32 protein-coding genes (2 of these 32 only partly in view) are annotated in these 57,671 nt (G+C 52.2%); 23 read left to right on the top strand and 9 right to left on the bottom strand.

Features of this window, described 5'->3' with window-relative positions:
- Window positions 1-755, bottom strand: partial view of a M48 family metalloprotease gene (locus K1Y77_RS13735; protein WP_264429041.1) — the 5' portion only. 706 nt of this gene lie to the left of the window's left edge; the window shows 755 of its 1,461 coding nt (coding positions 1-755); the start codon lies at window positions 753-755; its stop codon lies off the left edge, out of view.
- 166 nt (window positions 756-921) lie between these two features.
- On the opposite strand from K1Y77_RS13735, the gene K1Y77_RS13730 reads away from it, so the two are divergent.
- A complete protein-coding gene (locus K1Y77_RS13730) occupies window positions 922-1,200 on the top strand; it encodes a sulfurtransferase TusA family protein (RefSeq protein WP_264429039.1) in 279 nt (92 codons plus the stop codon).
- Entirely contained in the window at window positions 1,197-2,294 is a 1,098-nt protein-coding gene (locus K1Y77_RS13725; protein WP_030070351.1) for an AI-2E family transporter, read from the top strand. The genes K1Y77_RS13730 and K1Y77_RS13725 overlap by 4 nt, the downstream gene beginning before the upstream one ends.
- Before the next feature lie 88 nt (window positions 2,295-2,382).
- Here the strand turns inward: K1Y77_RS13725 and K1Y77_RS13720 are convergent, their stop codons facing one another.
- Window positions 2,383-2,856 carry a peroxiredoxin gene (locus K1Y77_RS13720; RefSeq protein ID WP_264429036.1) on the bottom strand — a complete coding sequence of 158 codons (474 nt, stop codon included), beginning with the start codon at window positions 2,854-2,856 and terminating at the stop codon, window positions 2,383-2,385.
- Window positions 2,857-3,196: 340 nt separating this feature from the next.
- Between K1Y77_RS13720 and dapA the strand changes: the two genes are divergently transcribed.
- From dapA to purC, 3 genes are all read left to right on the top strand, one after another.
- Entirely contained in the window at window positions 3,197-4,081 is an 885-nt protein-coding gene (gene dapA / locus K1Y77_RS13715; RefSeq protein ID WP_030070349.1) for a 4-hydroxy-tetrahydrodipicolinate synthase, read from the top strand.
- Between the two features lie 79 nt (window positions 4,082-4,160).
- Window positions 4,161-5,156 (top strand): outer membrane protein assembly factor BamC, encoded by a 996-nt coding sequence (locus tag K1Y77_RS13710; RefSeq protein ID WP_264429034.1) that lies wholly within the window; start codon window positions 4,161-4,163, stop codon window positions 5,154-5,156.
- Between the two features lie 31 nt (window positions 5,157-5,187).
- A complete protein-coding gene (gene purC, locus K1Y77_RS13705; RefSeq protein ID WP_030070347.1) occupies window positions 5,188-5,901 on the top strand; it encodes a phosphoribosylaminoimidazolesuccinocarboxamide synthase in 714 nt (237 codons plus the stop codon).
- Window positions 5,902-6,027: 126 nt separating this feature from the next.
- Here the strand turns inward: purC and K1Y77_RS13700 are convergent, their stop codons facing one another.
- A complete protein-coding gene (locus K1Y77_RS13700) occupies window positions 6,028-6,768 on the bottom strand; it encodes a response regulator transcription factor (RefSeq protein ID WP_030070346.1) in 741 nt (246 codons plus the stop codon).
- A 1,447-nt stretch (window positions 6,769-8,215) separates the two neighbouring features.
- On the opposite strand from K1Y77_RS13700, the gene K1Y77_RS13695 reads away from it, so the two are divergent.
- From K1Y77_RS13695 to K1Y77_RS13665, 7 genes are all read left to right on the top strand, one after another.
- The gene (locus K1Y77_RS13695) at window positions 8,216-29,890 is read left to right on the top strand and encodes a YadA-like family protein (protein ID WP_264429030.1); all 21,675 of its coding nucleotides are present in this window, start codon (window positions 8,216-8,218) and stop codon (window positions 29,888-29,890) included.
- A gap of 11 nt (window positions 29,891-29,901) precedes the next feature.
- Window positions 29,902-30,735: an OmpA family protein gene (locus K1Y77_RS13690; protein WP_264429028.1), complete on the top strand. Its 834-nt coding sequence runs from the start codon at window positions 29,902-29,904 to the stop codon at window positions 30,733-30,735.
- A gap of 99 nt (window positions 30,736-30,834) precedes the next feature.
- A complete protein-coding gene (locus tag K1Y77_RS13685) occupies window positions 30,835-31,281 on the top strand; it encodes a hypothetical protein (protein ID WP_030074072.1) in 447 nt (148 codons plus the stop codon).
- Between the two features lie 72 nt (window positions 31,282-31,353).
- The gene (locus K1Y77_RS13680; RefSeq protein ID WP_232222396.1) at window positions 31,354-31,719 is read left to right on the top strand and encodes a DUF6447 family protein; all 366 of its coding nucleotides are present in this window, start codon (window positions 31,354-31,356) and stop codon (window positions 31,717-31,719) included.
- A gap of 84 nt (window positions 31,720-31,803) precedes the next feature.
- Window positions 31,804-32,721 carry an SH3 domain-containing protein gene (locus K1Y77_RS13675; RefSeq protein WP_264429026.1) on the top strand — a complete coding sequence of 306 codons (918 nt, stop codon included), beginning with the start codon at window positions 31,804-31,806 and terminating at the stop codon, window positions 32,719-32,721.
- Window positions 32,722-32,805: 84 nt separating this feature from the next.
- On the top strand, window positions 32,806-34,137 hold the full coding sequence (locus K1Y77_RS13670; RefSeq protein ID WP_264429024.1) for a FecR family protein: 1,332 nt from the start codon (window positions 32,806-32,808) through the stop codon (window positions 34,135-34,137).
- Window positions 34,124-36,436 (top strand): CHASE2 and HATPase_c domain-containing protein, encoded by a 2,313-nt coding sequence (locus K1Y77_RS13665; RefSeq protein WP_264017645.1) that lies wholly within the window; start codon window positions 34,124-34,126, stop codon window positions 36,434-36,436. The genes K1Y77_RS13670 and K1Y77_RS13665 overlap by 14 nt, the downstream gene beginning before the upstream one ends.
- Window positions 36,437-36,443: 7 nt before the next feature.
- Here the strand turns inward: K1Y77_RS13665 and tsaA are convergent, their stop codons facing one another.
- Window positions 36,444-37,175, bottom strand: a complete 732-nt coding sequence (gene tsaA, locus K1Y77_RS13660; RefSeq protein ID WP_030074064.1) for a tRNA (N6-threonylcarbamoyladenosine(37)-N6)-methyltransferase TrmO — start codon at window positions 37,173-37,175, stop codon at window positions 36,444-36,446.
- A 166-nt stretch (window positions 37,176-37,341) separates the two neighbouring features.
- Between tsaA and K1Y77_RS13655 the strand changes: the two genes are divergently transcribed.
- Window positions 37,342-37,875, top strand: coding sequence for a GNAT family N-acetyltransferase (locus tag K1Y77_RS13655; protein ID WP_030074062.1), 534 nt, complete (start codon window positions 37,342-37,344; stop codon window positions 37,873-37,875).
- Between the two features lie 5 nt (window positions 37,876-37,880).
- Here the strand turns inward: K1Y77_RS13655 and nadC are convergent, their stop codons facing one another.
- Window positions 37,881-38,735, bottom strand: a complete 855-nt coding sequence (nadC, locus tag K1Y77_RS13650) for a carboxylating nicotinate-nucleotide diphosphorylase (RefSeq protein ID WP_030074060.1) — start codon at window positions 38,733-38,735, stop codon at window positions 37,881-37,883.
- Between the two features lie 83 nt (window positions 38,736-38,818).
- On the opposite strand from nadC, the gene ampD reads away from it, so the two are divergent.
- The 7 genes from ampD to K1Y77_RS13615 all read left to right on the top strand — a co-directional run bounded on the left by ampD (window position 38,819) and on the right by K1Y77_RS13615 (window position 48,149).
- On the top strand, window positions 38,819-39,385 hold the full coding sequence (gene ampD / locus K1Y77_RS13645; protein WP_030074058.1) for a 1,6-anhydro-N-acetylmuramyl-L-alanine amidase AmpD: 567 nt from the start codon (window positions 38,819-38,821) through the stop codon (window positions 39,383-39,385).
- 423 nt (window positions 39,386-39,808) lie between these two features.
- Window positions 39,809-42,481 carry a pyruvate dehydrogenase (acetyl-transferring), homodimeric type gene (gene aceE / locus K1Y77_RS13640; protein ID WP_264429020.1) on the top strand — a complete coding sequence of 891 codons (2,673 nt, stop codon included), beginning with the start codon at window positions 39,809-39,811 and terminating at the stop codon, window positions 42,479-42,481.
- Between the two features lie 58 nt (window positions 42,482-42,539).
- Window positions 42,540-44,573, top strand: coding sequence for a pyruvate dehydrogenase complex dihydrolipoyllysine-residue acetyltransferase (gene aceF, locus K1Y77_RS13635; RefSeq protein WP_264429018.1), 2,034 nt, complete (start codon window positions 42,540-42,542; stop codon window positions 44,571-44,573).
- Window positions 44,574-44,822: 249 nt separating this feature from the next.
- Window positions 44,823-45,476, top strand: a complete 654-nt coding sequence (gene adk, locus K1Y77_RS13630) for an adenylate kinase (protein WP_030074054.1) — start codon at window positions 44,823-44,825, stop codon at window positions 45,474-45,476.
- A gap of 109 nt (window positions 45,477-45,585) precedes the next feature.
- Entirely contained in the window at window positions 45,586-46,287 is a 702-nt protein-coding gene (gene tsaB, locus K1Y77_RS13625) for a tRNA (adenosine(37)-N6)-threonylcarbamoyltransferase complex dimerization subunit type 1 TsaB (protein ID WP_264429016.1), read from the top strand.
- Window positions 46,284-47,003: a class I SAM-dependent methyltransferase gene (locus K1Y77_RS13620; protein ID WP_030074051.1), complete on the top strand. Its 720-nt coding sequence runs from the start codon at window positions 46,284-46,286 to the stop codon at window positions 47,001-47,003. Before tsaB ends, K1Y77_RS13620 begins: the two co-directional genes overlap by 4 nt.
- A gap of 27 nt (window positions 47,004-47,030) precedes the next feature.
- Window positions 47,031-48,149: a phospholipase D-like domain-containing protein gene (locus K1Y77_RS13615; protein ID WP_264429014.1), complete on the top strand. Its 1,119-nt coding sequence runs from the start codon at window positions 47,031-47,033 to the stop codon at window positions 48,147-48,149.
- Window positions 48,150-48,156: 7 nt separating this feature from the next.
- On the opposite strand, the gene K1Y77_RS13610 is transcribed toward K1Y77_RS13615, so the two are convergent.
- Window positions 48,157-48,831 (bottom strand): YecA/YgfB family protein, encoded by a 675-nt coding sequence (locus tag K1Y77_RS13610; RefSeq protein ID WP_030074047.1) that lies wholly within the window; start codon window positions 48,829-48,831, stop codon window positions 48,157-48,159.
- A 90-nt stretch (window positions 48,832-48,921) separates the two neighbouring features.
- On the opposite strand from K1Y77_RS13610, the gene K1Y77_RS13605 reads away from it, so the two are divergent.
- From K1Y77_RS13605 to K1Y77_RS13595, 3 genes are all read left to right on the top strand, one after another.
- Entirely contained in the window at window positions 48,922-49,470 is a 549-nt protein-coding gene (locus K1Y77_RS13605) for a SprT family zinc-dependent metalloprotease (protein WP_264429011.1), read from the top strand.
- A gap of 168 nt (window positions 49,471-49,638) precedes the next feature.
- On the top strand, window positions 49,639-51,588 hold the full coding sequence (gene acs / locus K1Y77_RS13600) for an acetate--CoA ligase (protein ID WP_030074044.1): 1,950 nt from the start codon (window positions 49,639-49,641) through the stop codon (window positions 51,586-51,588).
- Between the two features lie 269 nt (window positions 51,589-51,857).
- Window positions 51,858-52,520 carry a response regulator gene (locus tag K1Y77_RS13595; RefSeq protein ID WP_030074043.1) on the top strand — a complete coding sequence of 221 codons (663 nt, stop codon included), beginning with the start codon at window positions 51,858-51,860 and terminating at the stop codon, window positions 52,518-52,520.
- A 245-nt stretch (window positions 52,521-52,765) separates the two neighbouring features.
- On the opposite strand, the gene K1Y77_RS13590 is transcribed toward K1Y77_RS13595, so the two are convergent.
- From K1Y77_RS13590 to K1Y77_RS13580, 3 genes are all read right to left on the bottom strand, one after another.
- Entirely contained in the window at window positions 52,766-56,713 is a 3,948-nt protein-coding gene (locus K1Y77_RS13590; protein ID WP_030074041.1) for a hybrid sensor histidine kinase/response regulator, read from the bottom strand.
- Between the two features lie 74 nt (window positions 56,714-56,787).
- Window positions 56,788-57,321 (bottom strand): hypothetical protein, encoded by a 534-nt coding sequence (locus tag K1Y77_RS13585; RefSeq protein WP_264017652.1) that lies wholly within the window; start codon window positions 57,319-57,321, stop codon window positions 56,788-56,790.
- Window positions 57,322-57,423: 102 nt separating this feature from the next.
- On the bottom strand, window positions 57,424-57,671 hold the 3' portion of the coding sequence (locus K1Y77_RS13580) for a sodium:solute symporter family protein (RefSeq protein ID WP_030074037.1). Its footprint extends 1,534 nt past the window's final position; 248 of the gene's 1,782 nt are visible here — the last part of the coding sequence; the start codon falls outside the window, past its right edge; it ends in the stop codon at window positions 57,424-57,426.

The raw sequence follows: 57,671 nt of genomic DNA, 5'->3' as shown, positions 1-57,671 counted from the left end.
CTCACTGGGTGGGTAAGTAAGAATTCTGGTGGGGTGCCGCCCTGGAGCCGTGCCATTCGCTGCATAGCACCAAACATTCGTACCATCGCATCTGGGTTGTAACCGGCACTTGCCATTGCCTGCAGACCAATACGGTCAGCTTCTTGTTCAAAACGTCGTGAATAAGACAATTGATCTTGAATTAGCGCCGCTTGAGAACCCATGGCAGCGGCCATGCCTGCATCACCGCCACCGCTAGCGGCAATGAGCATGCCTGCAAGCATAGCGGCCATCGCGGGTAGCTGCGTTTGCTCTGCTCGTGCACTGCCCCTGGCGTAGTGTCGCTGAGACAGATGGCCTAGCTCATGGGCGATAACCGACACAAAGGCTCCCTCATCTTCAGCAAAGGCGAATAATCCAGAATTGATGCCTATGACCCCGCCAGGAACTGCGAAAGCATTGAGAGAACCGTTATCAACCATCACGGTCGTTGTGCGAAGGCTGCCAAGCTGACTATGAGGAGCAAGGCGTGCAACTAGGCTATTTAGGTAGTCATTTACGATAGGGTCTTGCCATTGTGGTGCCTGAGCACGAAATTGACGAAGCCAAGCGCGACCTAGACGATACTCCTCGTTGCTAACAGAAGTTGAAGCGCCGCCTAGGCTAGGGAGCTGATAATCGTCGAAGCCAAGGCTGGGCGAGCTAACGCTGGCGATGCTCAGCATAAGTGCCAGTGCATAGGTTCGGCGAAAAGGTACGAGTCGAAGGTGCGGCATGGCATCCTCATTGGTGTTCCTGAGTTCAAGTAATATACGCAGCAAACAGCGGTGTGACATTGATTCAGGCAGGGAAGTGCCGTTAAATCAAATTCTCAATGAGCATTTGAAAGAAATAGTGGTTGTAACAATACCGTATTCGAGCAAATATTTTTCAGGAGAGGGTATGTCCGAGCAAACAGATTCTAGGCCAGTTAATAGCCTTCAGCCAGACACCGTGTTAGATGCCACCGGATTACATTGCCCGCTACCGCTATTAAAAGCCAAGCAGGTACTGGCTGGGTTGGCCCCAGGTCAACGACTAGAGGTGAGGTCAACCGATGCTGGCTCATGGCGCGATATGGCATCATTTACTGAGCTAAGCGACCATACGCTTGAAGGGCGCGAACAACGCGGCGATATTTACTACTTCTGGATACGCAAAGCAGGGATATCTCGCTCATGACCGTGCGTACCATTCTGAAAAGTTGGGTAGAACGCTACTTTTCAGACGAAGAGGCGTTAATCCTTTTGCTTGTGTTAGTAGCTGGATTTGCAGCCATTATTTGGTTTGGCAGAATGCTAGCGCCGTTTTTCACTGCGCTTGTGCTAGCGTTTTTGCTGCAGGGGGTAGTGAGTGCGCTGACCCGGCGCGGGGTGCCTCATTTGCTAGCGGTTATTGTTGTGTTTGTAGCATTTGTTAGCGTGTTATTGACGCTTGCTTTTATCTTAATGCCACTGATCTGGAATCAGCTTGTTGGCCTTGTTCAGGAAACTCCCCGGATGTTTGCTAGTGGCCAGGGGTGGTTAGACGACCTACAGGGGCGCTATCCAAATTTAATAACCCCCGATCAAATGCAAAGCTGGATAGGCGTTGCCAGCCGAGAAATCAGCCAGCTAGGGCAGCGTGCATTAACACTTTCACTGGCGTCGCTTGGCAACATTATGTCGCTGATTATTTATCTCGTGTTAGTGCCGATACTGGTATTCTTTATGCTCAAGGATCGCCAGTCATTGGTAGGTTTTACGCTGTCGCTGCTACCACAAAAGCGCACGCTGTTGACCCGCATCTGGCATGAAATGGATCGTCAAATTGCGAATTACATACGCGGCAAATCGATTGAAATTATTATTGTTGGTACGGTTTCTTTCTTTACCTTCGCTTTCTTTGGCTTGCCTTATACCGCGTTATTAGCAGTGCTTGTGGGTTTCTCTGTGCTGGTGCCTTACATTGGAGCGGCAGTTGTCACTATTCCTGTGGCGGCGGTTGCAGGGTTTCATTTTGGAATCAGTGAGCAATTTGCTTATGTGCTGATTGCCTATGGTGTGATTCAAGCACTTGACGGGAATGTGCTTGCACCCGTGTTGTTTTCAGAAACGAATAATATCCATCCCGTTTCAATTATTGTCGCGGTGCTGTTTTTTGGCGGTATTTGGGGGTTTTGGGGCGTTTTCTTTGCAATCCCCCTGGCTACATTGCTAAAAGCATTGGTTTACGCTTGGCCAAGGGGGATTGAAGAACGAGAAGGAAAAAAGCAGCTACCAGTGGTTGAACATTAATAGGCGCTATCTACTCGTAATGCATGTGAACGGATAAGAGAAACGAGCGGAGATGGCATCCACAAGGGATACGGCAGTCTTGGTCTTGTTAGCTGGCATTTAATGCTTCTGCGGCTGCCAATACGTCATCAACGTGCCCTGGAACTTTAACGCCACGCCACTCTTGAGCAAGCTTACCCTCACTGTCAATCAGGAAGGTGCTACGCTCAATGCCAAGGTGCTCTTTACCGTACATTTTTTTGAGCTTGATAACGTCAAAAAGCTGGCACACAGTTTCATCCTTATCGGAGATAAGCTCGAAATTGAACTCTTGTTTCGCCTTGAAGTTCTCCTGAGCACGGATACCGTCTCTAGAAACGCCGATAATGACTGTGTTGGCAGCATCGAAACGCGGTTTGCGGTCTCTGAAATCGCCACCTTCGGTAGTACAACCGGGTGTACTGGCTTTCGGGTAAAAATAGATAACTACCTGTTTACCGCGCAGTTCAGACAGTGTCACCGTTGTATCACCGGTGGCCGAGGCGGAAAAGTCAGGTACCAATTGGTTAAGGCTCACTGACATGTAAAGCTCCTTTAATGGGACAATATAGTGAGTTGATTACACGCAAGTAACGCGCTTATGTCAAAGCGAATAAGCGCCTAATAGCGAAGGGCTATAAAAACTCTCAGTGCTTTGCGCTGTACAGGTTCGAGTCGCCTGAGTACCATTTGTTTTTTGTAGAACCCCTTGGAGCACAGCAGAAGGCGAAAGGCATAAAATGGCAGCTAGTCGAATTGCCCCACTATGTATGCTCAATGTATGCCCATGCGATACCCAGGCTAATGGTCGTGGCTACTCGATTTCTTTGAACGAATATCGTTTGCCGCGTAATTTTATAATTTTGTAGGTGAGGAACAAGCGGATGATCACAGGCAGCATTGTCGCCCTGGCGACGCCGATGAAGATCAATGGCGACATCGACTGGGAGGCGCTTCGTCGTCTGGTGAACTTCCACCTCGATAATGGCACTGATGCCATCGTTGCAGCGGGTACCACCGGCGAGCCTACTACCATGTCATTTGCCGAGCACTTCGATGTGATTCGCAGCGTGGTAGAAGAGGTGAATGGCCGAATTCCAGTGATTGCCGGCACCGGGGCTAACGCCACATCAGAGGCGGTTGAGCTGGCACGCTATGCCAGTGAAGTGGGCGCAGACTACTGCCTATCGGTGTGCCCTTACTACAATAAGCCGACCCAAGAAGGGCTATACCAACACTTTAAAGCCGTTGCTGAAGGCAGTAATCTTCCAGTAATTCTGTACAACGTTCCTGGTCGTACCTGCTCTGATCTCTACAATGAAACGGTAGTGCGCTTGGCAGAAGTGAAAAATATCATTGGTTTGAAAGATGCGACGGGGAACCTTGAGCGTGCCGAGGATCTAATTACCCGCTTGAAGGGCAGCGATTTTATGCTCTACTCCGGAGACGATGCCACTGCCTGTGATTTTATGTTGATGGGTGGCCACGGTGATATTTCCGTTACTGCGAACGTAGCGCCTAAAGCAATGCATGATTTATGTGCTGCAGCAGTGGCCGGTGATGCAGACAAAGCACACCAAATTAATACGCGTTTGATGCCGTTACATACTAATTTAGGCATCGAAGCGAACCCAATCCCGGTTAAGTGGGCACTGCATCGCATGGGGTATATGGACGCAGGGATTCGTCTGCCGTTAACTTGGTTGTCTGAAAAGTACCACGCCACTGTGAGTGAAGCGCTGCAGTTGGCGGGCGTCGTAGAGGAGTAATTCGACGCAACCCCTCTGTTACCCGGTGGTCGTTGTTGACTCACCGGGTACTCGATCTGTTGACTGTTAAGGTGGCTCGATGCGCCCTGTTCTTGAAAAACGCTTGCTTGAAAAACGTGCGCTTAAATGGATACCGCTGGCACTCGCAACAGCTGTTGTACTTGCCGGATGCTCGCGCGATGGTTACTACCATGACCGCAATTTAGACTACACTGAAGCCGCCCCAGCGCCCCCCCTAGTACTTCCTGACACGCGCAATACCCAGCGTTACCGCGATGCTATGCCTGTGCCGCAAGTTACTGCACAAGATACGCGCCCTCAACAGGCCGCTGAGATTTCTGCGCCTCCGTCATTAGCGATTGGCAGTGGTTTAGAACCAGAGTTCGTAGAGCGTCGTCAGGTAGGTAACCAGACATGGCTAGTAGTCGCGGCAGACACGGGAACCGTTTGGCCACAGCTAGAAGCGTTTGCGCGTAGTCGCCAGCTAGGTGTACAGCAAAGTAATGCAAGCCAAGGCGTTATAGTGACCTCGCAAGCCACATTGACGCTGCAGAGTGCGTTGAGGTCGGGCAGCAGTGAGGTACGCTGCGAACAATCAGGGCAAAGCGTAGCAGCATGTCTTGACGCGTTAGAACAGTACCTAGGTGCACGTAGTGCCACCGCTAGCGCTTCTTCTTGGACAGCTCAACGACTTGCAGAACAGCAAACGCCTCAGTTGCAACAGCAAGGCGACGACTGGGAAGTGGTAATTCCTCAACCGATAGATCGTGTTTGGGCGGAACTTGATCATTATCTGGAACTTGATTTTAGTGTAGAGGGCGAGCGTGACTTATTAGCAACTTCCGCTGATAATTATGAGTTTTTGGTTGAGTATATGACGGAGACAGAGCGGGGACGTAATCCACTGCAGATTGTCTTTAGCCCCGATGTACGCCGTATGTCACAGCAAATTCGTCTTGCTCTTCAGCCTAACGGTGATAAGACGATTCTGCGCGCCATTAATGCCAGTGAACGTAGCTTTAGTGCTGATGATCAGCGCGAGCTGCTTGAGCGTGTCTCCGGCTATCTACGTTAACGTCTAATTTTGTAACCTTTTCGGAGTCCCCATGGAAAAGCGCCAAGAGCTCTATGCTGGTAAAGCAAAATCTGTTTATACCACCGACGATCCAGATTTGTTGGTACTGCATTTTCGTGATGATACCAGCGCGTTTGATGGCAAAAAGAAAGAGTCACTGGCCCGTAAAGGCAAGGTGAACAACATCTTTAACGCATACATTATGCAACGTCTACAAGAAGCGGGAATCCCTACGCATTTTGAAAAACAGCTTTCGGATAACGAAAGCTTAGTAAAAAATATGCAGATGATTCCTGTTGAATGTGTAGTACGCAACATTGCGGCTGGCGGTTTGGTTAAACGGTTGGGCGTTGAAGAGGGGATGGCACTGTCTCCTCCGACCTTTGAGCTGTTCTTAAAGAATGATGAAAAGGGCGACCCAATGATTAATGAGTCGCTAGCAGAAACCTTTGGTTGGGCAACCCCAGAGCAACTGGCAAAAATGAAGACACTCACTTTTAAAGTAAACCATGTCCTCAAGCAGCTATTTGCCGAAGGTGATATTTTGCTTGTCGATTACAAGCTAGAGTTTGGCATCTTTAAAGGCGAGGTTGTACTCGGCGATGAATTCTCTCCGGATGGTTGCCGTCTATGGGATGCCAACACCCGTGAGAAACTTGATAAAGACCGCTTCCGCCAAGGGTTGGGAGGCGTCATTGAGGCTTATGAGGAAGTCGCTCGGCGCATTGGTATTCATATTGACTGAATAGCATAGCCCCCCATGGTTGAGTGGCTTTAACAGCAAAACCCGCTTAGGAAATCAATTTCCAAAGCGGGTTTTTTGCTATTGTGTAATGGCTTTCGCCCTCAATTCAATAGCTCAATAGCCCCTCTATTTGCTTACGGTTGCCTCAGTCATTTCGTCAAGCGCCTGTAGTCGGTAGCCATATCCATAAACCGAAACAAGATTCCAGCCAAACTCTGAAGTTAGATTCAGTTTTTTGCGTACCCGGTGTATGTGGACATCTAGCGTGCGTGTGCCCGGCGGGTCACTTTTCCCCCAAACATATTCATATAAGTAAGAGCGTGAAAGCGGACTGCCAAGCTGGTTGAGTAGAAGGAACGCCAAGCGAAATTCCTGCCGAGTCAATGTCACTTCTTCACCGTCTACATACGCCGTTTCACGGTTGGCATTCAGCTTAATACGGCCAAATTCAAGTGCTTGCTGTTGCGCCACGCTAGGTGTGCGTAATGAGTGGCGGCGTGTGGAAGCATAGGCTCTTGCAGCAAGCTCACGGGGTCTGAAAGGCTTGCTAATAAAGTCATCAGCACCTGCATTCAACGCCTGAATGACATCTACTTCCTCCTGCCTCAGGGTAACCATAATGACGGCAGGAAGGATCTGCAGATACGTTTTCATCCAGTTGAGCAGAGCGATGCCTGTTCCATCAGGCAAGTGCCAATCAAGCACCACCAAGTCGAACGTGTTACGACTGGCGGTATGTATGAAGGCTTTACTGGTTTCAAAGGAGAAGATATTAGCTTCTATGCCTCGTTCGGCAAACCCATCCAAAAGCGCCTTTTCAATGCGCTCTGAACCCACCTTCTCATCTTCTACTATTGCAATACGCATAGGCCATATCCAAGTCGTGTCTTGTCAGTGAAAGTAAGCAGCATGCTGTGTAGGTCTATCCATAGAGTTCAACGAGAACAAAAGTGCGGTCGTCCGATATGTTTTCCTCGATATCAGCAATACAAGCGCAGATAGTACTGTTAATTAGTCGTTTGTGTTATCTGAATCATAGGGTTGATCGTCTTAATGTAACAATAAGATAAAATTACTAATCTGTTCATTTATCGTTAAAAAATGGTTTATTTTAGTGACTAAACATCAGTTCAACTGCAATTTTGTTAGCGTGCTTGTAGAAAAGCCGACCATAAGATAGACGGTTTCCGTGCGTTACCTTAAGGATAAGCTATCGAAAAATTAAGCCCGCCTAGTAGTAAAATGCTAGTACTATAGTTGTCGCAGATTTCTCCTAAAAAATCGAGCAACAATTTTTCAAATTAAGATCATGTAAATATCAAACGGTGAGTAAGCTAACCTTTATGCTTTCAAATGTTAAGTACTGTCAAAAAATTGCGTTGCTTAACATTCGCTCTATTGGTGTAAGAGGAACGTGACGGAAATAGAACTAGCGCTAAGCAAGCTATCTAAATTAGAAATATAATACCTTAATTAATCCAAACGATAGACACTAAAGGTTACCCAGCAGCTGATTATGGCATGATAGCACCATTCATTGAGTGCGTTAATGGAGGTGACATCAGTGATTGTCCATGGTCTGTGACTGCTTGATTTTATCCACACAATTAGAGTTAAGAAATCCACCACGCTGTGATAGCAGTAGTGAAAGCCGTTTTACTGTTTCAGCACAGAACCTGTTTGTGAACAATGGTTAATCTGAGAGTATGGTAGGGGAGAAAATAAAATTATAAATAATCATTAAATATTAAAACAGTGTTTCTAAATTAAAAAGGCACTGCCAAAGGCAGTGTTGTGTTTGAGAAATTTGAGGTGATTATTTAACTTTTTGTAATATTTTACTGGCATTTTTCCACTATTTTTTATCAAAATGAAGTTTTTTATAACTATTTTTTAAATATCTATAAGTGTTTTTATTTTTATTGTTCTAATAAAGGTTAAATAATGTTTTCAGATGTTTGTTAATAATTGTGCGTATCTTGAGTAAATATGAACAATAATTTCACTGTATTGAGTTAGCACTAATCTAAGTACGAGAATGAACCCACTAAATAAACGCCTTGAACGGTATTAACTAACTTCTGTGTTTTAACACAGGGGTGTTAGTGCTTTGGAAACCGCATATCACGCAGTGCAGTGTTGCTTACTCAGGTGGCTCTGCGCGTTGGTAGTCAGTGGTTGCCCGGTCGGATGGAGGTTGCCAGGTGAGGTGTTACGCCTCAACGCTTCAGCACCACACCGAAATGGCCAAGGGAAAGATAGTTGTGCGAGGTAAACGCGCCTCCTCACTGAACAGTTAGTGGAGTTCTAAGCAATGAATAACGTATTTCGCTTAATCTGGAACCGTACGCTTGGCCGGTTAGTGGTAACTTCTGAAGCGGCCCGCAGCCGCGATAAATCCGCCACCCGGCAAGGGCTCGTTGGCCAACTACCAGCGCCGCAAACCTCCTCCAGTATTTCTGCCTTGTTGCGCCCAGCCGTGGTCGCCGTGGCGCTTGCCGCCGGCTCGTTGATGCTGGTAGCGCCGGAGGCAAGGGCTGATGCACTAATGAATGCCAATACATGTGCTAATAACGGGTTTAACAATACCCGTATTGGCATTGGCACAAATGCTGAAGCATGTGAGGACGGTGCGGTTTCGATTGGCTGGAATTCGTCCGCGGTAGGGCGCATTAATGGTGGTGGTACTACCCAACAGGGTACATCGTTGGGCCAGACGGCAACATCATCCGGCGGTGTGGCGATAGGCTTTCGCGCGAACTCGGTGGTCCCGAATGGAATAGCAACAGCCATTGGTGCTGGAAGCCAGGCAACGGGAAATTTCTCGATTGCGATTGGTACCCACGACCATCAACGTACTACCGCTACTGCCGATGGAGCCATTGCTCTAGGGTCATGGGCTAAATCGACCGCACTTAATGCGGTCGCCATAGGACGACAAAGCGAGGCGAATTCTGATCGAACAGTCGCGCTGGGGCATAAAGCCAACGCCGGTGGTGGCGATGGGTCTGTGGCGGTAGGGGCAGATAGTGTATCCAGTGGTGGTGGTTCTGTTTCGGTGGGTTTAAACAGCAACTCAGGCACTACTGCTATTGAGCTTATCAATCAGCCACTTCCTTTGGATGTTTTTCAACGTGGTATTGCAATTGGCATGAATGCCGATGGCGTTGGTTCTGTCGCCATTGGGCATGATGCGTATGCTGGTTTGGCGGATGGTACGGGTACTGGTCGAGTGGGTACCGCCGTGGGTGCTGGAACGCGTGCTGAAGGGCACCGTTCCATTGCTATTGGTACTGCTCGTAACCGGGTGACAACAGCAACGGGCATTCAAGCAATTGCTATGGGTAATGCGCTAGAGGCAGAAGGCATTAACGCTATTGCCATTGGTAACAGCGCCGCACCGCAAGCAGATGGTACATGGTTAGAAACGACACGCCATAGTGCTAACGGTAACCGTTCCATCTCGCTGGGTTTCTCTTCACAAGCGAATAGTGATGATGCTATTGCCGTAGGGTCGAGAGCTGCAGCCATTAATGCAAATGCCATTGCCATAGGCCGTAACGCACAAGCTGAGTCGCGTTTTAGCCCAACGGGTACCGGACTTCCTGCTGAGTTTTTAATGGGTTCTGTAGCCTTGGGTGATGGCGCTAAAGCCTTATCAGGTACGGCAGTCGGTGCAAATGCGGGCATAGTGGGTACTGATGCTACAGGCACCGCTATTGGTGGCGGTGCAACAGCGGGCAATGGCTCTATCGCCCTATCGGGCGCTGAGTTCAGACCTGCAAGTGCACTAGGGCTATCTTCTATTGCTGCTGGTAGTAATGCGCAAACAACAGCTGTTTCTACCAGCGCGATTGCACTCGGCTCTACCACTGCAGTGGACGGTAAACACTCCATTGCCATGGGGCGTCAGTCTGAAGTGTCAGGCGAAAGAAGCATGGCCCTGGGTCAGGATGCCAAGGTGGGCACCTATGATACCAATGGCGATGCAACCGGCTCTGCCAATAGCGCCATTGCGTTAGGCGATTTTGCCAATGTACAGGGCAATAATGGTATTGCTATTGGTAAGGAAAGCCTTGCCTCGGTTGAAAACACCATCGCTATGGGTGCTGGCGCGCAAGCCTCTGGTCTCGACGCCATTGCCATGGGTACCGGTGCCAAAGCCTCTGGTGAGCAAAGTATCAGTATTGGCTATGGAAACGAAGTTTCGGGCGATCATTCGGGGGCCGTTGGTGACCCGAATATTATAAGTGGTACAGGCTCATACGCACTGGGTAACGACAATACCATTGAGGCCGACAATGCCGGTGCTTTTGGTAACAACAATACCCTTACGGCCACTGCAGCCGGTAGCCGTATCATCGGTAATGACAATAACCTTGATGTCGCTGATGCCTTTGTAATGGGTAATGGCGCGGATGTCACCGTTGCCGGTGGGGTGGCGCTGGGCAATGGCGCTATCGCAGATACGGGCGCAGGCATCCCAGGCTACAACCCACTCACTGCCGCTGCTGACGGCTTGGATGCAGGCATCGCCGCAACCCAAAGTACAACGGGTGCGGTTGCGGTAGGCGATGCTACAGGCGGTGTATTCCGCCAGATTACGGGTGTTGCTGCTGGTTCTGAAGACAGCGATGCGGTGAACGTTGCTCAGCTAAAGGCCAGCGAAACCCACTACTACAGCGTCAACGATGACGGTACGCAGCAAGCTAACTTCAACAATGACGGTGCTTCTGGGGTTAACGCCCTGGCGGCGGGCACCAATGCAAGCGCTTCAGGGGAGAGTGCAGTTGCCGTCGGTGATGGGGCAGACGCTGGTTCTTCAACCATTTCTGCTGGTGCGCTAACTGGTGTTACTAACCCCAATGGTTATGCAGTCGGTGATAATTTAGCTTCAACTGCTGTTGGTGCAGGCGCAAAGGTAGTCTCTGGAACAGCCATTGGTTTTGACGCGGTAGCCGGAAAAGATGTCGGCGGAGCTACTGTCAATACTGGTACAGCCATTGGTGGCGGTGCGCAGGCGACAGGAAATGCTTCTATTGCCATCTCGCCTGCTGCTTACGCGCCTGCCATCGCTGAAGGCGATAGCTCCATTGCTCAAGGTCTTGATGCGCGTTCCCCAGGAAGTGGTTCAGTAGCAATTGGTGCGCTTACTAGTGCTGCTGCTGATGGCGGTATTGCTCTTGGTGCTTCAGCGGCGGTTGATGCGGCAGCAAATAGTGGCATTGCGCTTGGTAATAGTGCGAACGTAACAGCAACAAACGGCATGGCATTGGGCGCTAGCTCAAAAGCTAATGCTGATGCCGGTATTGCTCTTGGTACTGCAGCGACGGTTGATTCGACAGCAACTAATGGCATTGCGCTTGGTCTTAGTTCGAACGTGACAGCAGTGAATGGCGTAGCCTTGGGTGCTGGTTCAGTTGCCACTGTTGAATCAGGTGTAGCTGGCTACGTTCCCACCGGCGCTACCGCTGCTGATTCGACCAACATTGCGGGCACCGTTGCCGCTCTCGGTGCGGTTGATATTGGTAGTCGTCAAATCACTAGCGTTGCCGCTGGTACCGAATTAGATGATGCCGTTAACGTCGCTCAGTTGGTCGCTGTTGAAAATATAGCGAATACCGGCTGGGATGTTCAGGTTAATGCTGAAACCGCGGATAACGTCGCACCGGGTGAAACGGTTCAGTTTATCGATGGCAAGAATATCGAGATAAGCCGCAATGCCGATCAGGTGATTGAAGTTGCGACTGCTGATGAAGTTGAGTTCACTCAGGTAACGATTGGTGACGCTACTAATAACACCGTGATCACCAGTACGGTGGATGGCCTGGACGTAGGGGGTGACAAGATCACCAACGTGCAAGCGGGTGATCTCAGCGCGACATCTACTGACGCTGTCAACGGCAGCCAGCTGTTCGCGACGAATGAAAATGTCACGACCAACACGACCAACATCACCAACAATGCTGCCGAGATCGACAAAGGCATTAACTTTGGCGACGGTGCTACATCGAACAAGTACGCGTTAGGCGACACCATTAATGTTAACGGTGATGCCAACGTTACCTCTACCACCACGGCAGACGGTGTACAGCTTGGCCTAGCGGACGTGCTCAGTGTGGGGTCTACCAACCCTGTCTCGATTGATGGCGATGCCGGCACGATTAGTGGCCTGACCAACACCACCTTCGACCCGAACGCCACTTACACCGGTGGCCAAGCAGCGACACAGGAGCAGCTGACAAGCGTTAGCAATGTTGCCAATGCTGGCTGGGATGTTCAGGTTAATGCTGAAACCGCGGATAATGTCGCACCGGGTGAAACGGTTCAGTTTATCGATGGCAAGAATATCGAGATAAGCCGCAATGCCGATCAGGTGATTGAAGTCGCGACTGCTGATGAAGTTGAGTTCACTCAGGTAACGATTGGTGACGCTACCAATAACACCGTGATCACCAGTACGGTGGATGGCCTGGACGTGGGGGGTGACAAGATCACCAACGTGCAAGCGGGTGACCTAAGCGCGACATCGACGGACGCCGTCAACGGCAGCCAGCTGTTCGCGACAAACACCAACGTTGCTAACAACACGACCAACATCACCAACAATGCTGCCGAGATCGACAAAGGCATTAACTTTGGCGACGGTGCTACGTCGAACAAGTACGCGTTAGGCGACACCATTAATGTTAACGGTGATAGCAACGTTACCTCTATCACCACGGCAGACGGTGTACAGCTTGGCCTAGCGGACGTGCTCAGTGTGGGGTCTACCAATCCTGTCACGATCAACGGTGATACCGGCACGATTAGTGGCCTGACCAACACCACCTTCGACCCGAACGCCACTTACACTGGTGGCCAAGCAGCGACACAGGAGCAGCTGACAAGCGTTAGCAATGTTGCCAATGCTGGCTGGGATGTTCAGGTTAATGCTGAAACCGCGGATAATGTCGCACCGGGTGAAACGGTTCAGTTTATCGATGGCAAGAATATCGAGATAAGCCGCAATGCGGATCAGGTGATCGAAGTTGCGACTGCTGACGAAGTTGAGTTCACTCAGGTAACAGTTGGTGACGCTACCAATAACACCGTGATCACCAGTACGGTGGATGGCCTGGACGTGGGGGGTGACAAGATCACCAACGTACAAGCGGGTGATCTCAGCGCGACATCTACTGACGCCGTCAATGGCAGCCAGCTGTTCGCGACGAATGAAAATGTCACGACCAACACGACCAACATCACCAACAATGCTGCCGAGATCGACAAAGGCATTAACTTTGGCGACGGTGCTACATCGAACAAGTACGCGTTAGGCGACACCATTAATGTTAACGGTGATAGCAACGTTACCTCCACCACCACGGCAGACGGTGTACAGCTTGGCCTAGCGGACGTGCTCAGTGTGGGGTCTACCAACCCTGTCTCTATTGATGGCGATGCCGGCACGATCAGTGGCCTGACCAACACCACCTTCGACCCGAACGCCACTTACACTGGTGGCCAAGCAGCGACACAGGAGCAGCTGACAAGCGTTAGCAATGTTGCCAATGCTGGCTGGGATGTTCAGGTTAATGCTGAAACCGCGGATAACGTCGCACCGGGTGAAACGGTTCAGTTTATCGATGGCAAGAATATCGAGATAAGCCGCAATGCCGATCAGGTGATTGAAGTTGCGACTGCTGACGAAGTTGAGTTCACTCAGGTAACAATTGGTGACGCTACCAATAACACCGTTATCACTAGTACGGTGGATGGCTTGGACGTGGGGGGTGACAAGATCACCAACGTGCAAGCGGGTGATCTCAGCGCGACATCGACGGACGCCGTTAACGGCAGCCAGCTGTTCGCGACGAATACCAACGTGACGAATAACACCACCGAGATCAATAAAGGTCTCAACTTTGGTGACGGTGCGACGTCAAATAACTACGCGTTAGGCGACACCATTAATGTTAAAGGTGATACCAACGTTACCTCTACCACCACGGCAGACGGTGTACAGCTTGGCCTAGCGGACGTGCTCAGTGTGGGGTCTACCAACCCTGTCTCGATTGATGGCGATGCCGGCACGATCAGTGGCCTGACCAACACCACCTTCGACCCGAACGCCACTTACACTGGTGGCCAAGCAGCGACACAGGAGCAGCTGACAAGCGTTAGCAATGTTGCCAATGCTGGCTGGAACGTGCAGACCAACGGCGATACAGCGACAAACGTTGCACCCAATGCCACCGTCCAATTCATAGATGGTCAAAACATCGATATTACGCGTACGGGCACCGATATTACGGTTGCCACGTCGCCAGATCTGACGGCTGACAGCCTCACCATTAACGGTGGTCCGGTGATTAATAACACCGGCATCAACATGGGGGGGAACACCATCACCAACCTGGCACCTGGTGTCGCTGGCACCGATGCTGTCAACGTTAATCAATTAGAAGCACAGAAAATCCGCTACTACAGCGTGAATGATGCTGGCACTCAGCAAGGCAACTTCAATAATGACGGGGCAGTAGGTACCAACGCCCTGGCTGCGGGTGTAGATGCGGCAGCAAGTGGAAATAGAAGTGTAGCAGTGGGTAATGGAGTTGCATCCGAGGGAGACAGAAGTGTTGCCATAGGCTTTGAGTCAAAGGCTTCAGCATTGGGTTCAAATGCTATAGGTCAAAATGCAACTGCTTCAGCGGAGTACGCCACTGCGATTGGTACTTCTTCAAATGCCTCGGCAGGATTTTCAAATGCGATTGGCCGTAACGCAACGGCTTCTGCTCGTGTTTCAAATGCGATAGGCCATCAGACAATTGCTTCTGGAGAGTTCTCAAATGCAATTGGTCGTGACGCAACCGCTTCTGCGGATTACACAAATGCGATGGGCTTCCAGGCGACTGCATCAGGTGGCTCTTCAAATGCGATGGGATTCCAGGCTATTGCTTCTGGCAACTCTTCAAACGCGATAGGCCGCAATGCAGAAGCAAGCAACGCAAATGCTGTTGCTATTGGTCGAGGGGCCCAAGCCTCAGCAACCAACAGCATTGCTCTGGGTTCCAACTCCGTTGCCGACGGCAGCACGTTGAGTACAGCGGCTTACCAACCGCTGGATGTTAACGGCAACCCGATCGCTGTTGCAGCGCCCACGGCGGATAGCGAAGTTTCAGTCGGTAGTGCTGGTAACGAGCGTCGCATTACTAATGTGGCTGCTGGTGCAACTGACACTGACGCGGTTAACGTCAGCCAATTAAAAGCAGTGAATGAATTGGCCAATGCTGGCTGGGATGTTCAGGTTAATGCTGAAACCGCGGATAACGTCGCACCGGGTGAAACGGTTCAGTTTATCGATGGCAAGAATATCGAGATAAGCCGCAATGCCGATCAGGTGATTGAAGTTGCGACTGCTGACGAAGTTGAGTTCACTCAGGTAACAATTGGTGATGCTACCAATAACACCGTGATCACCAGTACGGTGGATGGCCTGGACGTAGGGGGTGACAAGATCACCAACGTGCAAGCGGGTGATCTCAGCGCGACATCGACGGACGCTGTCAACGGCAGCCAGCTGTTCGCGACGAATGAAAATGTCACGACCAACACGACCAACATCACCAACAATGCTGCCGAGATCGACAAAGGCATTAACTTTGGCGACGGTGCTACGTCGAACAAGTACGCGTTAGGCGACACCATTAATGTTAACGGTGATGCCAACGTTACCTCTACCACCACGGCAGACGGTGTACAGCTTGGCCTAGCGGACGTGCTCAGTGTGGGGTCTACCAACCCTGTCTCGATTGATGGCGATGCCGGCACGATTAGTGGCCTGACCAACACCACCTTCGACCCGAACGCCACTTACACCGGTGGCCAAGCAGCGACCCAGGAGCAGCTGACAAGCGTTAGCAATGTTGCCAATGCTGGTTGGAACGTGCAGACCAACGGCGATACAGCGACAAACGTTGCACCCAATGCCACCGTCCAATTCATAGATGGTCAAAACATCGATATTACGCGTACGGGCACCGATATTACGGTTGCCACGTCGCCAGATCTGACGGCTGACAGCCTCACCATCAACGGTGGTCCGGTGATTAATAACACCGGCATCAACATGGGGGGGAACACCATCACCAACCTGGCACCTGGTGTCGCTGGCACCGATGCTGTCAACGTTAATCAATTAGCAGCACAGAGAATTCGCTACTACAGCGTCAATGATAATGGCACCCAACAAGGCAACTTCAACAACGACGGTGCAACAGGTGTCAATGCTCTTGCAGCAGGTACCAACGCGTTAGCCGCGAGCGATTCTTCAGTTGCTGTGGGTGATGGCGCTACAACACAGGTCTTTGGAAGTGGCCAGGTAGCCATCGGTAATGACGCTACCACTTTTGGCCAAGGTGATATTGCCATTGGTATGAATGCTCAAGCCAATGGTGCAGGTAATGTGGTGATTGGTGACGGTGCTAAGGCCTCGACGGTCGGCGAGAGCGATGGTGTTGCACTTGGCAAAAATGCGGATGTTACTTATGACGCGGGTGTTGCGCTGGGTAGCGGCTCTGTTGCTAATGGTAGCACCCTAACAGCAACAGCCTATGTACCCACAGGCGCGACGTCTGTGGCAGCTGATTCAGCAGCTAGCGAAGTTTCCGTCGGCACCAGTGGTAGTGAGCGTCGTATCACCAACGTGGCTGCCGGTGCGACAGATACCGATGCGGTCAACGTCAGCCAGTTGAAAGCAGTGAATGAGTTGGCTAACAGCGGTTGGAGCCTCCAAGCCAACACTGAACTTATGTCCGAAAACATCGGCCCGGGTGAAACGGCGATTTTTGCTGAAGGCAAGAATATTGACGTTAGCCGTGATGCAAACAAGATCACCTTTGCCACCGAGGACGAAGTTGAGTTCACTCAGGTAACAATTGGTGATGCTACCAATAACACCGTGATCACCAGTACGGTGGATGGCCTGGACGTGGGGGGTGACAAGATCACCAACGTGCAAGCGGGTGATCTCAGCGCGACCTCGACGGACGCCGTCAACGGCAGCCAGCTGTTCGCGACGAATGAAAATGTCACGACCAACACGACCAACATCACCAACAATGCTGCCGAGATCGACAAAGGCATTAACTTTGGCGACGGTGCTACGTCGAACAAGTACGCGTTAGGCGACACCATTAATGTGAACGGTGATAGCAACGTTACCTCTATCACCACGGCAGACGGTGTACAGCTTGGCCTAGCGGACGTGCTCAGTGTGGGGTCTACCAATCCTGTCACGATCAACGGTGATACCGGCACGATTAGTGGCCTGACCAACACCACCTTTGACCCGAACGCCACTTACACTGGTGGCCAAGCAGCGACACAGGAGCAGCTGACAAGCGTTAGCAATGTTGCCAATGCTGGCTGGGATGTTCAGGTTAATGCTGAAACCGCGGATAACGTCGCACCGGGTGAAACGGTTCAGTTTATCGATGGCAAGAATATCGAGATAAGCCGCAATGCCGATCAGGTGATTGAAGTTGCGACTGCTGACGAAGTTGAGTTCACTCAGGTAACAATTGGTGATGCTACCAATAACACCGTGATCACCAGTACGGTGGATGGCCTGGACGTAGGGGGTGACAAGATCACCAACGTGCAAGCGGGTGATCTCAGCGCGACCTCGACGGACGCCGTCAACGGCAGCCAGTTGTTCGCGACGAATACCAACGTGACGAACAACACCACCGAGATCAATAAAGGTCTCAACTTTGGTGACGGTGCGACGTCAAATAACTACGCGTTAGGCGACACCATTAATGTTAACGGTGATGCCAACGTTACCTCTACCACCACGGCAGACGGTGTACAGCTTGGCCTAGCGGACGTGCTCAGCGTGGGGTCTACCAACCCTGTCTCGATTGATGGCGATGCCGGCACGATCAGTGGCCTGACCAACACCACCTTCGACCCGAACGTCACTTACACTGGTGGCCAAGCAGCGACACAGGAGCAGCTGACAAGCGTTAGCAATGTTGCCAATGCTGGTTGGAACGTGCAGACCAACGGCGATACAGCGACAAACGTTGCACCCAATGCCACCGTCCAATTCATAGATGGTCAAAACATCGATATTACGCGTACGGGCACCGATATTACGGTTGCCACGTCGCCAGATCTGACGGCTGACAGCCTCACCATTAACGGTGGTCCGGTGATTAATAACACCGGCATCAACATGGGGGGGAACACCATCACCAACCTGGCACCTGGTGTCGCTGGCACCGATGCTGTCAACGTTAATCAATTAGCAGCACAGAGAATTCGCTACTACAGCGTCAATGATAATGGCACCCAGCAAGGCAACTTCAACAACGACGGTGCAACAGGTGTCAATGCTCTTGCAGCAGGTACCAACGCGTTAGCGGCTGGCAATTCTGCTACCGCCGTAGGGAATAACAACTCTGCATCTGCCAATAATGCGACGGCAGTGGGTACTGGAAACACGGCGGAGGGAGAACGTTCAGTAGCCTTAGGTTTCAATAACAATACAAACAGTCAAAGTCAGATTGCTATAGGTGCAAATAACGTACTGGGTGCAGGCACACCAGGGGACTCATTTACCGCTATTGCCATTGGCCGCGAAAACAAGTTGCAGGCACAAAATACGACGGTAATTGGGCAGCTGAACGAAGTTTCCGGCCGTTTTTCTTCAGCCTTCGGTTTCACGAACAACATTTCCGGTGAAAACTCCACCGCATTTGGTATTCGTAACCAAGTGGAAGGACGAACGTCTGTTGCGATGGGCTTCGAGAACAAGGTAACCGGCGGTGGTTTCTCGCGGGCGATCGGCTACCAAAATGAAGTTTCTGGCAAGCTCTCAACAGCGTTAGGTGGTCAAAATACCGTTAGCGGTAATCTCTCCTCAGTGATCGGTGCGGTTAACAATATTGATCAAGATAACGCCTTTGTGCTTGGTAACTTTGCTGATGTTAGCGTAGAAGGCGGCGTTGCCATTGGTACCGCTTCCAACGCCAATACTGGAGCGGGTATTTCCGGTTATAACCCGTTGACGGGTATCGCGGATGATAATGATCCAGCGATTACGGCCACCAAATCAACCTATGGTGCCGTGGCGGTTGGTGATGAAGGCGTTGGCTTATATCGTCAAGTCACCGGCGTTGCTGCAGGTACCGCTGATAGCGACGCCGTTAACGTCGCGCAGCTGAAGGCCTTGAACAACGTCGTTGACCAAGGCTTCAACATCACCGCAGACAATGCCGATCTGGCCGATCCAGCGGCGACCGAAGACACCGTCAAGCTGGGCGAGACCGTGGCCTACACCAGTGACGATGGCAACATCATCACCACGGTGCGTGACAACGAAATCGACTTCGCGTTGAACACCGACCTCACCATTGGTGGTCCGGGCGCGCCTGGCGAACCAGGGGTGGACGGCACGTTAGGGGTTGACGGTGCCGACGGCGTGAGTGGCGTTGCGATCAACGGCGCAGACGGCTCCATCGGCCTGACAGGTCCGGCGGGTCAGAATGGCATCAGCCCACAAACCATCCTGCGTCCGCAGATCCTACCGGGCGACGTCATGGCCGACGCCACTGACGTGACACGTCTGACCTTCGAAGACGGCGATGGCAACAACAAGACCGTGGCCACGCTGGAAGATGACGGCCTGCGCTTCTCGGGTAACGACAACACCGGTACCGCGGATGGTTACGTCACCCGTAATCTGAACGACGAACTGCAGATTGTGGGCACCGGTGCCGACACCGATGCAGCGGGCGCCCCGATTGCCTACTCCTCAGGCAACGTCAAGACCGTCGCAACCCAAGCCGGTGGTATTGAAATCCAGTTTGCCGACACCCCGAACTTCCAGGGTGCCGACATGGGTGACAAGCAAATCACCAGCGTGGAAAGCGGCCTGACCGGCACCACCCTAGAGACCGCCACCGGTGATGACCTCACCAATGCGGTGAACGTGGGCGATCTTCAGAACGCCAATAACACCCTGGTCACTACAGGCTTCAACATCACCGCAGACAATGCCGATCTAGCCGATCCGGCGGCGACGGAAGACACCGTTGCCCTGGGCGAGACCGTGGCCTACACCAGTGACGATGGCAACATCATCACCACGGTGCGTGACAACGAAATCGACTTCGCGTTGAACACCGACCTCACCATTGGTGGCCCGGGCGCGCCTGGCGAGCCAGGCGTCGACGGTAAGATTGGAGTTGACGGTGCTGACGGCGTGAGTGGCGTTGCGATCAACGGCGCAGACGGCTCCATCGGCCTGACAGGTCCGGCGGGTCAGAATGGCATCAGCCCACAAACCATCCTGCGTCCGCAGATCCTACCGGGCGACGTCATGGCCGACGCCACTGACGTGACACGTCTGACCTTCGAAGACGGCGATGGCAACAACAAGACCGTGGCCACGCTGGAAGATGACGGCCTGCGCTTCTCGGGTAACGACAACACCGGTACCGCGGATGGTTACGTCACCCGTAATCTGAACGACGAACTGCAGATTGTGGGCACCGGTGCCGACACCGATGCAGCGGGCGCCCCGATTGCCTACTCCTCAGGCAACGTCAAGACCGTCGCAACCCAAGCCGGTGGTATTGAAATCCAGTTTGCCGACACCCCGAACTTCCAGGGTGCCGACATGGGTGACAAGCAAATCACCAGCGTGGAAAGCGGCCTGACCGGCACCACCCTAGAGACCGCCACCGGTGATGACCTCACCAATGCGGTGAACGTGGGCGATCTTCAGAACGCCAATAACACCCTGGTCACTACAGGCTTCAACATCACCGCAGACAATGCCGATCTAGCCGATCCGGCGGCGACGGAAGACACCGTTGCCCTGGGCGAGACCGTGGCCTACACCAGTGACGATGGCAACATCATCACCACGGTGCGTGACAACGAAATCGACTTCGCGTTGAACACCGACCTCACCATTGGTGGCCCGGGCGCGCCTGGCGAGCCAGGCGTCGACGGTAAGATTGGAGTTGACGGTGCTGACGGCGTGAGTGGCGTTGCGATCAACGGCGCAGACGGCTCCATCGGCCTGACAGGTCCGGCGGGTCAGAATGGCATCAGCCCACAAACCATCCTGCGTCCGCAGATCCTACCGGGCGACGTCATGGCCGACGCCACTGACGTGACACGTCTGACCTTCGAAGACGGCGATGGCAACAACAAGACCGTGGCCACGCTGGAAGATGACGGCCTGCGCTTCTCGGGTAACGACAACACCGGTACCGCGGATGGTTACGTCACCCGTAATCTGAACGACGAACTGCAGATTGTGGGCACCGGTGCCGACACCGATGCAGCGGGCGCCCCGATTGCCTACTCCTCAGGCAACGTCAAGACCGTCGCAACCCAAGCCGGTGGTATTGAAATCCAGTTTGCCGACACCCCGAACTTCCAGGGTGCCGACATGGGTGACAAGCAAATCACCAGCGTGGAAAGCGGCCTGACCGGCACCACCCTAGAGACCGCCACCGGTGATGACCTCACCAATGCGGTGAACGTGGGCGATCTTCAGAACGCCAATAACACCCTGGTCACTACAGGCTTCAACATCACCGCAGACAATGCCGATCTGGCAGATCCAGCGGCGACCGAAGACACCGTCAAGCTGGGCGAGACCGTGGCCTACACCAGTGACGATGGCAACATCATCACCACGGTGCGTGACAACGAAATCGACTTCGCGTTGAACACCGACCTCACCATTGGTGGTCCGGGCGCGCCTGGCGAACCAGGGGTGGACGGCACGTTAGGGGTTGACGGTGCCGACGGCGTGAGTGGCGTTGCGATCAACGGCGCAGACGGCTCCATCGGCCTGACAGGTCCGGCGGGTCAGAATGGCATCAGCCCACAAACCATCCTGCGTCCGCAGATCCTACCGGGCGACGTCATGGCCGACGCCACTGACGTGACACGTCTGACCTTCGAAGACGGCGATGGCAACAACAAGACCGTGGCCACGCTGGAAGATGACGGCCTGCGCTTCTCGGGTAACGACAACACCGGTACCGCGGATGGTTACGTCACCCGTAATCTGAACGACGAACTGCAGATTGTGGGCACCGGTGCCGACACCGATGCAGCGGGCGCCCCGATTGCCTACTCCTCAGGCAACGTCAAGACCGTCGCAACCCAAGCCGGTGGTATTGAAATCCAGTTTGCCGACACCCCGAACTTCCAGGGTGCCGACATGGGTGACAAGCAAATCACCAGCGTGGAAAGCGGCCTGACCGGCACCACCCTAGAGACCGCCACCGGTGATGACCTCACCAATGCGGTGAACGTGGGCGATCTTCAGAACGCCAATAACACCCTGGTCACTACAGGCTTCAACATCACCGCAGACAATGCCGATCTAGCCGATCCAGCGGCGACGGAAGACACCGTTGCCCTGGGCGAGACCGTTGCCTACACCAGTGACGATGGCAACATCATCACCACGGTGCGTGACAACGAAATCGACTTCGCGTTGAACACCGACCTCACCATTGGTGGCCCGGGCGCGCCTGGCGAGCCAGGGGTGGACGGCACGTTAGGGGTTGACGGTGCCGACGGCGTGAGTGGCGTTGCGATCAACGGCGCAGACGGCTCCATCGGCCTGACAGGTCCGGCGGGTCAGAATGGCATCAGCCCACAAACCATCCTGCGTCCGCAGATCCTACCGGGCGACGTCATGGCCGACGCCACTGACGTGACACGTCTGACCTTCGAAGACGGCGATGGCAACAACAAGACCGTGGCCACGCTAGAAGATGACGGCCTGCGCTTCTCAGGCAACGACAACACCGGCACGACGGCGGGTTACGTCACCCGTAATCTGAACGACGAACTGCAGATTGTGGGCACCGGCGCCGACACCGATGCAGCGGGCGACCCGATTGCCTACTCCTCAGGCAACGTCAAGACCGTCGCAACCCAAGCCGGTGGTATTGAAATCCAGTTTGCCGACACCCCGAACTTCCAGGGTGCCGACATGGGTGACAAGCAAATCACCAGCGTGGAAAGCGGCCTGACCGGCACCACCCTAGAGACCGCCACCGGTGATGACCTCACCAATGCGGTGAACGTGGGCGATCTTCAGAACGCCAATAACACCCTGGTCACTACAGGCTTCAACATCACCGCAGACAATGCCGATCTGGCAGATCCAGCGGCGACCGAAGACACCGTCAAGCTGGGCGAGACCGTTGCCTACACCAGTGAAGATGGCAGCATCGTCACCACGGTGAGCGATAACGCCATCGACTTCGCCCTGGGCAGTGATCTGATCGTGGGAGATGACACCACCCCAGGCAGCATTGTCGTCAACGGCAAGGATGGTAAAGACGGCGTTGCTATCGATGGCGAGAACGGCACGATCGGCCTAGCCGGTCCGGCGGGCCCCAACGGCACGGATGGCCTAACCACCATCTCGATCCAGGACGGTGCACCGGGCGTTGATGGCGTAGACGGCGTGACACGCATCGTTTACACCGACCCGGAAGGCAATGATCAAGAAGTTGCCACGCTGAACGACGGCCTGAAGTTCCAGGGCGACGACGGCGAAGTGGTAACGCGCAAGCTGAATGAAACGCTTGGCTTGACTGGCGGCGCTGATGTGAACGCCCTGACGGACGGCAATATCGGCATCACCAAAGATAGCGATGGCAGCCTAAGGGTTCAGCTGGCTCAGAACCTAAGCGGCCTGACCGAAGTAGCGATTACCGATGGCCCGACGATCAACAACGGCGGCATCGACATGGGTGATACGAAGATCACCAACCTCGCCCCGGGCACAGACGGCACGGATGCAGTGAATGTCGATCAGCTGAATGACGTCGAAGCGATTGCCAACCAAGGCTTCAATATCGCCGCGGATAACGGTGCCGACGACAACGTCCAGCTGGGCGAGACCGTTACCTACACCAGTGGCGACGGCAGCATCGTCACCACGGTGAGCGATAACGCCATCGACTTCGCCCTGGGCAGTGATCTGATCGTGGGAGATGACACCACCCCAGGCAGCATTGTCGTCAACGGCAAGGATGGTAAAGACGGCGTTGCTATCGATGGCGAGAACGGCACGATCGGCCTAGCCGGTCCGGCGGGCCCCAACGGCACGGATGGCCTAACCACCATCTCGATCCAGGACGGTGCACCGGGCGTTGATGGCGTAGACGGCGTGACACGCATCGTTTACACCGACCCGGAAGGCAATGATCAAGAAGTTGCCACGCTGAACGACGGCCTGAAGTTCCAGGGCGACGACGGCGAAGTGGTAACGCGCAAGCTGAATGAAACGCTTGGCTTGACTGGCGGCGCTGATGTGAACGCCCTGACGGACGGCAATATCGGCATCACCAAAGATAGCGATGGCAGCCTAAGGGTTCAGCTGGCTCAGAACCTAAGCGGCCTGACCGAAGTAGCGATTACCGATGGCCCGACGATCAACAACGGCGGCATCGACATGGGTGATACGAAGATCACCAACCTCGCCCCGGGCACAGACGGCACGGATGCAGTGAATGTCGATCAGCTGAATGACGTCGAAGCGATTGCCAACCAAGGCTTCAATATCGCCGCGGATAACGGTGCCGACGACAACGTCCAGCTGGGCGAGACCGTTACCTACACCAGTGGCGACGGCAGCATCGTCACCACGGTGAGCGATAACGCCATCGACTTCGCCCTGGGCAGTGATCTGATCGTGGGAGATGACACCACCCCAGGCAGCATTGTCGTCAACGGCAAGGATGGTAAAGACGGCGTTGCTATCGATGGCGAGAACGGCACGATCGGCCTAGCCGGTCCGGCGGGCCCCAACGGCACGGATGGCCTAACCACCATCTCGATCCAGGACGGTGCACCGGGCGTTGATGGCGTAGACGGCGTGACACGCATCGTTTACACCGACCCGGAAGGCAATGATCAAGAAGTTGCCACGCTGAACGACGGCCTGAAGTTCCAGGGCGACGACGGCGAAGTGGTAACGCGCAAGCTGAATGAAACGCTTGGCTTGACTGGCGGCGCTGATGTGAACGCCCTGACGGACGGCAATATCGGCATCACCAAAGATAGCGATGGCAGCCTAAGGGTTCAGCTGGCTCAGAACCTAAGCGGCCTGACCGAAGTAGCGATTACCGATGGCCCGACGATCAACAACGGCGGCATCGACATGGGTGATACGAAGATCACCAACCTCGCCCCGGGCACAGACGGCACGGATGCAGTGAATGTCGATCAGCTGAATGACGTCGAAGCGATTGCCAACCAAGGCTTCAATATCGCCGCGGATAACGGTGCCGACGACAACGTCCAGCTGGGCGAGACCGTTACCTACACCAGTGGCGACGGCAGCATCGTCACCACGGTGAGCGATAACGCCATCGACTTCGCCCTGGGCAGTGATCTGATCGTGGGAGATGACACCACCCCAGGCAGCATTGTCGTCAACGGCAAGGATGGTAAAGACGGCGTTGCTATCGATGGCGAGAACGGCACGATCGGCCTAGCCGGTCCGGCGGGCCCCAACGGCACGGATGGCCTAACCACCATCTCGATCCAGGACGGTGCACCGGGCGTTGATGGCGTAGACGGCGTGACACGCATCGTTTACACCGACCCGGAAGGCAATGATCAAGAAGTTGCCACGCTGAACGACGGCCTGAAGTTCCAGGGCGACGACGGCGAAGTGGTAACGCGCAAGCTGAATGAAACGCTTGGCTTGACTGGCGGCGCTGATGTGAACGCCCTGACGGACGGCAATATCGGCATCACCAAAGATAGCGATGGCAGCCTAAGGGTTCAGCTGGCTCAGAACCTAAGCGGCCTGACCGAAGTAGCGATTACCGATGGCCCGACGATCAACAACGGCGGCATCGACATGGGTGATACGAAGATCACCAACCTCGCCCCGGGCACAGACGGCACGGATGCAGTGAATGTCGATCAGCTGAATGACGTCGAAGCGATTGCCAACCAAGGCTTCAACATTGCCGCGGATAACGGTGCCGACGACAACGTCCAGCTGGGCGAGACCGTTGCCTACACCAGTGAAGATGGCAGCATCATCACCACGGTGAGCGATAACGCCATCGACTTCGCCCTGGGCAGTGATCTGATCGTGGGAGATGACACCACCCCAGGCAGCATTGTCGTCAACGGCAAGGATGGTAAAGACGGCGTTGCTATCGATGGCGAGAACGGCACGATCGGCCTAGCCGGTCCGGCGGGCCCCAACGGCACGGATGGCCTAACCACCATCTCGATCCAGGACGGTGCACCGGGCGTTGATGGCGTAGACGGCGTGACACGCATCGTTTACACCGACCCGGAAGGCAATGATCAAGAAGTTGCCACGCTGAACGACGGCCTGAAGTTCCAGGGCGACGACGGCGAAGTGGTAACGCGCAAGCTGAATGAAACGCTTGGCTTGACTGGCGGCGCTGATGTGAACGCCCTGACGGACGGCAATATCGGCATCACCAAAGATAGCGATGGCAGCCTAAGGGTTCAGCTGGCTCAGAACCTAAGCGGCCTGACCGAAGTGGCGATTACCGATGGCCCGACGATCAACAACGGCGGCATCGACATGGGTGATACGAAGATCACCAACCTCGCCCCGGGCACAGACGGCACGGATGCAGTGAATGTCGATCAGCTGAATGACGTCGAAGCGATTGCCAACCAAGGCTTCAACATTGCCGCGGATAACGGTGCCGACGACAACGTCCAGCTGGGCGAGACCGTTGCCTACACCAGTGAAGATGGCAGCATCATCACCACGGTGAGCGATAACGCCATCGACTTCGCGCTGGGCAATAACCTAAGCGTTGGTCAAGCAGGCCAAGATGGCGTCGACGGCACTATCGGTGTTAACGGCAAAGACGGCTCCAGCGTTGTGCTTAACGGCAAAGACGGCACAATCGGCCTGACTGGTCCGGCTGGCAGCACCACGATTGGTATTGACGGTACGAATGGCAGCGATGGTGTCGACGGTGAAAGCATTACCCGCATCGTTTATGACGACCAGGAAGTCGCCACGCTGAACGACGGCCTGAAATTCGGCGCGAATGACGGCGATGTCCACAATGCCAAGCTGAATACCCAGGTCGATATCACTGGTGCTGCAGGCAATACCGATTGGTCAGCGTTCGATGAAGGCCAGAACATCATGACGCAGGTCGACGGTAACAACATCACCGTTGCCCTGGCCAGAGATCTTACTGGCCTAAATAGCGCCACCTTCGGTGACATTACTGGTGATACGTTCTTCACCATCAATGACATTGGTGCTCAGTTCATTGATGGAACTGGTAGTCAGGTGGCCAATACGCCGAGCATCACTATCGGAGGCATTGACGCGGGTAATCAAACGATTACCAACGTGGCGCCAGGCGAGGTGAGTGCGACGAGCACGGATGCGATCAACGGAAGTCAACTGCAGGCGGTGAGTGATCAAGCCAATGCTCCGCTGACCTTTGCAGGTAACACTAACAGCATCCAAAAACGCCTGGGTGAAACGGTTAGTATTTTGGGCAACGGTGATAAAGCAGATGCCTCCTACTCAGCTGACAACATCAAAACCATGGTGAATGCCGAGGGCAACCTCATGGTGATGATAGATAAGGACCCAACGTTTGACACGGTTGTTCTCAATGATGGTAACAACGGCCTGTCGTTCTACGGTATTGATGGAGCAACGGGCTCGCGGGGTATTGATGGTGAAGATGGCCTCTCTCGTATTGCCTACATCAGAGATGATGCGGATGGCAACCCTATCGAAGAAACGATTGCAACACTGAGTGATGGTTTGATCTTTGAGGGCGATGATGAGGTATCGGTTCTTCGTAACCTTAACGAAACGCTGAGCCTAACGGGTGGTGCAACGGGTGAGTTGAGCGAAAACAACATCGGCATCACTCACAATGGTGAAGGCGGCCTGAAGGTACAGCTAGCCAATAACCTGACGGGGCTAGAAAACATCACCAGCAATAACCTCACTGTCACGGGTGAGACCAAACTGGGCGATCGTTTCGTAGTGAACGGTGATCAAGTCACCTACAACATCGCGCCAGAGGGCATCACCGAAGGTAACCAAGTTGTTAACAAAGACTATGTTGACAACGCGGGTGATCAGTTAATTGCTACTAATCCGCTGACCTTCGGTGCTGACGAAGGTGAAGATACCCAGCGCCGCCTCGGTGAGCGTCTAGATATCGTGGGTGAAGCAGATGAAAAGGGTAACCGCAATATCGTTACCAAACTGACTGATAAACAAACATTAGCACTAGCGCTGAATGATGACCTGGAGATCGGTAACAGCATTAGCGTCGGTGATAGTGGCCCGGTGATCAGTGCTGATGGCATCAGCATGGGTGATAACAAAATCACCAATATGGCTGATGGTGACGTATCGGCTGATAGTAAAGATGCGATCAACGGCTCTCAGCTGTATCAGTTGGAAAGCATCGTGACGAACGTGACTGGCGATATTAGTAATGAATACGTTACTGACAATGGCCTGGGTATTCGTTATGTGCGCACCAATGATCGTGGGTTGAGTGTCAGTGATGCTTTTGCTCAAGGGCAAGGCTCAACGGCAGTCGGTTACGAAGCACGCGCTGCCGCCGACCGTGCGCTGGCTCTGGGTTATCAGGCAGTGGCATCGCATCAAGGTAGCGTGGCGTTAGGTGAAGGGTCTGTGACTGCCGACACTGTACGCACGACCTCGGTAGTTATTGCAGGCACAACGTATCAGTTTGCCGGTGCTGGTGAAGGTGTGGTGTCAACGGTCAGTGTGGGAAGTGAGGGTAACGAGCGCACTGTGACTAACGTGGCGGCAGGTCGGATTTCTGCCGAAAGTACCGATGCAATTAATGGCAGCCAGCTTTATGCCACTAATCAAGCGGTCGGCGCGTTAGACAGCCGCGTTACCAACGTTGAAGGCGATATCAGTAATATCACCAACGACTTGGCGGATCTGGATGACCGAGCGGTGAAATATGACCGCAACGACGATAACAGCGTTGATTACAGCACCATTACCCTAGCGGGCGACAACGGCACCACCATTACTAATGTAGCACCGGGTGATGTCACCAAAGACAGCATGGATGCGGTGAATGGTAGCCAGCTGTGGGAGGTGAGTAATCAAATCACCAACATTGAGCAGGGTGGCTCTAAGTACTTCCGCGCTAACAGTGAAGGACCTGCTGCCAACCCGCAAGGCGCTGACAGCATTGCGATGGGGCCAAGCAGTGTTGCTGCGGGTGACCGTAGCGTTGCCTCTGGTGCCGGCGCCCAGGCCAATACGGAAGGTAGCGTTGCACTAGGTGCAGGATCTGTTGCAGACCGTGAAGGTATGAATGGTGAGCGCGAGCGCTTCTCTAATGAAGCGGTGGCGTCTACCCAAGGGGCTGTTTCTGTAGGTAGTGCCGGTAACGAGCGCCAGATTACCAATGTGGCGGGCGGTACCCAGGCTACCGATGCAGTTAACGTTCGTCAGCTAGAAGCGGTACAGCGTGGCGCGGTGAACTACGACCGTGACGAAGATGGCAATGTGAATTACAACACCATCACACTGAGAGGAGAAGAAGGTACCACTATTACCAACGTAGCCCCTGGTATTAATGAAACAGACGCGGTGAATGTAGGCCAGATGAATGAGCTTGGTCGTCGCTTCACTAACGAGATCAACAACGTGCATGGCCGTATTGATAGCGTTGAACGTAATGCTAATGCCGGCTCTGCCAGCGCAATCGCGGCGTCAACTGTGCCGCAAGCCTGGATGCCTGGTAAGAGCATGATAGGGGTTGGTGCAGGTACCTATGGCGGTGAGTCTGCTATCTCGGTAGGTGTGTCGCGCCTCTCTGATAATGGCCGTTGGATTATCCAAGGTAAGATCACCGGCGACTCGCAAAGCAACTTCGGCGCAGGCATTGGCGCTGGCTGGCATTGGTAAAGGAGAACGACGTGAGAAATCTTCGTAATAAGATGATGAAAAAGGCGGCCCTTGGGGCCGCCAGTATGGCCGGCGTTCTCATGTTGGCGGGCTGTGCCAGTCCACCCAACAACGACCGTACTGAGCTACGCGAGGCAGGCGATGGCTTTCCTGCACTGGCAGGTAACTGGTATGACGGGGGTAAGTTCGTTGACCCTGAAAGCATCCTACGTATCAGGGAAAGTCAAACCAAGGATCAGGTACGCCAGTTAATCGGTAACCCCCATTATGCAGAAGGATTCTTTGGGGTTCGCGAATGGAACTACGTCTTTAACCTCTATACGGGTAATGGTCAGGATTACATCACATGCCAATACCAAGTGCATTATGACGACGATATGGCGTTAGAAAGCACACGTTGGCGAGATGCTCAGTGTCCCGCTCTTTTAGTGCCTATTGAAGTAGAGGAAGTTGCCGCCGAGCCACGACAAGAAAAGTTAACACTATCGGGTGATGTATTATTTGATTTTGATAGTGATAAATTAACCTTAGAAGGCCGTCGTGTTGTAGATATGGTCACCCAAACGATTAATGAGGATTTTGTAAGCCCTAATATACTGATTATCGGTTATACCGACCGCTTTGGTAGTGAGGCTTATAACTTAGCGCTATCTAATTCTCGTGCTGAGACAGTCGGGGAGCGTATGGTTAACCAAGGGATCAGTCGCTCAAGTGTTATGACAGCAGGGCGTGGTATGGCAGACCCTGTTGTAGAGTGCCCCGGTAGAACTGCAATACCAAGTGTTACTGAGTGTTTAAGGCCGAATAGGCGTGTAGAAATTACGGTGACAGAAACTGCTCAATAGTTGTGTGGCTAAATGGTTTTACTGCTAAGTAAAACATGCATGTGAAAACAGGGGGGATTAATGCCCCCCTTAAGAAACTTAAAAATAGGACACTTGATAATGAAGTATGTTGGTTACATTGCTACTTTCGCCGCCTCAGTTGTGACGGCCGTAAGCCTTGCTGTGTTTAGTATGAGCGTGATGGCCGAGCCTCAAGAGGTACCTTCTCTCCCCACCGTGGACCAAAGCTCAGTGTGTGTGGCCGCCAGTGACGAGCAAGCGTTAGAGTGTCCTGCTGGAAGTTTATTTATGGCAAGGCTAGCAATTAATGAAACTGACCTGCAAAACCCATTAATACTTGAAAGCCGCCTACTTAACACGATGGCACTCTACTGTGATACGAATTTTGATATTCAGCATACTCTCACAGGTGTGCTGTGTGTATTGACCCACGAGCGTATTGGTACACCTCCTGAAAACGGTGACACTATCGAAGTTGATGACTCTATTGAAGCAAGTGGCTCTGTCGAACTCGACAGTGACGAGGCTACAGAGTCAGCTGAATAAAACGTGTAACGCAGCGATTAATAATTATTAACGTTGTTTTGAGAAACTACTTAGCTATAGAGGTAAACTTTGATGAGCAAACAGCGTCCCACCGTTTCAGCAAAAAGCAGAAGCGCCAGTAAAACAAGCACTACTGAAAAAGCAGCAGATGCTATCGAAAAAGCAGTAAACGCTACTGAACAAGAAATGAGTCATTCAGAAAGTGAGTCGGCTGTTGCCGTCGGTGATCAAGTATCAGCGCCAACGATCACTATTGATGGCCAAGTATATACCCTTGAAAGTCTGGGGCAGCAGGGACGCGAGCAGTTACAAAATCTGCGCGTTACTGATCAAGAACTACAGCGTTTACAAGATCAACTAGCGATCACCCAAACAGCACGTAATACTTATGCTCGCATACTGGCAGAAGTAACCAAAACGGTGACACCAGTGAAATAACTTATTTCGCTGGCGTAATACACTGCACCGTTGAATGCCCGGTAGGCGAAAGCCTACCGGGCTTTTGTGAAGGAAGAGCCTAATATGAAATGGTTACCCTTGGTTGGTTTTGTTTTCTTAGGGGCGAGCGCGCTGGCCAGTGCCAATTATGAGACGGGACTGCAAGAGTACCAGCGTGGCCATTATGCCTCGGCTATCCACGAGTGGCGGACGGCGGCCGAGCGAGGTAACGCAGACTCCCAGTTTGCATTAGGTATGATGTTTGAGCGCGGCCAGGGAGTAGGCGCTAGTATAGATGAAGCTTATAAATGGTATCGGCTTGCGGCGGATAATGGCCTAGCAGATGCACAGGTCAGGCTGGCAGAACTTTACTTGCTTGGACGTCTTGAAGGTGAGCCTAGCTCAGCCGCTCAATGGTTTGAAAGAGCAGCGACATCAGGAAGTGCAGCAGCACAGTTTCAGCTAGGCCTATTGTACTTAGAAGGTGAAGGCGTTGACGCTGACTCTAGTATTGCCGCGCGCTGGTTTGAACTAGCCGCTGAACAGGGGCATGTGGCAGCACAAAATAATATTGGTAGCCTTTATGAAACAGGCCGTGGCGTAGAACAAAGCTTCACCCGTGCCTTCGAGTGGTATGAGCAGGCTGCCAAACAGAACGACCCTTTTGCACAAAATAATCTCGGTGCGATGCATGCCAGAGGGCAAGGGGTAGAGCGAAATCATGCCTGGGCAGTTTTCTGGTTCGTTATGGCAGCTCAAGGTGGAAATGATGTCGCGAGAGAGAACATCGAAGCTAGCTTGCCTAACTTAGAAGAGAAAAAAATAGTGGGGTCTAGCGTCAATATTCGTAGCGGAGCAAGCACTAACTTTGATCGTATTGCATCGTTGACAAGAGGTACATCCGTCTATGTGCTGGGGAGTATGGATGGGTGGAGCCAAGTTTATTTTCAGGATAATGGCTTACCTACATTAGGCTGGGTATCTAATACGCTCATTGAATAATGATGGGCGTTCGGCAATAGAACTTCTGTTAAAGAATAACTATACGAAGTGGGTATGCCGATGTAAAAAAGGGATGGTGGGGTTATGAAGAGCAACTACAGTCTGCATGGGCAACTAATTAGCATATTGGTACATTGCTTCAAGCGGGTCGAAGTTTCTTTGACACATTATGTGGTGCTGGCAAGTATTGCAGTGCTTGTGGGAACAGCCGCCAATGCGGCTGAGGTATCTAACGATTATTACCGTGTAGTTCCTGGTGACACGTTGTGGGATATTTCTGAACGTTACTATGGCACGCCGGATAAGTGGCCTCACTTACAGCAGCTAAATGCTATCGCACAGCCCACACAGCTACTGCCAAATACGCTGGTTGATCTTGGAACCTCTGATCCTTTTCCATTAACAGTGCTTTATCGTGCAGGTGAAGCATGGCTGATTGAAGGGGATAATCAATTTACATTACAAAATGGCGATACGGTTAATGTCGGCGATGTGGTGCAAACTGGAGCGGGATCTATCACTTTGCAAATGCGTGATGGTGCCAGAGCTGTTTTACCTTCAAACTCGCGAGTTGTCTTACAACGAGAAGGTGAGCGAGGTATCACGTTTCGGTTAGAGGAAGGGGAGGTTGAGTCTTATGTGCCAACACAGCGCTCGCCAGGCCGAGCTTACACCATAGAAACAAAAACCGGTTTTTTAGGCGTCCGCGGTACGCATTTTCAAGCACGCTATGAAGATAATACGTTATTAACCTCTGTCTACGATGGTCAAGTTACCGCTCAAAGCCGAGTTGGTGTTGAACAAGCTGCAGTAGATAACGGTGAAGGCGCACGTATTGGCATCGGTGGCGATGTCCAGGTTGTTCAACTTCTACCACCGCCCGAAGAGGTAAGGATTACCTCGCTGCTTCTTGACGATGTGCAGATTGAAGTCTTATATCCAAGCCAAAATGTCACTTATCGAGCGCAAATAGCAAAAGATCCTCACTTTTTAAACATACTTCGTGACCAGCGATCACTGGATGGACAGCTGCGTTTCACAGGGCTTCAGCCGGGGTTTTATCATTTGCGTTTATCTGCGGTTGATAGATTAGGTATTGAGGGCCGTAGCGCTTTCTTTGTTGTGCATCATAATGACCGTCATGTAGCCGTTATTAGGGAAAGTAGTGAGGGGCATCAAGAGGGCAGCCAATGGTTATTCGAGTGGTCTCATCAAGCGCAGACAAGTTATCGTTTACAACTAGCCGCTGATAGCGAATTTAACAGAGTACTATTAGATCATGTATCACAGCACAATGGGCCGTTACGGGTAAGTCGTTTACCTGCAAACGATATTTACTGGCGAGTGGTCAGTACAGACAACCTGACGGGTATCTCAGAGGTGATAGATACGGGAACGCTAAATGACTCAAGTTAGCGGTAGCCTTTCTAAAGCATTACGCCGTCGGTTAATGCTGACATGGTGTGCAATGGGCGGCTTATTACTGCCCATTGCTTTTTGTGTTTATAGTTTGTCTCCTTTACTGTTCGATAATTTTTTTTATGATACGTGGCTGTCGAGGCACGTCACTCCACCCTCTTCAGATATTTTGATTGTTGCGATTGATGAGCCAAGCCTACATGCACTAGGGCGTTGGCCTTGGTCTAGAGATGTACACGCAAAGCTCATTCAGCGGCTAGACGAAGCTGATGTTAAGACTATTGTGCTTGATGTTCTCCTCATTGAGCCTAGTCGTTTTCCTGAAGAAGATACGTTACTGGCTGAGGCAATGCGGCATAATGGAAATGTCTATATACCTATTGCCCTTCTGTCTGAGCATATTTCCGAATACGGGATGCGCGATATTTTAATGCCTTCCTCCCCATTATTAGCGGCAGCAAAAGGGGTGGGGCATATTAATGTGAGCATTGACGATGATGGTACAGCACGCTCGGTTAATCTTGTTGAAATGCGCCGGGGAGAAACATGGCCACAGCTAATGGCTCTATTAGTTGAAAAGACGCATCAGGATAGTAAAGACGTTTCTTTCCGTCGGTGGCCGCATAATACTGTTAGAATACCGTTTAAGGGACCGGAAGGTACTTATCCTACTGTTTCTTATAGTGATGTTCTGATGGGATATGTCCCTGCTTCACTACTACGTGACCGCACCGTATTAGTTGGTATGACCGCTGCAGGCTTAGGTGATCGCTATAGTGTTTCTTTATTGCCAACGGGGTTAATGCCAGGCGTTGAAATACATGCGCATCTGCTTGATGCGTTAAGAGATAATAGTTATATCAGAAATGTTGAGAGCCGGGTGGGGGCCTTTTTGTCAGTTGCTCCTATTCTTTTTCTCATGTTACTAGCGTGGTGGTTTCATTTTCGTTATTTATTGGTCATCGTTATTGCTTTGGGTATATGTGTTCTTCTTTCCTCTATCCTAGCGCTGAGTTTTAGGTGGTGGTGGCCGCCCTCCGCTAGTTTGATAACCCTTGGCGTTGCTTTCGTTCTTATTGTCTGGCAGAGCCAGTCGGCGCTATTGGCGTGGTTTAAACGGGGGCTTGAAAAGCTCTATCAAGAGCCTTCTATTTTGCCATTTCAAGAACCTACTTTACCGCCTGGAGAAGGTGGTAAGCTGCAACAGCAGTCCAGGGCGCTAGAGTTTGCTTTAGGGCGTATTGTTGAAGGGCGTAGATTTATTCTTGACGCGGTAAACTCTCTACCTCTTGCCATTTTTGTACTTAATAAACAAGGCGAAGTTTTGCTAGCAAATAGAAAAGCTCAACAAGTTTGCTGGGAGAGTAATCAGAGAGCTATTAGCCACATTGGCGATCTTCCGAAAATACTTAACTTTGAAAACGAAAATGCTTTTGCGTCATTTTGGCCACCCCGCCCAAAAGGTACTAATGAATTCACTAATGTTAAAGTTAGCGGGTTGTGTACCGATCAACAAGGCCGTACTTATCGTCTGGAAATGGATGAGTTAACGACTACTGCGAATAGTGTGGCGGGCGGTTGGTTAATATGGATGGTGGATTTGACCAGTGAGGTTGATGCGGAGGCTCAGCGCTCTAGTATGCTGAGCTTTTTATCGCATGATATGAAAGCACCTCAAGCTAGAGCGTTAGCGCTTTTAGATGCACAAAAAGACCCTAGCTCCGCAATGTCACAAGCTGATTTCTATGAAGGGTTAGGTCAGTGTCTCACGACAGGGCTTGATATGATTAACGATTTTATTAGTTTGAATCGAGCTAGGTCATTCGACCTGAATAAGCAGTTTTTATTATTTGAAGATGTCGTTATTGAAGTGTTGGATCAAGTGCAGCCTATTGCAAAAATGAAAAAAATTAAGTTGTTAAATGATTTGCAGGGTGATGATGGTTTGCCTGTAATTGGAGATAAAAGCTATCTTGCAAGAGCGGTCTTTAATGTTATAGAGAATGCTGTTAAATATACGCATCCTTATGGTTCTGTTAGTGTACGTCTTTACAGAGAAGGTGAGAGTGTTGTATTAATAATATCTGATAATGGCGTTGGAATTTCAGCTCAGAATATTGATAGCATTTTTGATGATTATCAGCGTAGTGATGAAGGAAATGTTGCTAGCGGGCATGGTTTGGGTCTGGCATTAGTTAAAACAGTCGTCACGAAGCATCATGGTACAGTAAAGTGTGAAAGTGAGCTGGGAAAAGGAAGTACTTTTACATTGACACTGCCTGCCTGCGTCGATTGAGATGGTGTTAAACGTCTATATTCTGAATGTCGATGATAAACATAATGGCTGTATTATCCGTGAGTTGCCGGCTTTGAAAACGAATATTCACGTCTCTTAACTGCATGCCGTACTCTCGTGACAGCCCATTGCTGTGGTAAGCAGGTCGAGGATCTTGGCCTACCACTTGGACGATCAGTTGCCGAAGCCCATCAGCATCAGAGTGCTGCTTGAGCGTACTGTTTGCAGCTATTGAAAACTCGACGGGATAAACGGAAGGCGGTTCTGGCGCAAAGCCTGAACGTGCATCGGGGAGCGCTTCGGCCCATGGTAAGTATGGTTTGATATCTACTACCGGAGTTCCAGTGACTAGATCGGCGCCTTTTAAAAGTAAGCAAACCCCACCCTGTGTATTAATATCCACCAACTCAACAAGCGACAGCCCCAAGCGATTAGGCCGGTGTGTGCTACGGCTAGCGAATACCCCGGTTTTCTTATTGCCACCCAGCCGAGGCGGACGTACTAAAGGGGACCATTCCTGCGGGCTGCGATGAAAAATAAAACTGAGCCATAAGTGGCTAAATGCCTCCAACCCTCTTACACACAGCGGTGAATTAAACGGCGGTGTTAGGACTAGCGTGGCTTTTGCTGCTGTCGCAAGCCCTGGCTGGCGGGGCACGCCAAACTTATCAGGATAGTCACTTTCGATGTAGCCTAGGGGGGTGAGGGCAAATGACTCATTGAGAGGTGTATTGCGCATCATATACCTTGTGTATCCAATTAAGATAAAAGTATAAAGCAAAGAGTCTATCTAGACATACATTGCGAAGTGATAGAAGCCATACGTGTGTGGTGGTTCAGTGCATGAAAATGTACGTAAATCAGTGCTTAAAGTAGGCCAGCAATAAACAGCTTAGAGGTAACAGATGCTTAATACTGACGTGATCACAGCAGCGCCTACGCCCAGTACGCCAAGAATCACCTACCGTGCTGGGCTTGTTCGGGATGCCGCTGACCAAGCCGAAGTATTTTATCATGCCGTTATGCAGGGAGCGGCTACCCATTATGGTGTGGAAGAGCGACATGCATGGGCCAATGCTCTACCTCGAGAGGCCAGTGCTTGGGCTGCTCGTCAAGCGCTTTATACGACTCTAGTTGCAAGCTGCGATGGGAGATGTGTCGGTTTTTTAGAGCTAGATGTTGCTGCTAGGCGTATCGAGACGCTTTATGTATGGCCCTCTTTAGCAGGTCGCGGCATTGGCACGACGCTGCTTATTCATGCTGAGCGTCTGCTGCTGGAAGAGGGAGTTTCTCGTGTCGAAATTGAGGCAAGTACCATGCTTTACGAACGCCTGCTTCGCCGAGGCTTTAAAAACCTCGGCGAGCAGTGGGTAGAGCGCAGTGGAGAACGATTAAAGCGCTATCGCCTCGTCAAAGAGCTCAGCGCCATCGAAACCTAGCGCCATTAGACGTTGTAAGTTTTAGTAATACGCATTGAAAGATCAATCGATGCTACATCTTTGGTGAGCGCGCCGCTGGAGATGCAGTTAACGCCAGTGTTTGCAATCGCTTTTAACGTAGTGGCATCGACGTTGCCAGAGGCTTCTAGGGTTGATCGCCCGCCGTTTATTTCGACAGCAACGTATAGATCTTCCAAAGCGAAATTATCAAGCATGATAATGTCTGCACCTGCCGCCAATGCTTGATCGAGTTCTTCAAACGTTTCAACTTCTACTTCGACGGGAAGGTCGCTTGCTAGCTTGCGCGCTTGAGATACAGCAGCCTGAATGCCGCCGCAGGCAGCTATATGGTTCTCTTTAATCAAAAAAGCATCCCATAAGCCAATACGGTGGTTATGGCCACCGCCGCAAGTTACCGCGTACTTTTGGGCTAGGCGCATGCCCGGCAGTGTTTTACGGGTGTCGAGTAAACGAACGCCGGTGCCCTCGATTAAATCAACGTAGTGACGCGTTGCGGTTGCAGTGGCGGACAATGTTTGTAGTACGTTTAGCGCGGCCCGCTCTCCGGTCAAAAGGCTACGCGCAGGCCCTTCTAACGCTAAAAAACACTGGTCTGCTTCCAGGCGATCGCCATCAGCAGCTTGCCAGCGCAGTGTCACGCGGTTGTCCAAGCGACGAAAAATTTCGTCTACCCAGGCAACGCCACACAGCACCGCTGGCTCGCGGGTAATAATGTTAGCAGTTGCCCACTGATTTTCGGGAATCAACTGTGCGGTAATATCGCCAGGCCCAACATCCTCAGCCAACAGGCGGGCGGCGCTAGCACGGACTTCTTCGGCAAGAGCGGTTTCATAATGCATGGTGTTGCTTTCTCTGGGCGTCAACAAATGTGATAAGCATTATAGTGAAAGAGAACGCCAACGTAGAGGAGAGCGTGCGTGTAATGAAAAGTGAAATTTGTGACGGCCAGTGGTCAACAGCAAGACAAGTGATATCGCCCAATCATGATCAGCGTCCCCATGGAGAGGTGTCGCTGTTACTTATCCACGCAATTAGCTTGCCACCAGGTCAGTTTAGCGGTGACGCCATTGAGGCGCTGTTTACTAACCAGTTAAAGTCAAAAGAGCATCCTTTTTTTGCTGAGATTGCCCACCTTAGGGTGTCGGCACACTTTCTGATTCGCCGCGATGGCCACTGCGTTCAATTTGTTGACACGAATCAACGTGCCTGGCATGCCGGGCGTTCATCATGGTTAGACCCGTATCAGCAGATATTGCGCACAGCTCTCAATGATTTTTCGGTCGGAATCGAATTAGAGGGCGATGATGAGACGCCGTTTACCCGCGCACAGTATCAGGCGCTGGTAGCCGTGACCCAGTGGTTGATCGCACGCTATCCACTGCTGGATAAAACGCGTATCACAAGCCATGCGCATGTGGCACCTCTGCGTAAAACCGACCCAGGCCCAGCTTTTGATTGGGCTTATTATTACCAAGAATTAAGCAGGTAGTCCTAGGGTACTTAAGTCACCTAAGAAAGTTAAAAAAACTAATTAAGTGCTTAAGTCGTAAGTAAATAAAACGGTAGTTTAGCTACATTTTTTGGCGGTTAGTAGGTTCATCTAAAGTATACAATGTTCATTATGTTGCGGTGCAATAGTTTGTTTTCGATAGCCTTTTAGCGCTTTCTAGAATTGGCAGAGTGATGACTTTGCGGTATCTTCGCCTATACAAAAGGCTAACTTTCATGACAATTATGTAGCTTTACTACATCAAAAAGAACGTAGCTTGTTGAATGTAGAACGAAAACTTCTGCAGGGTGCTTTGGCGCCAACATCTTATTGGCTAGTGGTGACTAAATAACACCGCAGCCGCCCCAGGCCCTGAGGGGTAGCGGGGCTAATTGTCATTTATCGTCATTCGGAGAGACCTCTATGAGTCTGGAGACAAGAGAAGATCTCGATCCACTCGAAACCACGGAATGGTTGGATTCCCTGGAATCAGTCCTGGATCGTGAGGGCGAAGATCGTGCCCGCTACCTGATGACCCGCCTGGCGGATCGCCTGCGCCGGGACGGGATGAAGGTGCCCTTCTCGGTGACAACCCCGCACCGGAATACGATCCCTGTGCATCGTGAAGCACCGATGCCTGGCGATCTGTTTATGGAGCGCCGCATTCGGTCATTGATCCGTTACAACGCCATTGCTCAGGTCATCCGTAATAACCGCGCCAACCCCGGGTTGGGCGGCCATATCGCCAGCTTTATGTCGTCGGCCACGCTCTACGACGTCGGCTTTAACCACTTCTTCCGCGCGCCCAAGGGCGATTTTGAAGGCGACCTGATTTACATCCAGGGCCACGTCGCCCCGGGTATTTACGCGCGTTCTTACTTGGAAGGCCGGTTGTCAGAAGAGCAGATGGACAAATTCCGTCGCGAAGTCGACGGCGATGGCCTCTCTTCCTACCCGCACCCGTGGCTGATGCCGGACTACTGGCAGTTCCCCACGGTGTCTATGGGGCTCGGCCCGATTCAGGCCATCTATCAAGCCCACGTGATGAAGTACCTGCATCACCGTGAGCTGAAAGATATGTACGACCGCAAGATCTGGTGCTTTATGGGCGACGGCGAGTGTGATGAGCCGGAGTCACTGGGCGCGATTTCCCTGGCGGGACGTGAGAACCTCGATAACCTGATCTTCGTCATCAACTGCAACCTGCAGCGCTTGGACGGTCCGGTGCGCGGTAACTCCCGCGTGATGGACGAGTTCGAAGGCGTGTTCCGTGGTGCCGGTTGGAACGTCATCAAGGTCGTCTGGGGACGTCACTGGGACCCGCTGTTCGAGAAGGACAAGAAAGGCATCCTGCAAAAACGCATGGATGAAGCGGTCGACGGTGAGTACCAGAACTACAAGGCTAACGGCGGTTCCTACACCCGTGAGCACTTCTTTGGTAAGTACCCTGAAACCGAAGCGATGGTCAACGACCTGTCTGACGAAGACATCTGGAAGCTCAACCGCGGTGGTCACGATCCGTTCAAGGTCTATGCGGCCTACCATGAAGCGGTCAACCAGACTAACGGCAAGCCCACAGTCATTCTGGCGCACACCGTCAAAGGCTACGGCATGGGCAGCGGCGATGGCGAAGCCGCCAACGAAGCCCACCAGGTCAAGAGCATGGAGTACGAAGCGCTGCGTAAATTCCGCGATCGCTTTGGTATTCCGATCAGCGACGAGCAGCTCAAAGACGTGCCCTACTACAAGCCGGAAGAAGACTCCCCCGAGCTTAAGTACATGCACCTGCAGCGCGAACGCCTCAACGGCTACCTGCCCAGCCGCCGCAGTGACTTTGAGGCGCTGGAAATCCCCAGCCTGGAAGACAAAACCTTTGCCTCGCAAATGGGCGGTTCCAAAGGGCGCGAAGTCTCGACCACCATGGCGTTTGTGCGCGTGCTCAACGGCCTGGTGAAGGATAAGAAGCTTGGCAAGCACGTGGTGCCGATTATTCCAGACGAAGCACGTACCTTCGGCATGGAAGGCATGTTCCGCCAGTTGGGCATTTACACCTCCGAAGGGCAGAAGTACGAGCCGGTCGATAAAGGCCAGATCATGTACTACCGCGAGGACCAGAAAGGTCAGGTCCTCGAAGAGGGGATTAGTGAGGCCGGCGCGATGTCCGCGTGGATTGCCGCCGCGACGTCCTACAGCAACAACAACGTCACCCTGCTGCCGTTCTACATCTACTACTCGATGTTCGGCTTCCAGCGGATTGGTGATTTGGCCTGGGCCGCCGGTGACCTGCAAGCCCGCGGCTTTATGGTCGGCGGCACCGCCGGGCGTACCACGCTCAACGGCGAAGGTCTGCAGCACCAGGATGGCCACAGCTTGATTCAAGCCTCTACCATCCCCAACTGCCGCAGCTATGACCCCACCTATGCCCACGAAGTGGCGGTCATCCTCCAGGATGGTCTGAAGCGCATGTTCACCGACAAAGAGAACTGCTTCTACTACCTGACGGTGATGAACGAAAACTACGAGCATCCGGTCATCGACAACGTGCCCACCGACGATATCGTCAAAGGCATGTACCTGCTCAACGAAACGCAGGGCGATAAAGGCCGCGTACAGCTGATGGGCTCCGGCACCATCCTGCGCGAAGTCGAAGCCGCCGCAGAACTGCTGGCCAACGATTGGGGCATTGGCGCAGATATCTGGAGCGTCACCAGTTTTAACGAACTGCGCCGCGAAGCACTACTGCTGGAGCGTGAAGCCTTCTTAAACCCGGACGTTGAGGCCACCAAGCCCCACGTCACGAAGTGCCTGGAAGGTCGTGACGGTCCGGTGATTGCCTCCACCGACTACATGAAGCTCTACGCTGACCAGGTGCGTGCCTGGGTGCCGAGCGAGTACACCGTGCTGGGTACAGACGGCTTCGGCCGTTCCGACACCCGCGAGAAGCTGCGCTACTTCTTTGAAGTAGACCGCTACTTCGTCACCGTCGCGTCGCTACGTGCGCTGGCAGACCGCGGTGAGCTTGATCGTAAGCATGTCGGCGAAGCGCTGAAGAAATATGGTATTGATGCCAACAAGCCGAACCCGCTGACCAGCTAAACCGCTGCCCGGCGGGCAGATGCCCGCCGGCTCGATCCGATTTGGAAGGAGCGCGACCTTGAGTAGCGAAATCATCAAAGTTCCCGATATCGGTGGCGACACCGATGTCGAAATCATCGAGATTGCGGTGTCAGAAGGCGACGTCATTGAAGCGGAAGACACCCTAATCACCCTGGAATCTGACAAAGCCAGCATGGACGTCCCGGCCCCGAAAGGCGGCAAGGTGCTCAAAGTGCTGGTCAAAGAAGGCGATACCGTCTCGGAAGGTGACGACATCGTTGAGCTGGAGGTTGAAGGCGGTGGCGATGCCAAGCCGGAAGCAGCGGCTGACAGCTCCTCCGACGAAGCCCCCGCACCGAAGCAGGAAGACGCCCCCGCACCGGCAGCGAAGAAAGCCGGTGGCGGTAAACAAACGGTCGATATTAAAGTGCCGGACCTGGGTGGTTCAGACAACGTTGAAATCATCGAAGTGGCGGTCAGCGCCGGCGATGACGTCAACGCCGAAGACACCCTGATCACCCTCGAGTCGGATAAAGCCTCGATGGATGTACCCAGCCCGCACGGCGGTAAGATCGTTGCGCTCACGGTGAAAGAAGGCGATACCGTCTCGGAAGGCGACGTGATCGGCCAGATGGAAATCGCGGACGAAGGCGGTGATGCATCGGCTGAAGAAGACGCGCCGCAAGCCGCTAGCCAAGCCAGCAGCGCGTCGGAAGAAGAGTCTGCCGTTGAAGAAGATAGCGGTAGCGGTGAGCCTGAGCGCAAAGAGATTCGCGTACCTGATCTGTCAGGTTCTTCTGACGTGCCGATTATCGAAATTGGTGTCGCGGCAGGGGATGAGGTCAACGAAGAAGACCCGCTGATCACCCTGGAGTCTGACAAGGCCTCTATGGACGTGCCTAGCCCTTACAAAGGCAAGCTCTTAGAGCTTACCGTGAAAGAGGGTGACACCGTTTCTGAAGGCGATGTGATTGGCTATATGGAAGTGGCTGGTGCCAAAAAGGCTGCCGCTAAGAAAGCGGCGCCGGAGAAAGCTCAGTCCTCTAGTGCTAATCAGTCAAGCACCAGTCAGTCAAGTACCAGTCAATCAAGTGCTAGGCCAGCAGCTTCACCAGAAGGAACGCCTAGCCCAGAAGCGCAGATGGCTGCCCATAAGCCTCGCGATGGTAAACTGGTGCACGCAGGCCCTGCGGTGCGCATGCTGGCTCGTGAGCTTGGCGTTGACCTTGGTCTTGTTAAGCCTAGTGGCCCGAAAGAGCGCGTGCTGAAAGAAGACGTCCATGCTTACGTGAAACAGGCGATTGCTAGCCAGGGTAAAGCGCAACCGGCTGCTGCTCCTGCAGCGAGTGGTGGTACGGGTATTCCTGCGATCCCAGAAGTCGACTTCAGTCAGTTTGGCGAAGTGGAAGAGAAGCCGATGGGCCGCCTGCTGAAAATGGGCGCGACCAATCTGCACCGCAGCTGGCTCAATGTACCTCACGTGACGCAGTTCGACGAGGCCGACATTACCGAGCTTGAAAGCTTCCGTAAAGCTATGAAAGCCGAGGCCGAAGCCCAAGGTGCCAAGCTGACACCGTTGCCGTTTATGGTCAAAGCCTGTGCCTTTGCACTGCGTAAGTTCCCCCAGTTTAACGTTAGCCTCAAAGGCGACGGCGAAACGCTGGTATGGAAAAACTACGTGCATATTGGGATTGCCGTGGATACGCCTGATGGTCTGATGGTGCCGGTAGTGCGCAATGCCGATAAAAAATCCTTGATTGAGATTGCCAAGGAGATGGCGGAGCTAGGTAAGAAAGCGCAAACCAAGAAGCTTAAGCGTGATGAGATGACCGGTGGCTGCTTCACCATTTCGAGCCTTGGCTCAATTGGTGGAACCGCGTTCACGCCGATCGTTAATGCGCCGGAAGTGGCGATCTTGGGGGTGTCGAAAGCGCAGATGAAACCGGTATGGGATGGCAGTACCTTCCAGCCGCGTCTGATGATGCCGTTGTCGCTCTCCTACGATCACCGCGCAATTAACGGTGCGGATGCCGCCCGCTTTACGGCCTTCCTGGCCGATGTGCTGACGGATATTCGCCGGTTACTACTGTAATCGTCTCACAGTAAGCCACAAGCGGCGCCCACTAGGGCGCCGCTTGTGTTTAAAACGGTTCGATAGGTCAGCGAAGCAGGGGTGACCAAAGTACAAGGAGTTGCCAGTTCACTGTTTTTGCTTAAGAAAATGTTAAAAAAATGCATTATCAGGCTTTTGGGGAGTTGTGTCGTCCGAACGGCACGGTTATTGTCAGTCCATTGTTCAACATTACTTATATCTAACGACTAACATTCAAGGAGCAGTGCCATGCGTTTAATCCTGTTGGGTGCCCCCGGCGCGGGGAAGGGAACTCAGGCTCAGTTTATCTGTGAGCAATTTAAGATCCCGCAAATTTCCACCGGGGATATGCTGCGCACAGCCATTAAGGATGGCACTGAACTAGGGCTCAAAGTAAAAGAGATAATGAACAGCGGCGGTTTGGTGTCTGACGATGTCATTATCGATCTTGTTAAAGAGCGCATCAGCCAGCCTGACTGTGAAAACGGTTTCTTGTTCGATGGTTTCCCGCGCACTATTCCGCAGGCTGATGCGATGAAAGAAGCTGGCGTTAAGCTGGATCACGTGCTGGAAATTGCCGTACCAGACGAAGAAATTGTTAGTCGTCTGGCAGGTCGCCGTGTACATCCAGCGTCTGGGCGTGTTTATCATGTCGACCACAATCCACCCAAAGAGATGGGTAAGGATGATGTCACAGGTGAAGCACTGATTCAGCGTGAAGACGATCAAGAGTCCACCGTGCGTAACCGCTTATCGGTTTATCACGACCAAACCGCTCCTCTGGTTGACTATTACCAGCAATGGGCGAAAGAAGACCCTGAGGCTGCGCCGCAGTATCATCGCGTAGAAGGTGTGGGCAGTGTGGCTGACATTACTCGGCAAGTAAAAGAAGCGCTTTGCTAAGTAACGGTTGCTAGTGATTTGTACGATGGCCCGCAGGTTTCCTGCGGGCCATCGTCGTTGGAGCTGTGTAAAGGTATAATGGCCGACTATTTTAGGGAGTGCAGAACCGATGTCATCGTTATACCTTCTCGCACTGGATGCATCTTCTAGTGCCTGCTCAGCGGCTTTGTTGCGTCAACAGGGTAATCAGCGTGACTGTTTGGCGCGTTTTGAGATGACACCGCGAGCTCATACTCGGCGTTTGATGCCGATGGTGGATGACATACTTGCTGAAGCCAATATATCGGCCCAGCAGTTAGATGCTGTCGCGTTTGGGCGTGGGCCCGGTTCATTTACTGGCTTGCGTATTGCTGCGGGTGCAGCGCAAGGCTTGGCGTTTGGGTTGGATTGTCCATTGCTGGGTATCTCTACCTTAGAAGCACTCGCTCTGCAGGCCCACCGCCGCTACCATTTTCGCCATGTAGTCACCGCGTTAGATGCCCGAATGGGAGAAGTTTATGCGGCTACTTGGCACTGCCTTAACGACACCCTTAGCTTAAAAAGCGATGAGATTGTCATCGCGCCGACAAATTTTTGCTTACCTGCCAGCGAAACCGACTGGGTAGGTGTGGGGTCAGGTTTTACACTGTGGGATGAGTTTACGTTAAGCACGCAAACGGCGATGTCTCAGCACCTCACTGATCTTGAACCTCGGGCGGAAGAGATGGCATGGTTGGCCATTCGCGATTTAGAAGCGGGTTTGGGCCAAGCGGCCCATGAGGTACAGCCGGTTTATTTGCGCAATGACGTTGCCTGGAAAAAGTCAACATGAGTCAGGTGGTGAATCCCTCCTCGCTTGCGTTGCCGACGGGGTTAGCGCTTAGCTATGTGAATGGCCAGTTGGCCCTGTCAGGGGATGATCGCCAATACGGAAATCCCCTAAGCGTCGATTTCGCCGCTGGTAAAGCGGCTCATCGGCGTCAGTTTGGTGGCGGGCGCGGGCAGCTAGTGGCAAAAGCCTGTGGGCTGGCTAAAGGTATTACCCCTTGTGTTGTGGATGCCACTGCGGGGTTAGGGCGTGATAGCTTTGTGTTAGCCAGCTTGGGCGCTCAGGTGTTATTGATTGAGCGCGTCGCAGCGATTGCCGCGTTGCTTCAAGATGGCCTCGCCCGTGCCGCAAAAACAGACGCGACAGCAGAGATTGCATCGCGTATGACGCTTCGCCATGGCGATGCAGCCGAGCAGCTTGCTGCTATTGTAGCAAGCGCAGCTTTTGCTCCTGACGTTATTCATCTTGATCCGATGTTTCCACACCGTGAAAAATCGGCATTAGTCAAAAAAGAGATGCGTTTGTTTCGAGAGCTGGCGGGGGATGATGCTGATGCTCCGCGCTTATTAGAAGCCGCGCTGGATGTAGCGACACATCGCGTGGTGGTTAAACGACCTCGTAAAGCGCCTCCGATTGCTGGGCCTGCACCACAGCATACGCTAGAAGGTAAAACGAGCCGTTACGATTTGTACGTACATCGTTCGTTGATTCGCCGCTAAGCCGTTTCATCAAGAGAGGGAGTCTCTATGCAGCACGTGTGGCGAGAAGGCAACCGTATTGCCCTGCTGCCAGAAGCGACTCGGTTTTTGCCTGCTATGTTTGAAGCTGTTAACCAGGCGCAGCACTATGTGCTGGTAGAACTCTATTTGATGGAGTCAGGTAAACTAGCGAGCCAAGTAAGTGATGCGCTGATTAACGCTGCCGAGCGCGGCGTGGAGGTGTATTTATTGCTCGACGGCTATGGCTCAATGGGGTTGGAGCATCATGACCGTAAACGCCTAGAGCAAGCAGGTGTCGTGTTAAGGTTCTTCAATCCTATCGGTTTTCACTCGTTAGCTCGCAACTTAAGTCGTGACCACCGCAAAATTGTTGTCGTTGATGGGGAGATTGCTTTTACTGGCGGGTTTGGCGCGGTAGATGAGTTTTTGGAAGCATGGTATGAAATTGCGCTGCGTATTGAAGGCCCGGTAGTGGCCGATTGGGAAAGGCTTTTTCGCCGTTTATGGCATTCCCGGCTAACCCGGCGAGCAGGTGATAGGCAGTGTCGCGCGCTGCCAAAACAGCGGACAGCAGAGCATTATGCTGATGGTATATGCGGCCGGGTGATGTCAGCGCAAGGGTATCGTTATCAAGCAATTCGCCACTCGCTTTATGCCCAGGTAAATAAGGCAAACCAGCGGCTCTGGTTGTGTACGCCTTATTTTGTCCCGACCTTCACGCTACGCCGACGCCTTGTTCGGGCGGCACGCCGTGGCATTGATGTTCGTTTGTTGTTGCCAGGGAGTAAGCATGACCACCCAGGAGTGCGTTATGCAGGGCAGCGCTTTTACCAAGTAATGTTAAAAGCAGGCGTACGAATTTTTGAGTTTCAACCTACGTTTATTCATGCCAAGTGTGTGCTAGCAGATAATTGGGTCAGCATTGGGTCCTGTAACTTCGATCACTGGAACCTGCATTGGAACCTTGAAGCTAACCAAGAAATAGACAGCTCAGCCTTTGCTTGCGAGGTTCAGGCGCTATTTGAGCGTAACTTCGCCGCTAGCCAAGAAGTCGATGCCACTGCCTGGGCCGCACGGCCCTGGGGGCAGCGGGCCCGAGAGTGGGTTTATGGTGTTATAGATGGGATTGTCACCCGCCTTAAATAAAGACCGCTCATTTACGCTTTTTATTTTTGGCTGGCGTTTTCTTGCGTGGCTTGGGTTTTGGTGTTTCAGGAGGCACGCGGTAGTGTAGATAAAGGTCCAGTACTAATTCTGGCAGTTGAGCGGCAAAGGTTTCCTGGCTGGCTTGATCTTGGGCCATTTCTGCCATTTCGGGCTCATCATCGAATAACCCTGAGAGCGACATAAAGGGCAGCAGCAGAGTGGCTGCGGCCTCTTCGTCTTCCTCAAACCAAGCGCTTTCATCACTAAAGACACCTTCCATAAAGCCCGCACACCAGTCTCCGATCGGTGTTTCCTCTGCGGGAATGCCGTCTAGCGTTAGCTCGAAGGGTAGTTCTGGTAGGCCACCTTGTTCAAGCACTGCAACTGCGTTATCACGCAGCAGTGTTAGTAATTGGGTAATCTCGTCTCGTTCGGCATCGTCACGGTAGCTGGGCTCTCCCTGAAATAGCTCATTTAGCCATTGCTGGGAGGGTAATTCGCTAGGGGCGACTGCCAGTGCCACTAAAAAGCCATGGGCAGAGATAAGATCCAATGCATCTTCGCCCACTTGCTCTGAATCGAGAAAGTCGTCCAATCTATCAAGCTGCTCATCGTCAAGCAGCGGCTGAGGCGGGGTAGTAGTGGGCGACGTTGCTGCGGGCACATTATTGCGCTCTGCCATAGGGGGCCTCATCATAAAAATCGACTTTGAGAAAACGATGTTAATCGGCAACAATCGTTGGCGACATCATTATGAGCTAGTTTATCACTAATGAAGACGCTACCACTGCCCCCTTGGCCTGCTGAAAAACTCGCGATGCTATCGTCAGAGGCGCTCAAGCACGCTGTGCGAGAAAGGGCTGATGAAGCCTTAAAACGCTGTCAAGAAGTCTATCCTACGTTGCCTGCACCAATGCTGTGGTTCGACCTAACAGGTGCCTCGGCAGGGCAGGCGCATTTGGGGCGTGGAGGACTACGTTTTAATCTTGTTTTGCTGAGTAATAATCGGCAAGCCTTTTTTGATGAGGTGATTCCTCATGAAATGGCACATTGGCTGGTTTTTCATTTAGCAAATGGTGCGCGATTTAAACCCCATGGACGTGAATGGCAAGTTGTCATGCGCGATCTGTTTGGTCTTACCCCTAAGGTGACCCATCATTTTGACATTAAGGAAGCACAGTCGCGCCCTTATTATTATCAATGCGGTTGTCAAACACATCGTTTTACCGCTAGGCGTCACGCTTTAGTAGCAAAGGGGAGCTGCTATCGCTGCCGCCATTGTGATCAGACCTTGGTCTACAGCTCTTTTGAAAAAGCATGAAAGTGATTTAAGCTATTGTTTTTAATTTAAAAAATGTTAATACCAATGTCTAAAGGGAAGCTGGCCTTGGGAGGTTTATGCTAGATAAATATTTAACGTATCGGTGCGACTAATAATAATACCGACTACATTTCCAGAAAGTGCATTTTCACGGACAGAGGCAATTTCATGAGCGAGCATAATAACGTCTATCCAGTGCGCGATAATATCGCTGCCAGTGCATGGGCTGATAAAGATAAATATGCGGCAATGTATCAACAGTCCATGAACGATCCAGAGAGTTTCTGGGCCGAACAGGCAAAGCGGCTTGATTGGATCAAGACGCCAACCAAGATTAAAAATACCTCATTCTCACGAGACAACGTTGATATCCGTTGGTTTGAAGATGGTGAGCTTAACGTCAGCGCCAACTGTTTAGATCGTCACTTGGAAAAGCGTGGCGACCAAACGGCGATTATTTGGGAAGGCGATAATCCCAACGATTCAAAAAATATCACTTACCGTGAGCTTTACGAGCGCACGAACCAGCTGGCCAACGGGCTGAAATCGCTGGGTATTAAGAAAGGCGATACAGTCACGTTGTACATGCCAATGATTCCTGAGGCAGCCATGGCCATGTTGGCCTGCGCCCGCATTGGAGCCGTTCACTCCGTGGTGTTTGGTGGTTTTTCGCCGGACGCAGTGGCTCAGCGCGTCATTGGTGCTGATTCTAAATTGGTGATTACTGCCGATGAGTCGGTGCGTGGTGGCAAACACGTTCCTCTTAAAGAGAACGTCGACTCAGCGTTAACCCGTGATGGCACGGATGTGTGCAAAAACGTATTGGTGGTGAAGCGCACCGGTGGTGATATTGAGTGGCAGGATGGGCGTGATATCTGGTTTGACGAGCTAGTGGATAAGCAGTCTACCGAGTGTGCTGCCGAAACCATGAATGCTGAAGACCCGCTGTTTATTCTGTATACCTCCGGCTCTACGGGCGCGCCGAAAGGTCTGAAGCATACTACCGGTGGCTACCTGACCTACGCTGCGATGACCCATCAATATATCTTCGACTATCAAGAAGGCGAGGTATACTGGTGCACAGCGGACGTAGGCTGGGTGACAGGTCACAGCTACATCGTGTATGGACCGCTTGCCAATGGCGCTACCACGTTAATGTTTGAAGGTGTGCCAAGCTATCCTACCCATGGACGCATGGGCGAAATTGTTGATAAGCATCAGGTTAATATTCTTTATACCGCACCTACTGCTGTCCGTGCGCTTATGGCGCATGGCGACAACGTCATGGATTCTAGCAAGCGCGAATCGCTACGCTTGTTAGGATCTGTGGGCGAACCTATCAACCCAGAAGCTTGGGAGTGGTTCTATCGCGTCATCGGCAATGAGAAATGTCCGATTGTGGATACGTGGTGGCAAACAGAAACAGGCGGCATTATGATCGCGCCCCTGCCTGGCGCTACTGATCTGAAGCCTGGCTCTGCTACCACGCCCTTCTTTGGTGTGAACCCTGCACTGGTAGACAACGAAGGCCATCTGCTAGAAGGTGAAGCAGAAGGCAACTTAGTGATCCTTGATTCCTGGCCGGGGCAAGCACGCTCCATTTGGGGAGACCACGAACGCTTTGTACAAACGTACTTCTCTACCTACGACGGTATGTACTTCACAGGAGATGGTTGCCGCCGTGATGAGGATGGCTATTACTGGATTACAGGCCGTGTAGACGACGTACTTAACGTTTCTGGACACCGTATGGGTACTGCTGAAATCGAGTCGTCTTTAGTCGCTCATTCAGCAGTGGCAGAAGCCGCTGTTGTTGGCTTCCCGCACGATATTAAGGGTCAGGGTATCTATATCTATGTCACGCTAAACGATGGTATTGACCCTACCGATGAACTTAAGAAAGAGCTAACCCAGTGGGTGCGTAAAGATATTGGTCCAATCGCATCGCCAGATGTGATCCAGTGGGCGCCAGGCCTTCCTAAGACGCGTTCAGGTAAGATTATGCGCCGCATTCTACGCAAGATTGCTGCGAATGAGTGCGACGGCTTGGGGGATACCAGTACACTAGCTGACCCATCGGTAGTTGATGAACTCATCGAGCATCGTGCCAACCAGTGATGTTTTACTCCCCCTGCCTTGTTGGGGGAGTGCTTTTTAATGACGGATGTCAACTGGTTGCTATGTTAATTAGGGCAAACTAGTTCAGTCTGTTACAGTGCCGGCTATCAAGCCGGCACTGTTATTTTGGTTCTAATGACGTATCGATGACAAATTATGCATGTGATGCTTGGGAATGACGAAGCCCATGGGGTACCATGCTTCAACCGTATGAGCCTAGCGTCGCGGCGGCAAACAACCCCGCTGCTCGAGGAACCGGAGGAATATCCATGGCAGTAGCCCATAAGTTTATCGTCGCTGACGACCATCCGCTGTTTCGTGCAGCGCTTACCCAGGCGTTGCGCCAATTAGCTCCCCAGGCTGAGATTGTCGAAGCCGATACTATGGAAGCCACCACTGAGGTCGTCAATCGGCACCCGGATGCTGATTTGATTTTATTGGACTTACACATGCCTGGCGCGCATGGCTTCTCGGGATTGATTCAACTGCGAGGTCAGATGCCAGATATTCCGGTAGCGGTTGTGTCAGGCAGTGATGAGCCCTATGTCGTACGACGCGCAATCGATTATGGCGCATCAGGCTTTATTCCTAAATCATCATCGCTACAGCTAATTGCTGAAGCGGTGGGAGAGATTATGGAAGGGGAAGTTTGGCTGCCAGAAGCATTGGCAAATGTATTAGATGAAACCAGCGAAGAAGAGTCACGTTTTGCAGAGGCAATTGCCTCGCTGACACCTCAGCAGTTTCGGGTCCTCAATATGCTGACCGAAGGGCTGCTCAATAAGCAGATCGCTTATGAGCTTAGCGTCTCAGAAGCAACGATTAAAGCGCACGTAACGGCTATTCTGCGCAAGCTAGGTGTTCATTCGCGCACTCAGGCGGTTATTGCTGCTCAAAAGCTGGAAGTAGAGCCGCCGAAAGTTTCTTCTTAATAGCTAATTAATATTAATATATTTTTTCGCTAATACGTGTCTCGCCTCTTTGTCATTCCCGCGTGCTTTTAGCGGGAATCTTACTTAGAAGCAGGCACTCATATCAGCGGATAAGGTCAAATTGGATTCCCGATAACCCCACTCGGGAATGACAGTTTGGTGCATCATTTGGGAATGACAGTTTGGTGCATCATTTGGGAATGACGGTTTGGTGCGTCATTTGAGAATGACGTTATGCTGTATCATTACGTTTTCCCTCCTGCCCGGCTAGCCTGAAGGGTGCGAGTTAAAAGCGCGCGCAGCGCGGCAGGTTTGACTGGCTTAAGTAGCAGTTGATAACCCGCACGTTTGATCTCTTCTGCTACCGTTTCGGTGCGGTCGGCGGTGATGACAATACCAGGTACCGCTCCTTCAAAGCGCTCACTAAGGGCTTCAAGCGCCATTAGGCCGGTCACTTCGTTATCTAGGTGGTAGTCTGCCAAGATGGCGTCAGGATCACCGTCCATATTACGCAAAATCGATTTTGCACCACCAATACTGGTGGCTGTAAATACCTCGCATCCCCAGCCTGTCAGCATGGCGGTCATGCCTTCTAAAATCAGAGTTTCATTATCAATACACACTATGCGAGTACCCGCTAGCTTATTACCGCTACGCCGGTTCTGAGGTTCTTGATCCGCGACAGTTACTTCACGGGCGGCCACAATAGGTACACTGACGCAGAATGCTGTCCCCACGCCGACCCAAGACCGAACCTTAATAGGGTGGTCAAGTACGCGGCTCATACGGTCTGCGATAGAAAGCCCTAAGCCTAGGCCTTTCTCACTCTCTTTATGGCGTGATACTTGATCCAAACGCCGGAATTCTTGAAAAATTTCCGTAAGCTTTGATTCTGGTATGCCAGGCCCGCTATCCCATACTTCAATAGAAAGGCGGTCATTTTGTCGGCGGCAACCTAGCAGTACACGGCCTTCTTGCGTATAGCGGATTGCATTAGAGAGAAAGTTTTGCACAATTCTGCGCAGCATTTGTGGATCTGAGTCTACCCACTGTTGCGTTGGTACAACTACGAGATCCAGGCCTCTGTCTTCTGCCATCACTTCAAACTCTGCCCGCAATGGGCGGATGATATCGGCTAATGCAAAGTGGCTGCGGCGGGGCGTTAATGCGCCTGCATCAAGTTTAGAAATGTCTAACAACGTACCCAGTAGCTCCTCTGCCGCTTGAAGTGAGTTATCAATATGGCTAATGGTGCGTTGGGTATCGCTGGCAGTAACGTTTTGCATTAACGCAGAAGTAAACAGTCGCGCGGCGTTAAGTGGCTGCAATAAATCATGGCTGGCAGCAGCTAAAAAGCGTGTTTTAGACGCGTTAGCATCTTCGGCTAATTGCTTCGCTTGACGCAGCGCCTGTTCGGCTTCGGCGCGCACACGGTTCTCCTGACGCAACGCCGCATTGGCCTCGGAAAGCGCCTGAGTGCGCTCGCGAACGCGCTCTTCAAGCGTTTCGTTGGTCTCTTTCAAAGCGATTTCGGCTTGGCGGCGCTCGGTAATGTCTTGATAAAGTGCGAAGAAGCCTAGGATCGATTGGCTGTCGCCAAAGTGGGGCGTATAGGTGACCAGCATATAGCGCATGGCGTCGTTGACACGCATCGAGACTTCAAAACTTACCCGTTCGCCTGCTAGGGTTCGCTGTACCCATGGCATACGCTCTTCGGCCTTTTTAACGGGCAATACGTCTTCGTAGCGCCGCCCAATGACGGCATTACGATCTATGTCGAAGGCTTGTTCATAGGCGCGGTTGGTGAATAAATAGCGACACTCCTTATCAAAGTAAGCAATCAGTGCCGGTACATTGTCTGTGTAAATACGGATATTATTTTCAGAGCGTATCAATGCTTCTTCGATTCGCTTCTGTTGGGTAATATCCTGATAGGTATAGACAAACCCCCCGCCAGGCATCGGGTTGCCTTGGACTTCCAGCACGCTGCCATCTTGGCGATAGCGCACGTATCGATGGGGTTGTCCGTCACGAATATTATCTAACAGCAGTTGGACATGCTCTTCCGGATCGCCGGGGCCATATTCGCCGTTATGGGCGTTATAACGAAAAATGCGGTCCATCGGTGCGCCAACCCGTATCAAATGGTCTGGGAAGCGGAATAGCTCTAAATACCGTTGGTTCCACACCACCAGACGCAAGTTCTGGTCTACAACGCTGATGCCCTGGTTGATATTTTCAATAGTGGCTTGCAGCAATGCGCGATTGAACTCCAGCACTTGGGATGCTTCATCAACAATTGAGATGACATCTGAGATACCAATGCCACGCCCTTGAAGTGCTGAGTTAACCACTATCCGGGCCGATGATGCGCCTAACACTGAGGCAAGAAAACGTTCGGTAAACTGAATAACGTCGATGGACGCTCGGGAGCTATCTTCCATAGGCTTGCCCGCACGGCGTGCATAATCCTCGAATGCTCGTTCCACTTGGCTGGCGCCTAGGAAGCGTTCGCAAAGCACTTTCAGGTCACCAACGGTGGTGGCACCGGTCCAGGGGCGGTTAACCGAGGTTTGGCGAGTTTCAACACTATCAACAAACAGTGATGCCTGAATACGTTCTACGACACGCTGAGACGTCACTTGTGAAACGAAAATATAGCAAAACAGGTTGATTCCCAGCGATAGCATGACGCCATGTGTGAATGGATCACCTAGGTTCAGGCCAAATAAGGTCGTGGGAGATAGCCAAGTCAGTCCTAGTGGCCCGCCTGCTAGCCATGCTTGTGGTAGTACGCCCGCGTTGATCATTGCCGGCATTAGCAGGCTGTAAGTCCAAATGGCGAAGCCAGCATTCATGCCGACAATCACGCCAAGTCGGTTGCCGCGTTTCCAGTACAAACCACCGATAAGTGCTGGCGCAAACTGAGCGGCGGCTGCAAAAGAGAGCATGCCAATGGACGCTAGAGAAGTGAACTCAGCAATGAGTTGATAGAAGCCGTAAGCCATCGCCAAGACAGCGACAATGGTCAGACGGCGTGCGCGTAACACCAAGCGCCCATAATCGCGTGCTTTGGTGTCAAACCAACGCAGTCTAAATAGCGCCGGAATCACTATTTCATTAGAAATCATAATGGAAACCGCCACTGCCGCCACAATCACCATGCCTGTGGCGGCAGAAAAACCGCCAATAAAGGTGAGAAGCGTCAGCCACTGCTGGCCGGATGCCATAGAAAGGGCAAGTACATAGGTATCAGGCTCGACCCCGCTTTCAGAAAACAGTAACAGGCCGGCCGCCGCTAAAGGCACAACAAAAAAGGCGACCGCGAGTAGATAAAGTGGAAATAGCCAGCGTGCTTTTGTGGCGTCATCCGGATGGATATTTTCCACAACGGCGACATGAAATTGGCGTGGCAGACAAAGTATGGCGAGCATTGCAAGCAGCGTTTGTGCCCAGAAGCTTTGGCCAAAGTCTTGGTTGGCTAGCTGGCGCTGTAGCTCTAACTGGCTCTCGGCATGGCCCATTAGCTCACCTAGGCCATCAAACATGCCCCAGGTAACAAAAGCGCCGAGTACCACAAAGGCCAATAGCTTTATCAAAGATTCGAAAGCTACGGCATGAATTAGTCCTTCGTGATGCTCTGTCGCATCGGTATGACGTGTCCCAAACAGGATGGCGAAGATCGCCATGACAATCGCGACGTAAAATGCAGTGTCGCCAAACAGCGGCGTATGGGTCATATCCGCAGCGTCGGTAAGCACACTAAACGTGGTAGACACCGCTTTTAATTGCAGCGCAATGTAGGGCAGAGTGCCAATAAGGGCGACTAAGCTGGCAAAGGCGGCGAGAGATTGCGTTTTGCCGTAGCGAGAGGCAATAAAGTCAGCAATTGACGTAACGTTTTGATGCTTTGCAACGCGAATCATTTTTGCCAGTACAGGCCAAAACAGTAAAAACGTTAAGATCGGGCCAACAAAGATACTCGCAAACGACCAGCCCGCCGTGGCTGCTTGCCCTACCGCGCCGTAGAACGTCCACGAGGTACAGTAAATTGCCAATGCCAAACTGTAGATAATTGGCCGTCGGCGGCTGGCACCATGGGTACGTGCACGGCGGTCACCAAACCAGGCAATGCCAAATAACACTGCAATATAAAGCAGCGATACTGCGACCAGTAGACCGCCATGGAACATGTTGTCTCCCTACATTAAAAGCTTCACTTAGCGACTACGCGAATAAACGCTTCATTTTAAGCGAAGGCAGACCGCTACGTCTGCTGCTGGTCAGCGGCAAGTTGGCAAACAGTTGTCAGCAAAGGAGCCGTTTCCCGCAATGTGCGTAGTCTGCTTACTTCAGCATCACCTGTCTCCGCATTTAGGGGCATTAGTTCGCGGTGAGTGCAGTTCAATATATAAGGCTGTGTGGTCAGTACGTCGGTATGGTGACGTTCAAACTGGTAAAGAATAAACTCAGCGATGAGCTCATTGTCAACGCGGCGCGCGCGTACATTGTCGCTATCAACAATGCTGAATTTAGTCGTCATAGGATAGGCAAACGTCCAAGGCCGCCATACCGCGCTGGAGGTGTCACTGGAAATGACGATAGCTGTTTCGGGCAGTTGAGAACGCTTGTGATCAAACCAGCTATATTCGGTGGAGACCTGATACCCCAGCATGCCTAAACCACCAAAGACGGGCACTATCCACTTGGGTAGCCGCTTGCGAGTGAGTGTTCTAAGCAGTAGGCCTATCCCTGCGGCGGCAAGCCCTGCGAATACAGCGGCAACAAGATGCCATATCATAAATTATCCTTCTTAAATGACATCGGGCCTCCCTAAGGAAGCCCGATGATAAGTATCGATCCGAACCTGATGGCAGTGCGCCAAGGAGGGGTCGATTATGACTTAGTGGTCAACCGCTACACCAGCACCTTTCGGGTAACGAACGCTTTCTACCAGGTCTTGAATCTCTTGTGGAGGCTCTTCCGTTGCACTAGAGACAGCAAAGGCAACTGCAAAGTTGATCATTGCCCCTATTGCACCAAAGGACAGTGGTGAGATGCCTAAGATCCAGTTGTCTGGTGTGTTAGCCAGCATGTTGGTGCCGGGAACAAAGAACCAGCCTAGGTAAGTGAAAATATACAGCAAGGTGC

It is taken from the genome of Halomonas qaidamensis, from assembly GCF_025917315.1.
GTDB lineage: Bacteria > Pseudomonadota > Gammaproteobacteria > Pseudomonadales > Halomonadaceae > Vreelandella > Vreelandella qaidamensis.
Note: the sequence above shows the minus strand (reverse complement) of the source record. Positions and strands in the feature narration are given on the sequence as shown.

Coding starts and splice junctions, on each gene's coding strand:
- K1Y77_RS13610 (WP_030074047.1), bottom strand. CDS start 48,831: ATGGCAGAGCGCAATAATGTGCCCGCAGCAACGTCGCCCACTACTACC.
- dapA (WP_030070349.1), top strand. CDS start 3,197: ATGATCACAGGCAGCATTGTCGCCCTGGCGACGCCGATGAAGATCAAT.
- K1Y77_RS13720 (WP_264429036.1), bottom strand. CDS start 2,856: ATGTCAGTGAGCCTTAACCAATTGGTACCTGACTTTTCCGCCTCGGCC.
- K1Y77_RS13590 (WP_030074041.1), bottom strand. CDS start 56,713: ATGTTCCATGGCGGTCTACTGGTCGCAGTATCGCTGCTTTATATTGCA.
- K1Y77_RS13695 (WP_264429030.1), top strand. CDS start 8,216: ATGAATAACGTATTTCGCTTAATCTGGAACCGTACGCTTGGCCGGTTA.
- K1Y77_RS13605 (WP_264429011.1), top strand. CDS start 48,922: ATGAAGACGCTACCACTGCCCCCTTGGCCTGCTGAAAAACTCGCGATG.
- acs (WP_030074044.1), top strand. CDS start 49,639: ATGAGCGAGCATAATAACGTCTATCCAGTGCGCGATAATATCGCTGCC.
- K1Y77_RS13710 (WP_264429034.1), top strand. CDS start 4,161: ATGCGCCCTGTTCTTGAAAAACGCTTGCTTGAAAAACGTGCGCTTAAA.
- K1Y77_RS13665 (WP_264017645.1), top strand. CDS start 34,124: ATGACTCAAGTTAGCGGTAGCCTTTCTAAAGCATTACGCCGTCGGTTA.
- K1Y77_RS13685 (WP_030074072.1), top strand. CDS start 30,835: ATGAAGTATGTTGGTTACATTGCTACTTTCGCCGCCTCAGTTGTGACG.
- aceE (WP_264429020.1), top strand. CDS start 39,809: ATGAGTCTGGAGACAAGAGAAGATCTCGATCCACTCGAAACCACGGAA.
- K1Y77_RS13725 (WP_030070351.1), top strand. CDS start 1,197: ATGACCGTGCGTACCATTCTGAAAAGTTGGGTAGAACGCTACTTTTCA.
- K1Y77_RS13585 (WP_264017652.1), bottom strand. CDS start 57,321: ATGATATGGCATCTTGTTGCCGCTGTATTCGCAGGGCTTGCCGCCGCA.
- K1Y77_RS13670 (WP_264429024.1), top strand. CDS start 32,806: ATGAAGAGCAACTACAGTCTGCATGGGCAACTAATTAGCATATTGGTA.
- K1Y77_RS13655 (WP_030074062.1), top strand. CDS start 37,342: ATGCTTAATACTGACGTGATCACAGCAGCGCCTACGCCCAGTACGCCA.
- ampD (WP_030074058.1), top strand. CDS start 38,819: ATGAAAAGTGAAATTTGTGACGGCCAGTGGTCAACAGCAAGACAAGTG.
- K1Y77_RS13700 (WP_030070346.1), bottom strand. CDS start 6,768: ATGCGTATTGCAATAGTAGAAGATGAGAAGGTGGGTTCAGAGCGCATT.
- purC (WP_030070347.1), top strand. CDS start 5,188: ATGGAAAAGCGCCAAGAGCTCTATGCTGGTAAAGCAAAATCTGTTTAT.
- K1Y77_RS13675 (WP_264429026.1), top strand. CDS start 31,804: ATGAAATGGTTACCCTTGGTTGGTTTTGTTTTCTTAGGGGCGAGCGCG.
- K1Y77_RS13595 (WP_030074043.1), top strand. CDS start 51,858: ATGGCAGTAGCCCATAAGTTTATCGTCGCTGACGACCATCCGCTGTTT.
- K1Y77_RS13680 (WP_232222396.1), top strand. CDS start 31,354: ATGAGCAAACAGCGTCCCACCGTTTCAGCAAAAAGCAGAAGCGCCAGT.
- tsaB (WP_264429016.1), top strand. CDS start 45,586: ATGTCATCGTTATACCTTCTCGCACTGGATGCATCTTCTAGTGCCTGC.
- K1Y77_RS13615 (WP_264429014.1), top strand. CDS start 47,031: ATGCAGCACGTGTGGCGAGAAGGCAACCGTATTGCCCTGCTGCCAGAA.
- K1Y77_RS13730 (WP_264429039.1), top strand. CDS start 922: ATGTCCGAGCAAACAGATTCTAGGCCAGTTAATAGCCTTCAGCCAGAC.
- tsaA (WP_030074064.1), bottom strand. CDS start 37,175: ATGCGCAATACACCTCTCAATGAGTCATTTGCCCTCACCCCCCTAGGC.
- nadC (WP_030074060.1), bottom strand. CDS start 38,735: ATGCATTATGAAACCGCTCTTGCCGAAGAAGTCCGTGCTAGCGCCGCC.
- K1Y77_RS13620 (WP_030074051.1), top strand. CDS start 46,284: ATGAGTCAGGTGGTGAATCCCTCCTCGCTTGCGTTGCCGACGGGGTTA.
- adk (WP_030074054.1), top strand. CDS start 44,823: ATGCGTTTAATCCTGTTGGGTGCCCCCGGCGCGGGGAAGGGAACTCAG.